At 60.8% G+C, this 49,186-nt stretch carries 45 protein-coding genes and 1 pseudogene (1 of these 46 running past the window's edge); 24 read left to right on the top strand and 22 right to left on the bottom strand.

Features of this window, described 5'->3' with window-relative positions:
* Window positions 1-245, bottom strand: a pseudogene (locus tag E8A46_RS12415) (hypothetical protein); the annotation flags it as partial.
* Between the two features lie 433 nt (window positions 246-678).
* Between E8A46_RS12415 and E8A46_RS12410 the strand changes: the two are divergent.
* The gene (locus E8A46_RS12410; protein ID WP_291560922.1) at window positions 679-1,167 is read left to right on the top strand and encodes a hypothetical protein; all 489 of its coding nucleotides are present in this window, start codon (window positions 679-681) and stop codon (window positions 1,165-1,167) included.
* Window positions 1,168-1,281: 114 nt separating this feature from the next.
* Here the strand turns inward: E8A46_RS12410 and E8A46_RS12405 are convergent, their stop codons facing one another.
* Genes E8A46_RS12405 through E8A46_RS12395 form a run of 3 tightly spaced genes read right to left on the bottom strand, consistent with a single transcriptional unit; the run spans window position 1,282 to window position 4,557 of the window.
* The gene (locus E8A46_RS12405; RefSeq protein WP_291560920.1) at window positions 1,282-2,247 is read right to left on the bottom strand and encodes a 1-phosphofructokinase family hexose kinase; all 966 of its coding nucleotides are present in this window, start codon (window positions 2,245-2,247) and stop codon (window positions 1,282-1,284) included.
* Entirely contained in the window at window positions 2,240-3,223 is a 984-nt protein-coding gene (gene glk / locus E8A46_RS12400) for a glucokinase (protein ID WP_291560917.1), read from the bottom strand. Before glk ends, E8A46_RS12405 begins: the two co-directional genes overlap by 8 nt.
* Entirely contained in the window at window positions 3,220-4,557 is a 1,338-nt protein-coding gene (locus tag E8A46_RS12395) for a GH1 family beta-glucosidase (protein WP_291560933.1), read from the bottom strand. Before E8A46_RS12395 ends, glk begins: the two co-directional genes overlap by 4 nt.
* Window positions 4,558-4,744: 187 nt before the next feature.
* Between E8A46_RS12395 and E8A46_RS12390 the strand changes: the two genes are divergently transcribed.
* Window positions 4,745-6,082 (top strand): agarase, encoded by a 1,338-nt coding sequence (locus E8A46_RS12390; protein WP_291560916.1) that lies wholly within the window; start codon window positions 4,745-4,747, stop codon window positions 6,080-6,082.
* Window positions 6,083-6,089: 7 nt separating this feature from the next.
* Here the strand turns inward: E8A46_RS12390 and ppsA are convergent, their stop codons facing one another.
* Complete coding sequence (gene ppsA, locus E8A46_RS12385; RefSeq protein ID WP_291560913.1) at window positions 6,090-8,501, bottom strand: phosphoenolpyruvate synthase; 2,412 nt, start codon at window positions 8,499-8,501, stop codon at window positions 6,090-6,092.
* A 118-nt stretch (window positions 8,502-8,619) separates the two neighbouring features.
* On the opposite strand from ppsA, the gene mgtA reads away from it, so the two are divergent.
* Together mgtA and E8A46_RS12375 are read left to right on the top strand one after the other, a co-directional pair.
* Window positions 8,620-11,178, top strand: a complete 2,559-nt coding sequence (mgtA, locus tag E8A46_RS12380; protein ID WP_291560911.1) for a magnesium-translocating P-type ATPase — start codon at window positions 8,620-8,622, stop codon at window positions 11,176-11,178.
* Between the two features lie 452 nt (window positions 11,179-11,630).
* Window positions 11,631-13,142, top strand: coding sequence for a Do family serine endopeptidase (locus E8A46_RS12375; protein WP_291560909.1), 1,512 nt, complete (start codon window positions 11,631-11,633; stop codon window positions 13,140-13,142).
* Window positions 13,143-13,150: 8 nt separating this feature from the next.
* Here the strand turns inward: E8A46_RS12375 and E8A46_RS12370 are convergent, their stop codons facing one another.
* On the bottom strand, window positions 13,151-13,708 hold the full coding sequence (locus E8A46_RS12370; protein WP_363251626.1) for an NUDIX domain-containing protein: 558 nt from the start codon (window positions 13,706-13,708) through the stop codon (window positions 13,151-13,153).
* A gap of 214 nt (window positions 13,709-13,922) precedes the next feature.
* Here E8A46_RS12370 and E8A46_RS12365 point away from each other — a divergent pair, with 214 nt between their 5' ends.
* The 3 genes from E8A46_RS12365 (at window position 13,923) to polX (ending at window position 16,833) form a co-directional block, all read left to right on the top strand.
* Window positions 13,923-14,384: a host attachment family protein gene (locus E8A46_RS12365; protein WP_291560907.1), complete on the top strand. Its 462-nt coding sequence runs from the start codon at window positions 13,923-13,925 to the stop codon at window positions 14,382-14,384.
* Between the two features lie 63 nt (window positions 14,385-14,447).
* Window positions 14,448-15,017 (top strand): HPF/RaiA family ribosome-associated protein, encoded by a 570-nt coding sequence (locus E8A46_RS12360; protein ID WP_291560905.1) that lies wholly within the window; start codon window positions 14,448-14,450, stop codon window positions 15,015-15,017.
* Between the two features lie 109 nt (window positions 15,018-15,126).
* Window positions 15,127-16,833 (top strand): DNA polymerase/3'-5' exonuclease PolX, encoded by a 1,707-nt coding sequence (gene polX / locus E8A46_RS12355; protein WP_291560904.1) that lies wholly within the window; start codon window positions 15,127-15,129, stop codon window positions 16,831-16,833.
* Between the two features lie 8 nt (window positions 16,834-16,841).
* Here polX and lon read toward each other — a convergent pair whose 3' ends face one another.
* On the bottom strand, window positions 16,842-19,241 hold the full coding sequence (lon, locus tag E8A46_RS12350; RefSeq protein WP_291560902.1) for an endopeptidase La: 2,400 nt from the start codon (window positions 19,239-19,241) through the stop codon (window positions 16,842-16,844).
* Window positions 19,242-19,252: 11 nt separating this feature from the next.
* Window positions 19,253-19,660 carry an Hsp20/alpha crystallin family protein gene (locus E8A46_RS12345; RefSeq protein ID WP_291560900.1) on the bottom strand — a complete coding sequence of 136 codons (408 nt, stop codon included), beginning with the start codon at window positions 19,658-19,660 and terminating at the stop codon, window positions 19,253-19,255.
* A 521-nt stretch (window positions 19,661-20,181) separates the two neighbouring features.
* Here E8A46_RS12345 and prs point away from each other — a divergent pair.
* Entirely contained in the window at window positions 20,182-21,207 is a 1,026-nt protein-coding gene (prs, locus tag E8A46_RS12340) for a ribose-phosphate diphosphokinase (protein ID WP_291560898.1), read from the top strand.
* Window positions 21,208-21,228: 21 nt separating this feature from the next.
* Here the strand turns inward: prs and E8A46_RS12335 are convergent, their stop codons facing one another.
* Window positions 21,229-22,164 carry a hypothetical protein gene (locus E8A46_RS12335; protein ID WP_291560896.1) on the bottom strand — a complete coding sequence of 312 codons (936 nt, stop codon included), beginning with the start codon at window positions 22,162-22,164 and terminating at the stop codon, window positions 21,229-21,231.
* Window positions 22,165-22,421: 257 nt separating this feature from the next.
* Here E8A46_RS12335 and E8A46_RS12330 point away from each other — a divergent pair, with 257 nt between their 5' ends.
* Both E8A46_RS12330 and E8A46_RS12325 read left to right on the top strand, forming a co-directional pair.
* Complete coding sequence (locus E8A46_RS12330) at window positions 22,422-23,147, top strand: dienelactone hydrolase family protein (RefSeq protein WP_291560894.1); 726 nt, start codon at window positions 22,422-22,424, stop codon at window positions 23,145-23,147.
* The gene (locus E8A46_RS12325; protein WP_291560931.1) at window positions 23,147-23,809 is read left to right on the top strand and encodes a phosphoribosyltransferase family protein; all 663 of its coding nucleotides are present in this window, start codon (window positions 23,147-23,149) and stop codon (window positions 23,807-23,809) included. The genes E8A46_RS12330 and E8A46_RS12325 overlap by 1 nt, the downstream gene beginning before the upstream one ends.
* 193 nt (window positions 23,810-24,002) lie before the next feature.
* Here the strand turns inward: E8A46_RS12325 and E8A46_RS12320 are convergent, their stop codons facing one another.
* Both E8A46_RS12320 and E8A46_RS12315 read right to left on the bottom strand, forming a co-directional pair.
* Complete coding sequence (locus E8A46_RS12320) at window positions 24,003-24,608, bottom strand: MarR family winged helix-turn-helix transcriptional regulator (protein WP_291560892.1); 606 nt, start codon at window positions 24,606-24,608, stop codon at window positions 24,003-24,005.
* Between the two features lie 33 nt (window positions 24,609-24,641).
* Complete coding sequence (locus tag E8A46_RS12315; protein WP_291560890.1) at window positions 24,642-25,316, bottom strand: DUF2848 domain-containing protein; 675 nt, start codon at window positions 25,314-25,316, stop codon at window positions 24,642-24,644.
* Window positions 25,317-25,479: 163 nt separating this feature from the next.
* Here E8A46_RS12315 and E8A46_RS12310 point away from each other — a divergent pair, with 163 nt between their 5' ends.
* Window positions 25,480-25,860 carry a cupin gene (locus E8A46_RS12310; RefSeq protein WP_291560887.1) on the top strand — a complete coding sequence of 127 codons (381 nt, stop codon included), beginning with the start codon at window positions 25,480-25,482 and terminating at the stop codon, window positions 25,858-25,860.
* 17 nt (window positions 25,861-25,877) lie between these two features.
* On the opposite strand, the gene E8A46_RS12305 is transcribed toward E8A46_RS12310, so the two are convergent.
* From E8A46_RS12305 to E8A46_RS12295, 3 genes are read right to left on the bottom strand one after another with little or no spacing between them, the layout of a single operon-like run.
* Window positions 25,878-27,071 (bottom strand): amidohydrolase family protein, encoded by a 1,194-nt coding sequence (locus E8A46_RS12305; protein ID WP_291560886.1) that lies wholly within the window; start codon window positions 27,069-27,071, stop codon window positions 25,878-25,880.
* Window positions 27,072-27,084: 13 nt separating this feature from the next.
* The gene (locus E8A46_RS12300; protein WP_291560885.1) at window positions 27,085-28,563 is read right to left on the bottom strand and encodes a 4-hydroxyphenylacetate 3-hydroxylase N-terminal domain-containing protein; all 1,479 of its coding nucleotides are present in this window, start codon (window positions 28,561-28,563) and stop codon (window positions 27,085-27,087) included.
* Window positions 28,564-28,611: 48 nt separating this feature from the next.
* Entirely contained in the window at window positions 28,612-29,184 is a 573-nt protein-coding gene (locus E8A46_RS12295; RefSeq protein WP_291560883.1) for an amino acid synthesis family protein, read from the bottom strand.
* Between the two features lie 252 nt (window positions 29,185-29,436).
* Between E8A46_RS12295 and E8A46_RS12290 the strand changes: the two genes are divergently transcribed.
* The 13 genes from E8A46_RS12290 to E8A46_RS12230 all read left to right on the top strand — a co-directional run bounded on the left by E8A46_RS12290 (window position 29,437) and on the right by E8A46_RS12230 (window position 42,096).
* Window positions 29,437-30,666, top strand: coding sequence for an ABC transporter substrate-binding protein (locus E8A46_RS12290; RefSeq protein WP_291560881.1), 1,230 nt, complete (start codon window positions 29,437-29,439; stop codon window positions 30,664-30,666).
* Window positions 30,667-30,714: 48 nt separating this feature from the next.
* The gene (locus tag E8A46_RS12285) at window positions 30,715-31,593 is read left to right on the top strand and encodes a branched-chain amino acid ABC transporter permease (RefSeq protein WP_291560878.1); all 879 of its coding nucleotides are present in this window, start codon (window positions 30,715-30,717) and stop codon (window positions 31,591-31,593) included.
* On the top strand, window positions 31,590-32,426 hold the full coding sequence (locus E8A46_RS12280; protein WP_363251618.1) for a branched-chain amino acid ABC transporter permease: 837 nt from the start codon (window positions 31,590-31,592) through the stop codon (window positions 32,424-32,426). The genes E8A46_RS12285 and E8A46_RS12280 overlap by 4 nt, the downstream gene beginning before the upstream one ends.
* Window positions 32,423-33,184, top strand: a complete 762-nt coding sequence (locus E8A46_RS12275) for an ABC transporter ATP-binding protein (protein WP_291560873.1) — start codon at window positions 32,423-32,425, stop codon at window positions 33,182-33,184. The genes E8A46_RS12280 and E8A46_RS12275 overlap by 4 nt, the downstream gene beginning before the upstream one ends.
* Window positions 33,184-33,900: an ABC transporter ATP-binding protein gene (locus tag E8A46_RS12270; protein WP_291560930.1), complete on the top strand. Its 717-nt coding sequence runs from the start codon at window positions 33,184-33,186 to the stop codon at window positions 33,898-33,900. The genes E8A46_RS12275 and E8A46_RS12270 overlap by 1 nt, the downstream gene beginning before the upstream one ends.
* Before the next feature lie 701 nt (window positions 33,901-34,601).
* Complete coding sequence (locus tag E8A46_RS12265; RefSeq protein WP_291560871.1) at window positions 34,602-35,453, top strand: AAC(3) family N-acetyltransferase; 852 nt, start codon at window positions 34,602-34,604, stop codon at window positions 35,451-35,453.
* Window positions 35,454-35,459: 6 nt separating this feature from the next.
* Window positions 35,460-36,680, top strand: a complete 1,221-nt coding sequence (locus E8A46_RS12260) for a hypothetical protein (protein WP_291560869.1) — start codon at window positions 35,460-35,462, stop codon at window positions 36,678-36,680.
* Between the two features lie 274 nt (window positions 36,681-36,954).
* Window positions 36,955-37,842 (top strand): oxaloacetate decarboxylase, encoded by an 888-nt coding sequence (locus tag E8A46_RS12255; RefSeq protein ID WP_291560866.1) that lies wholly within the window; start codon window positions 36,955-36,957, stop codon window positions 37,840-37,842.
* A 9-nt stretch (window positions 37,843-37,851) separates the two neighbouring features.
* Window positions 37,852-38,847, top strand: a complete 996-nt coding sequence (locus E8A46_RS12250) for an ABC transporter substrate-binding protein (RefSeq protein ID WP_291560865.1) — start codon at window positions 37,852-37,854, stop codon at window positions 38,845-38,847.
* Between the two features lie 11 nt (window positions 38,848-38,858).
* On the top strand, window positions 38,859-39,650 hold the full coding sequence (locus E8A46_RS12245) for an ABC transporter ATP-binding protein (RefSeq protein WP_291560863.1): 792 nt from the start codon (window positions 38,859-38,861) through the stop codon (window positions 39,648-39,650).
* 53 nt (window positions 39,651-39,703) lie between these two features.
* Window positions 39,704-40,408: an ABC transporter permease subunit gene (locus E8A46_RS12240; protein ID WP_291560861.1), complete on the top strand. Its 705-nt coding sequence runs from the start codon at window positions 39,704-39,706 to the stop codon at window positions 40,406-40,408.
* Window positions 40,405-41,196, top strand: coding sequence for an ABC transporter permease subunit (locus E8A46_RS12235; RefSeq protein ID WP_291560859.1), 792 nt, complete (start codon window positions 40,405-40,407; stop codon window positions 41,194-41,196). Before E8A46_RS12240 ends, E8A46_RS12235 begins: the two co-directional genes overlap by 4 nt.
* Window positions 41,197-41,232: 36 nt before the next feature.
* Entirely contained in the window at window positions 41,233-42,096 is an 864-nt protein-coding gene (locus E8A46_RS12230; RefSeq protein WP_291560857.1) for an oxaloacetate decarboxylase, read from the top strand.
* An 86-nt stretch (window positions 42,097-42,182) separates the two neighbouring features.
* Here E8A46_RS12230 and E8A46_RS12225 read toward each other — a convergent pair whose 3' ends face one another.
* The 8 genes from E8A46_RS12225 to E8A46_RS12190 all read right to left on the bottom strand — a co-directional run.
* Window positions 42,183-42,947, bottom strand: coding sequence for an ABC transporter permease subunit (locus E8A46_RS12225; RefSeq protein ID WP_291560855.1), 765 nt, complete (start codon window positions 42,945-42,947; stop codon window positions 42,183-42,185).
* Complete coding sequence (locus E8A46_RS12220) at window positions 42,944-43,693, bottom strand: ABC transporter permease subunit (protein ID WP_291560853.1); 750 nt, start codon at window positions 43,691-43,693, stop codon at window positions 42,944-42,946. The genes E8A46_RS12225 and E8A46_RS12220 overlap by 4 nt, the downstream gene beginning before the upstream one ends.
* Window position 43,694: 1 nt before the next feature.
* A complete protein-coding gene (locus E8A46_RS12215) occupies window positions 43,695-44,498 on the bottom strand; it encodes an ABC transporter ATP-binding protein (RefSeq protein ID WP_291560851.1) in 804 nt (267 codons plus the stop codon).
* Window positions 44,499-44,510: 12 nt separating this feature from the next.
* A complete protein-coding gene (locus tag E8A46_RS12210) occupies window positions 44,511-45,503 on the bottom strand; it encodes an ABC transporter substrate-binding protein (RefSeq protein ID WP_291560927.1) in 993 nt (330 codons plus the stop codon).
* Between the two features lie 131 nt (window positions 45,504-45,634).
* Window positions 45,635-46,684, bottom strand: a complete 1,050-nt coding sequence (locus E8A46_RS12205; RefSeq protein WP_291560848.1) for an ABC transporter substrate-binding protein — start codon at window positions 46,682-46,684, stop codon at window positions 45,635-45,637.
* 145 nt (window positions 46,685-46,829) lie between these two features.
* Window positions 46,830-47,762 (bottom strand): NAD(P)-dependent oxidoreductase, encoded by a 933-nt coding sequence (locus tag E8A46_RS12200; protein WP_291560845.1) that lies wholly within the window; start codon window positions 47,760-47,762, stop codon window positions 46,830-46,832.
* A gap of 56 nt (window positions 47,763-47,818) precedes the next feature.
* Window positions 47,819-48,619, bottom strand: coding sequence for an N-acyl homoserine lactonase family protein (locus tag E8A46_RS12195; protein ID WP_291560843.1), 801 nt, complete (start codon window positions 48,617-48,619; stop codon window positions 47,819-47,821).
* 11 nt (window positions 48,620-48,630) lie between these two features.
* Window positions 48,631-49,186, bottom strand: partial view of an NAD(P)-dependent oxidoreductase gene (locus tag E8A46_RS12190; RefSeq protein ID WP_291560841.1) — the 3' portion only. The gene runs 419 nt beyond the window's last position; only the last 556 of its 975 coding nucleotides appear in the window; its start codon lies beyond the right edge, outside the window; the stop codon is at window positions 48,631-48,633.

Genomic DNA, 49,186 nt, shown 5'->3' with positions numbered 1-49,186 from the left:
CCATTTAGCCGCGTGCGATCCGCAACGATCTCGTCCGATGACCTTCCAGACGCGGGCGAATGCAATCGCGGAGTCTCGTTATGATACCAAGTTGCGCATCGGTTCGCCATCAGCTGGATCATTACGCCAAGGTCAAAAAACGTGCCATTGACGTAGTTCAAGAAGTGCGCGTAGAGGCTGCCCGCAAGCGCGGCGTAGACGGCACTGAGGACGAATATCTGAATCCGGCAGCGAACGACATCCACACCAAGAGCCCCGCAGCGGTTTCGTGCGCGCCGAGCGCACGGGAGGGCTGCCGCTTGCTTGGGCGAACGCGGTTTGCGGCAATGGGCATTCCTGGCTTTCACATGACGGACTTTGAGGCCCGGATGCAGCCCTACAAGGACTGGTCCAATCCCGCTCGCGGAGCTCGGTTGCGAACGCCTTCTTCGACAGATGTCTTCTCAAAATGCCAGCTCACGCGGGCGGGCGTGCTTTTCAGCCAATAATTGTTGAGATCGACGTCTGCGGCCTTGATGCATGTCATGGCCGCAGGTGCGAGATGATGACAGGGATGACGGCATGACTGGGCTACTCCTCCTTGTTGAAGGTCGGCTGTCGGGTATCCTGCCAGCGCGGCTTTCGAAGCGCTCAGGATGTTCATTATTTTCGTACCCATGCGCAAAGAAGGGTTGATCGATGGCAGCAAGCGTTCATGAATTCTCTCTTCCCGACGAACTGGGGCCGGATCTCACCCGCATTCAGGCGTACTGGAACGGCTTGAAACGTGGCGCCAACGACATTCCGTTTTGGGACGATGTCAAAGTTTCATTGCGATCGCGGCTAGGACGCGAGTCAATGTTGATTGACGTCTTTGAAAACCCTCTTCGGTTTCGGTTCGATCTCATCGGAGCAGACTTGGCCGACTGGTACGGCGAAGCGATTGGCAACAGATTTCTTGACGAAGTTGAACTTCGCGCGCCGTTCGACGAACTCGCTTTGCAATGCAAGGCAACTGTCGAGGGTCGCGCTCCCACCTATTGTCGCCGAGCGGCAAGCGGAAAAGGAGATGCCAAGGGTCTTGGCGGTTACGCGCGCCTCTTGCTCCCGCTTTGGGGTAATGGTCGTATCGAGATGCTGCTCGGCGCCGTTGTTCCCGACAAGGCGGTGAAAAACGGCGCGGGTTAGGGATTTTGCAGGAGAGATGGCGGTGACAGCGCAACCAGGCGCCCGGCCTTTGCGTGGATACTTCCGACCAGTTGTTGTGACCCATAGAAGCGTATCCGGCATACCGGTTGCAAACTAACGGGTTGTCCGGGCAATCGGCGTGACTATCACCTGAGAAGCGAGGCGGTGGACGTCGTCGGGCCGGCAAAGTTCTGTCCCGGGATTGAGCAGCGCGGCAGAGCCGCCAGCAACCCCGTAGCGCAGGGCGATCTCAAGACTGTTACCCTTCACAAGGCTCCATACCATCGCGCCGAGAAAGCTGTCGCCGGCACCGGAAACGCTGATGGGGTCGATAGGCAGACCGTTTGCACGCAAAGCCATATCGCGCGTTACGAGCAGGGCGCCATCAGACCCCATTGAGAGAGCAATAACCTCTATACGATATCGGTCGATGAGGCGGCGTCCTGCGTCGACGAGCGAGGCTTCGTCGATGGCGGCAAACTCCGCCAACTCCTGAAATTCGCGAAGGTTGGGTTTGATGAGATAAACGCCCGCTTCCAACGCCGCCCTCAGGAAGGGACCGGACGTGTCCACGATGATCTTGCTATGTGCTTTCGAAGCCTGAGCAACTCTGCCGAAAAAATCATGCGGTACGCCAGCAGGCACGCTGCCGCTCGCAATAATATATGCAGGCTGGGGCGTGATGCGCGTCATCGATCCCAGGCAGTCCCGCCATTCAATGTCGTTGAGTGGGGCACCCGGGAAGACAAGGCGAAATTGTTCTCGGGTGGTCTCGTCGAAGATCGTGATGTCCTCCCGCGTGTCGTTTGTCGCCGGAATCACAACGCTTCGTACCCCTTCGCGCTCAATCAGGTTCGCAAGCAACTGCCCGGTGGCGCCACCGGCAGGGTAAACCGCGGTTGCTTCAACGCCGAGCCGCTTGAGAACCCGGGCGACATTGATTCCACCTCCACCCGGGTCACGGTGGGCCTGCGCACACCGCATTTTGGTGAAAGGCACCATCCTGGCTACCGACGTCGAGACGTCGAGGGCGGGGTTCATGGTGAGGGTGACGATTGGAGTCTGCGGGATTTCAGCCAATGCCGTCGACCTCCGCCAAAGCCCGCAAGCCCACGAAAGCGGCGTCCTCGTCCAGGATGAGAAAGGCCGGAATTGGTTCGAGGTATTTGCTGAACCGGCCTTTGTCCTCAAAACGCGCCCGAAACGAGGAGCAGGCAAAATATTCGGGCATGTGACGCAGAATGCCTCCACCGACAAAAACGCCGCCCCTCGCACCGAGCGTGAGCGCGAGATTGCCAGCGACAGTCCCAAGCATCGCGCAAAACATGTCCACCGCAGCGCGGCTCGTCGGACAGGTACCCTCGATTGCGGCCCGGGTGATCTCGGCAGCAGGGCGCCTTGGCAGCGTCACACGGTCCATGGCAGCGACAGCTTCGTGAAGATTTTCCAGCCCATTGCCCGAAAGAACGCGTTCTGCCGAGACATGTCCAAATCGCTGCCGCAGACAGCCGATCACAGCATCCTCCCGTAACGAGGTGCCAGCCAGTGTCGAATGGCCGCCCTCGCTCGGAAACACGAGGTGACCGGTTGCGTGCGGTATGCTGAAGGCCATTCCAAGGCCTGTACCGGGGCCGAGTGCCGCGAGAGGCGCGCCCACGACCCGTTGCCCGCCGCCCACCTGGAGGAGCTTGTCATGCGAGAGGCGGGGCAGGGCCCACGCCACCGCTTCGAAATCATTGATGAGACGCACGGTGGAAAATCCGTAGGCAGCGCGCAAGTCGGCCGCGTCGATCACCCAGGGATTGTTCGTAAGGGCACAGCGGCCGTTCTGGACTGGGCCCGAAACAGCAAGAATTGCGGCTTGGATCGTTCCCGCTTCCGGCAAATGGCCAAGACACTTGTCGAGCGCCTGGCGGAAGCTGCCATAGTCGCTGACGGCCACATGGACAATTGTGCCCAGAGTTCCGTCAACCAGTAGCGCGAAGCGTGCATTGGTCCCGCCGATGTCCGCAAGCAACACCTTCCGAATGGCTGGCCTTGAGGAGGCTGCGTTCATAGCTGTCCTGCTGCCTTGATCAAATCCGCGTACCAACGGAACGATGATTTCGGAATCCGACGTAACGACGGATAGTCGACGTAGGTCAGGCCGAAACGAATGCTGTATCCCGAATCCCATTCGAAATTGTCGAGCAGCGACCAGATGAAATAGCCGCGTACATCGACGCCGTTAGACGCGGCTGCATTCATCGCCCCGATATAGGCCCGCAGAAACTCAATCCGCTTGGTGTCGATCACGGCTCCCGTCTCGTCGGGCACGTCAAAATTGCCATATCCGTTTTCGAGAACGTAAATGGGCAAGCCGTAGCTCGAATGGACTTTCAGCAGGGTTTCAGCGAAGGCGCCCGGATTGATCGGCCATTCGATCGGCGTCAGTGGAACGCCGGCCGGTTTGGCACCGAAGTCAAACCCCAGCATCGAATTTGGCTGCGCCTTTACGTAGACCGGGCTGTAGTGATTGAGGCCGAACCAGTCGATCGGACGACCAATACGTGCCATGTCGCCCAGTTGGATGTACGGTTCGATCGCAGGCCGAATGAGCGACGGATACTCGCCGCGACATTGCGAGTCGGGGAACGCCTTGTTCCAGTAGGCATCCAGGCGCGCGGCCGCCGCTGCATCGGCCTCGTTCTCACTGGACGGCCAGCAGGGCTGATAATTGTGAATACATCCGATCGACGCCCCGGGGACCCTTTCGCGAAGCACATCCACGGCTACGCCGTGCGCGAGGTTCACATGATGTATCGTGCGGTGGAGATTGCCTTCGCTGCTTTGATCCCGCTTGCCCAGTGGACGGCCGAACAGGCTGAATATCGACGGCTCGTTGAATGTCGCGAAGCGCTTGACGCGATCTCCGAAACGCACGGCAATCAGCCGCGTATAGTCGGCAAACCATGCCGCCGATTCCCGATTCATCCAGCCGCCAAGATCCTCGAGAGCCTGCGGCAGGTCCCAATGATACAGGCACAGCCATGGTTCGATGCCGGCGGCCAGCAGCTCATCGACCAGCCGGTCGTAGAATGCGAGGCCCGGTTCGTTTGCGGAACCTTGCCCCAGCGGCAGCACGCGTGGCCAGGCCACCGAGAACCGATAGGCCTGAACGCCCAGCCGTTTCGTCAGGGCGACGTCCTCCCGGTAGCGATGGTAGTGGTCGCACGCTACATCGCCGGTATCATGGTTCTTTACCTCACCGTTTTGACAGTAGACGTCCCAGACACTGGGCCCTCGACCGTCTTCCTTTGTTGCGCCTTCAATCTGGAAACTTGAGGTGGAGACGCCCCAGATGAAATCTGGGCGCAGGCCGGCGGTGGAAGGCAGCTCCAATCCCGGCATAAACCGCCTCGACTGATCGTCGGCCGAATTTCTGGTCGAATTCACGGCTTACCCTTCCGCCCGAGCAGAGTGCGGGGCGCCATACTAGTAGGCCGGCCGGCGGCGCAACGATCTTGAGATACATCAAGGATCCCTGAACGGCCGGTGCGATAGATAGCCATCATTGCCATGCCGTTGGGGTATCCGATTGCAAAGAACCAAATGGGGAGGAATTGTCGATGACCGTTTCCGCGGAAGCGGCTTTTTTCGTGTTGACGAGCACGACGGCGTGTTCTGGCTTGTTGATCCTGACGGTGGCCGCTTTTTGTCCAAGGGCGTGAACACGGTCCGCTTCGACCAGGACCACGTCGGAAATACCGATCGCGTGCCGTACGCCGACACCTGCCGGGAAAAATACGGTAGCCAGTACGTCTGGCGCGCGACGGTGGCAAACCGGCTGGCGAGCTGGAAATTCAACACGCTCGGCTGCTGGTCTGATGAACTCGTCGCCAATGCTGGATCGTCGCCGCTTGCGACCACTCCCACCGCCGCGCTTGGTGCCTCTTTCCGGCTGCACCGGCGCGACGAAATCTTTCCCGATGTCTTTGATCCCGCGTTTCTGGGTCACATCCGCGCAAGTGCGAAAAATCGTTGCACGAAGCGGCGCAACGAGGCCGGATTACTCGGCACGTTTATCGACAACGAACTGTACTGGTCGCCGGATTGGCGAGGGGCCGACGAGCTGCTGACGCTGTTTCTGAACCTGCCTGCTCACCGCCCTGGCCGCGTCGCGGCCATCATTAGGTTGGAGGAGCGCTATCGGGAATTTTCCCAATTCAACGCGGTCTGGCGCACGCCGGCGCGATCATGGGAGGAATTCGGCAACATCAGACATGTCGAGGCGCCGTTCTTTAGAATGCCGCCCGGTGGTCCAAACGACGCGCTTGAAACCAAAGTTAACCTCGCCAATCCCACGCGAGCGGCATTTTTCGCGGATTGCGATGCCTTTGTCGCGGTTGTCGCCGAACAATATTTTGATCTGTGCGTCTCTGCCATCAAGGCTGTCGATCCCAATCATCTCGTGATCGGCTCCCGGTTCGGGTATCAGCCGCATTCAAGGGTGATTGCCGCAGCCGGCCGCTACCTCGATGTGGTCTCGTTCAATTGTTACGACTCCGACGCAAGTGCAGCTATCGACGCTTATGCAGCAGGCGGCAAACCGTGCCTGATTTCCGAATTTTCCTTTCGCGGCGACGATTCCGGCCTGCCAAACACAAGCGGCGCCGGACCGCGGATGGCGAGCCAGATCGAGCGCGCCAAATGCTTCGAACGCTACGTCACTGCAGCCCTGAGGAAACCGGCCGTGGTTGGCTATCACTGGTTCGAGCACGCCGATCAGCCGGCTGAAGGACGCTTCGACGGCGAAAATTCGAATTTCGGCACGGTGACGATCAACGACGAGGTCTATGAGGAGCTGACCGAGACGATGACCAGGATCAATGCCGCGGCGGAGCAAATTCACGAAAAAGCCGTCACCGCCGCGTAGCGGCTCGCTACACCTTGATTTTCGCCAAGCTGGTTTCTGCCTCGAGAACCGCAGCCATGGTGCGAAACACGCTTGCCGGATTGACGCTGATCGAATCGATGCCAAGCTGGGTCAGGTAGCGCGCAATCTCCGGGTAATTCGCGGGCGCTTCTCCGCAAATCCCAACGTGACGTCCGTTGCGCTTGGCGCCGACCACCGCCTGCCTGAACATTTCCAGCATTCCCGGATCACGTTCATCAAAATCGAAGGCGACAATGTCGGAATCCCGGTCGACTCCCAGCGTAAGCTGGGTGAGATCGTTTGAGCCAATCGAAAAGCCGTCGAACAGCTCCGAAAACGCATCGATCTGAATGACATTGTTCGGAATCTCGCACATCACGTAAATCTCAAGTCCACCATCGCCGCGCTTGAGCCCATTGGAGGCCATCGTCGCGATGACACGTCGCCCTTCCTCGACGGTTCGGCAGAACGGCACCATGATGCGCAAATTGGAAAGACCCATTTTCTCGCGTACCCGGCGGAGCGCCGCACACTCCAGCGCGAATCCCTCGGCGTAAGCAGGGTGGCTGTAACGGGAGGCCCCCCGGAATCCCAGCATCGGATTCTGTTCCTTCGGCTCGAACGCCTCGCCGCCGAGCAGGCTGGCGTATTCGTTGGTCTTAAAGTCGGAGAGCCGAACAATGACCGGCTTGGGATAGAACGCTGCGGCAATCGTGCCGACGCCTTCCGCCAGCCTCTCGATGAAGAAATCGGATGGACTTTCATAGGCTCTGACGAGACGAGCAATCGCCGCCCTTGCCTTGGCCGATGCGATCTCTTTCGGTTTGAGAAGCGCCATCGGATGCACGCCGATATGCTCGCTGATGATGAATTCCATGCGCGCGAGGCCGACCCCGGCTTGCGGCTGCATGGCGACCCGGAAGGCCATTTCGGGGGTGCCGACATTGACCATGATCGCGGTACGCGGCTGTCTGAGCTCGCTCACCGGCGTTCGCGTGACGTCGAAGGCAACCGTTCCCTGATAGACGCTGCCAATATCGCCTTCGGCGCAGGAGATCGTGACATTTGTCCCGGTCTTGAGTTTTTCTGTCGCGTGGGTTGCGCCCACGACGGCGGGAATGCCCAGTTCCCGAGCCACAATGGCCGCATGGCAGGTCCGGCCGCCCTTGTCGGTGATGACGCCGGCAGCGATCTTCATGACCGGTTCCCAGTCCGGACTGGTGGCCGGCGCGACCAGAATCTCGCCCGGCCTGAAGGTTGCGAGATCGCGCGCGGTCGCAATGCGGCGCGTACGCCCGGAAGCGATCTTTTCCCCCACCGCGCGACCGGTGACGATGAGGGGCCCATGTCCCTTGAGAGTATACGTCTCGAAGACATCAGGCGAGCGCTGCGAGGCCACCGTCTCGGGTCGCGCTTGAATGATATAAAGCTTGCCGTCGGAACCATCTTTTGCCCATTCGATGTCCATCGGCATGGCAATGCCGGCGTTTTTCGAATAGTGTTCCTCAATCCGCACGGCCATTTCCGCAAGGCTCAGTACTTCCGTATCGGAAATGCAGAACCTCTCTCTCTCGGCGCTCGACACTGTCCGGGTGAGGGTCGCGCGGTTGCCGCTGCCCTTACCGTAAACCATGCGTATTTGTTTGCCGCCCAGCCGGCGCCGCAGCACACAGCGAAACCCCTCCTTCAGGGTCGGCTTGTGAACGTAGAATTCGTCAGGGTCGACCTGTCCCTGGACGATGGTTTCGCCAAGTCCGTAACAGCCCGTGACGAAAACCACGTCGCGAAATCCAGATTCGGTATCGAGCGTGAAGGCGACGCCACTGGCCGCAAGATCGGAACGGACCATCTTCATCACGGCGACGGAGAGCGCGACCTTGAAGTGATCGAACCCATTGTCGATGCGGTAGGAAATGGCGCGATCCGTGAAGATGGAAGCGAAGCATCGCCGGCAGGCTTCGAACAAATCCTTTGCGCCACGCACGTTGAGGAAGCTCTCATGCTGGCCCGCAAAACTCGCCGTCGGCAGATCTTCTGCCGTTGCAGAACTGCGTACGGCAACCGCGAAGCCGGCTCCGAACTCTCGTTCGAGCTGCCGATACGCCTCCACGATCTGTTCGCGAAGAGGTTCGGTATCCATCGCCTTGTAGACGACTTCGCGAGCTTTGGCGGCTGTGGCCGCAAGCTGCTTGATCTTGCGCTTGTCGAGACCGTCGAGAAGCCGATGAAGCTCTTCCGCAATGCCGGGCTGCATCAGTGCATCACGATAGGCGTCCGCCGTGACCGCAAAGCCATTGGGGACAGCAACCCCTTCGGACGCGAGAGCTGAATACAGCTCGCCAAGCGATGCGGTCTTGCCGCCGACAAGCCCGACGTCGTGCAGTCCGATTTGGAGGAAAGACCTGATATATTTCGCCATAGGCAAATATAAATCACGTCGAATTTTGCCCCGTATTGACGAAGGTCAAGTCTCCTGTGCTCCGCTAGGGAAAGATTTGTAGGGCGTTTTCGAGCCCCGAAACGTCGAGGTATGCGCAATGGACCCGGCAATTGATGAACTCGGCGCGGAAGAAATCTGGAAGGAGCCGCTTGACCGGATTCTGGCGCGCCTCGCAGCGACCGCTGCGGGCCTTGATGCCACAGAAGTCCAGTCGCGGTTGAAAAGATTCGGACCCAACGACGCCGCCGTCGTCAAGCGATCGCCGCTCTGGCTGCAATTTCTTTCCCGCTTCCGCAACCCGCTGGTTATCATTCTGCTCGTGGCGAGCGGGTTGTCGGCGTTGACAGGCGACGTCTCGAGCTTCGCAATCGTCGTAACCATCGTCATGATGAGCATGACGATTGATTTCGTCCAGGAAGTCCGGGCTCAAAACGCGGTTGAGGCGCTGCGCCGATTGGTGGCGGTACAGGCCACCGTGCGACGCAACGGCGCGAGCATCTCGGTACCAATCGATCAGCTTGTGCCAGGTGACATTGTCGAGTTGATCGCCGGTGATCTCGTGCCGGCCGATTCGCGACTGCTCGAAAGCCGCGACCTTTTCATCAACCAGGCGCTCCTGACCGGAGAGCCTTATCCTGCCGAGAAGCACGCCAACGATGCCCCTTCAGGTGGCGAAAGCGCCGCCGGAGCGTCGAATGCCGTATTCGCCGGCACCTCCGTCATTAGCGGCACCGCGACTATCGTTGTTTGCCGAACAGGCGGGAAGTCGGCGCTCGGCCGTCTTGCGACGAGCTTGGCCGAAAAGCCGCCGGCCACCGATTTTGCGGTCGGCATTCGTCGCTTTGGCCTGCTGATCATGCGCCTCACGGTGTTGATGGTGCTCTTCGTGCTGGTGGTAAATATCTCATTTCACCGACCAGTGCTGGAGTCGCTGATGTTCGCGCTGGCGCTGGCCGTCGGACTGACACCTGAGCTGCTGCCGATGATCGTGACCGTCACGCTTGCCAGGTCGGCATTGGAGCTGTCCAAGCGAAAGGTAATCGTGAAGCGTCTGACTGCAATTCACGATCTCGGTGCGATGAACGTGCTGTGCACCGACAAGACCGGAACGCTGACGGAAGCCACCATCAAGCTGATGCGCGCCATCGACGGGCGCGGCGCCGAGAGCCGGGCCGTATATGCCAACGCTTATATCAATAGCCAGTTCGAGACCGGGATGAAGAGTCCGCTCGATCAGGCAATCCTTTCCTCCCATCCGTTCGATATGACCGGATGGAAAAAAATCGACGAGGTGCCGTTCGATTTTGAACGACGACGCGTCTCGGTCCTGGTCGAGCACGGCGCCGAGCGCCGTTTGATCGTCAAGGGGGCCCCGGAGGATCTCTTGCGGCTGTCGCGGCGATACGAGGACGCGGATGGCAAGGTGCTTCCGCTCGACCCTGAGACACGCCGCTCCTTCGAAGCCACGCTCGATGGACTCGGTGCTCAGGGATTCCGCGCCCTGGGCGTGGCCAGCCGCATCGTCGATGCGAGCCACCAGACTGCCGCGATCAGCGATGAAAGCGATCTCGTCTTTTCCGGCTTCGCGGTTTTCCTGGATCCTCCGAAAGCCAGCGCCGGGGCCACCATCCAGGCGATGGCCGCCGCAGGCGTCTCCGTGAAGGTACTGACCGGCGATAACGAACAGGTGACGCGCCACGTCTTCGGCGAGATTGGGGTGCCGGTCACCGGGGTACTCACGGGCGACGCACTGACAAACCTCTCGGACGAGGCGCTGATCGGGCAGTTGCCGCGGATCAACCTGTTCTGCCGCGTCAGCCCGCAGCAGAAGCTTCGGATCCTGCTGGCGCTGAAGCGCCTTGGCAATGTCGTTGGTTTCATGGGGGACGGCATCAATGACGCCCCGGCGCTGCACGCGGCTGACGTCGGAATATCGGTCGACGGCGCCGCCGATGTCGCACGCGCAGCGGCCGATCTGATCCTGCTTGAGCACGACCTTTCCGTCGTGCGCGAAGCGGTGGCTTGTGGCCGCCGTACGGTTCAGAACGTTTCCAAGTACGTTCTAATGGGCTCAAGCTCGAATTTTGGCAACATGTTCAGCATGGCCGGAGCAGCGCTGATCCTGCCGTTCTTGCCTATGCTCCCGATCCAGATTTTGCTCAACAACCTGCTCTACGACGTCTCGGAGATTGCGATCCCTTTCGATCAGGTCGATGAAGAGGCGATCGCCGGACCGGTAAAATGGAACATCAAGTTCATCGAACGGTTTATGCTGGTGTTCGGGCCGGTCAGTTCGGTGTTCGATTTCCTTACATTCTATGTTCTGCTGTATTTGTTCAACGCCGGCGAAATGCTGTTCCAGACAGGCTGGTTCATCGAATCGATCACGACCCAGGTTCTGGTGGTCTTCGCCATCCGGACGCGACGACCGCTCTTTCGGAGCACGCCGCATCTGTTCCTCGTCGCTCTGGCGCTTGGGGTTATTGCTGTCGCAATCGCTCTCCCGTTGCTCCCCGTCGTCGGCAGGTGGCTTGGATTCGTGGCACCCCCACCGCTGTTCTTCGCCTTCTTGATCGGCGCGACATTGGCGTATCTTGCGATCGTGGAAATCACCAAGCGAATTTTCTACCGAGCTCTGTCGGTCGCAAAGAGTTAGATCCTGACGAAAGTGTAGAAATAAGAGGATTTGCTGGGGGCCGATTGGGCGGGCATTTTGCGGGGAAAGGGCCCTGGGGATGGCTTGGAATTGCCCAAATCGCGGACCGACTGTTTGATTCGGATCTAGGTTGCGCCCCTTCGACGACGTCCTCCCCCGGGCGCTAAAGATGGGGGGCACCGGAACTTCTTCGCTTAATTTGACCTAGCGCAAACCCCCCTTCATCGCACGCTGCCATCATTGATCAGTTTTTGATGAGGAAAATGATATGACGTCTCTGGCAATCGTAGCGTTTCTCTCCATCCCAACGTTCTTATCGCTCACATTACGAATGCGAATGTCGCAGGCACAGCGATTGGTCGTGGTGCGTCATTCCCCGCAGCGTGCGCCCAGATCCATATAGGTCGTATGAACTGGCAAGCTGTCGTAACATGGCAGGTGGGGGCAATTCGATGACAGACGAGGTCGGCTCGGCTGCGCATGAGCTGCGCTCAGGGTGGCGCGGCCTTCTTCCGCTGGACGTATATCGCTTGGCTGCCTTGGCGCTTGGCGCCTGGATAATAGTCAGCGGTGTGGGTTGGATATCTGGCGACCGTGCCCTTGCAGCTGCGGTGGATGCGGTCAATGCTTCTTCGCCGACAGGATTTGCGGATATCGTCGAGCGCGTTAAGCCCGCCGTCGTCGGCATTCGTGTGAAAGTCGGAGCGTCAGTCAATCCTGGCGACAGCCAACAGGAACTTCCATTTCCTCCCGGATCGCCGCTGGATCGCTTCTTCCGTCAGTTCGGAGTTCCGGTTCCCGACAATCCCTCTCCGAAGTCAGAAACGTCGGTTGCATCGGGATTTTTCATTTCCGGAGACGGTTACGTCGTGACCAACAATCACGTCGTCGCGAACGGGAAAAGCTTCGAGGTGACGACAGATGACGGAAAGACCTACCAGGCAAAGCTGGTCGGCGCCGATCCACAAAGCGACTTGGCGCTCATCAAGGTCAACCTACCGAACGACTTACCATATGTGAGGTTCGCGGCGAACGAACCCCGCATCGGAGATTGGGTCCTTGTCGTGGGTAATCCGTTTGGGCTCGGCGGGACGGTCACAGCCGGGATCGTCTCGGCGCGCGGACGCGACATCGGCGAGAGCCCCTACGATGATTTCATTCAGATCGATGCGCCCGTGAACAAAGGCAATTCAGGCGGGCCGACATTCAACGTGAAAGGCGAGGTGATTGGTGTCAACACCGCGATCTATTCCCCGTCTGGCGGCTCAGTTGGCGTCGCCTTCGACATTCCAGCCGAAACGGTAAAGCTCGTTGTTCAGCAGCTCAAGGAGAAAGGCCACGTTACACGCGGCTGGATCGGCGTACAGATCCAACCGGTCAGTAGCGAGATCGCTGATGCCATAGGTTTGAGAGAGGCCAGTGGCGCTCTCGTGGCAATTGCCGAGTCCAAGGGGCCAGCTGCCAAGGGCGGCGTCGAATCCGGCGACGTCATCACTTCCTTGAACGGGCAGGAGGTCAAGGATCCTCGCGAGCTCGCCAGGAGAATTGCCGCGATGGCGCCTGGTACTTCGGTCAAGCTTGGCGTTTTTCACAACGGCAAGGATAAGTCCGCCGTGCTAGGGCTCGGCGAGCTTCCCGCGACATCGTCGGCGCAGGATAGAGCCGACGAAAAGAAGACGGCAAACGAACCATCGATCCTTGGTCTGACACTGGTCCCCGCCAGCGCCGTGGCCGGCGCTGGTGAGGAGGGTGTCGCCGTCGTTGAAATCGATCCGAGCAGCCGCGCGGCAGAAAGCGGGCTGCAAATTGGCGACATTGTCGTGGACGTCAGCCGCCATCCGGTTAAGACGCCAGCCGAGTTTCGCAAGGTTGTGGAGGAGGCCCGAACTCAGTCGAAACGCGCGGTTCTGCTTCGCATCAAGCGTCGCGATACAACCAGCTTCGTGGCGATTCCGATCGGATAAGGGCCGCCTCAATCCGCTGCCAGGGCTTTCCTGCAGGTCTTGCGAAGACAAGAAGGGGCGAAAGCCGATTTGCATTGGCTCTTAGTTGCCCGATTTGAGCGCGATCGTGGGAGGGCGAAGGTCCCAAGGCGATCTAGAAGGGGCATCTGGCTGGCCAATATCTTCTTTCGGGCGAGAGAAAGATCCAACCAGGCCGCGCGATCGATTTCGGGAACGTCGATGGTGTGACCACTTCGTGGGGGCCATTCGATCGCGACCGTATTGCTGAGGACGGCGCGCACATCGAGATTACCCTCCATCGCAAAGGCACGAACGATTTTCCCGGAGCGCTGGCGTATGTCGCCAAGCGAATGAAGCGGGCCGACCGCTTCGATGCCAAGCTCTTCCTTGAATTCGCGCCTCGCCGCGGCCTCCGCGTCCTCTCCCTCGTTCAATTCACCCTTTGGAATTGACCAGGCGCCGAGGTCGCGGTTGCGCCAATAGGGCCCGCCCGGATGTACGAGGAGAACGGACAAGCCGCCGACGCCGTGACGATACATCAGAATGCCGGCACTGATGGTCGCCATTGCGCCGATCCATGAAACCGCGCGCCAGCCGCGCAAGAAATCCGCTCCAGACAAGCGATTTTAGAGACTCTTTTCAAATCGGAAAATTGACCTGCATCAAACGAATCTTCCGTTATTCGCGATAAAAATATCTCTAGCGTGAGGGAGACAGTCGTCAGGGATCGCCTCATCGTTGCTTCTTAGTCTTTGCCGCATCGCAGTTCTTGGAGGAGTTATGGATATCAAGATTCCACATGATGCGTTTGTGTTCGTCGGTGACGGCCGCAAGGCTCTGTTTTTGCGAAACGATGGCGATGAGAAATTCCCATACCTTAAGACCGAAAGGGTCTTCGTCGACGAAAATCCGCCGAGTCACGAGCAGGGCACCGAGCGGCCGGGACGTATCAGCAAGGGATCGCGGACAGGGGGTAGAAGCGCCGTGCAGCCGACGGACTGGCATGAGCTCGAGGAACAACACTTTGTTCGGACGGTTGCTGCCGCGATGGAGCGGCTTGTGCGTGCCAGTAAGGTCAAGAAGCTGGTTGTCGTGGCGCCGCCGCGGACCCTCGCTGAATTGCGACTTGCATTCCACCCGGATGTGAAAGCCTGCATCGTTGCGGAGGTGAACAAGGACTTGACCAAGCATCCGGTCGATGAAATCGAGAAGCATCTCACAGGTGGCGTCCCGTCTCACTGACGGCGCGATATCGTAGCTCGGAATAGGCCCTTCCTTTACGAGGTGCTATGATTGGAGAGAGTAATGGAAACGCCGGTTGAAATCGAATTTCAGGATATGGCCGTCAATTCTGCGACCCGCGAGTTAATTGCCGAGCATGTGAGGAAGCTTGAACAACGCTATGGCCGCGTTCCCGCGTGCAGGATCGTGGTCAAGGGCCCCGGGAGCCACCACCAAACCGGGGGCCAGTACGACGTCAATATTCGTCTGGCGCTGCCGGATGGACGGGATGTCAATATTGGACGAACGCCAAAGGGCGACGAACGACATAGCGACTTGTCGTTTGCCATCAATGATGCGTTCAAGCGAGCACGCCGACGACTTCAGGATAACGCGCGGCGCATGGAAGGAATGGTCAAGAGCCACGAAGGGCAAGCGATCGGCACCGTCGTGCGCTTTGATCCCGCAGGGAATTTCGGGTTTCTTCGCTCAACTGACGGTCAGGAGATCTATTTCCATCGAAACAGTGTGGTCGACGGAAAATTTGCAGAATTGGCTGTCGGTACCCGCGTGATGTTTGCCGATGAGATCGGCGAAAAGGGGCCGCAGGCCAGCACCGTGAAGCTTCTGGGGAAACACGGCTTGCGCGTTTGATTTTTAGCTTTGGAGCTGGATCGCGACGGGGGCTAATCTGAATCAAGGCGGGCCCGCCGTACGATGTAGTAATTTTCATTATACATTGGCTTCTTCATAGGTCCTCGACATGCCCGTGCAGAATGCGGAAATCGCGGCGCTGTTCGATAAGGCTGCCGAGCTTCTGGAGATCGGCGGAGAAAATCAGTTTCGGGTTCGCGCCTATCGCCGCGCCGCGCGCGTCATCGAAGGATTGCCGAAGGCAGCCGGAGCTTTGCTGAAGTCCGGACGCGATCTGTCGGAACTGCCGGGGATCGGCAGGGACCTCGCTGGCAAGATCGCCGATATCGTCAAGACCGGGCGCTTCGGTCTGCTCGACCAATTGAAGAAGAAGCTGCCTGGCGAACTCGGCGAGATGGCGGCTCTTCCTGGACTGGGGCCGAAGCGCATCAAGCTGCTCTATGACAGGTTGAAAGTGCGCACCCTCAATGAACTTCGGCAAGCGATCAAAGCCGGACGGCTGCGCGAACTCCGGGGATTCGGTCCCGTTATGGAGAAGAAGCTGCTGGGGGCGCTCGAAAAGCCGCAACCGGCCAAGCGGTTCAAGCTCGCGGTCGCCGAAGCCGAGGCTGAGGCGCTGGTGGGGCATCTGCGCGGTAGCGGCCGCGTGGTCGTTGCCGGCAGCTATCGTCGACGCCGCGACACGGTAGGCGACCTTGATGTGCTGGTGACGACGAAGAACGGCGCCGCGGTCGGCGACAAACTGGTCGGGTATGAGAACGTCGCACGGGTCGCAGCCCACGGGCCGACCCGCACTACCGTGCTGCTGCGCTCGGGCCTGCAGGTCGATGTTCGCGCGGTGCCGGAGGAAAGCTACGGTGCCGCGCTTCTGTATTTTACCGGTTCGAAGGCTCACAACATCGGGTTGCGCGGGCTTGCCAATCAGCATGGCTGGAAGTTGAACGAATACGGCCTGTTTTCGGGCAAGCGGCGGATTGCCGGCGCGACGGAAGAGAACGTCTACGAGAAGCTCGGTCTGCCTTTCATCGAGCCGGAACTGCGCGAGGATCGCGGCGAGATTGCCGCGGCCCAGGCCGGCAAGCTGCCCAGGCTGGTGAAGGTATCCGATGTTCGAGGCGACCTTCACGTGCATTCCGACTGGACCGACGGCACGGTCCCCATCGCCCAAATGGCAGAAGCGGCGCAGGCGCGGGGCTATCAATACATCGCGCTGACCGATCACAGCCGTCGCGTCGCCATGACTCACGGCCTCGATCCCGCACGTTTGGCCCGCCAGATCCACGAGATCGACCGGCTGAACGAGAAACTCAGGGATTTTACGATCCTTCGGGGTATCGAGGTCGATATCCTGAAGGACGGCAGTCTCGACCTGCCGGATTCAAGTCTGGCGAAGCTCGATATTGTGGTGGCCGCGGTGCATTCGTATTTCGACCTCCCGCGCAAGGCGCAGACCGATCGGGTCATCCGGGCGCTGGAGAATCGCCATGTATCGATTCTGGCGCATCCCACCGGACGGCTTATCGGCGAGCGCGAACCGTACGACATCGAGATGGATCGCGTGATCTCGGCCGCGCGCGCGGCCGGCTGCTATCTCGAGATCAATGCGCAGCCCGACCGCCTCGATTTGAACGATCTTCAAGCCCACGCAGCCAGGCTCGCGGGCGTCAAGTTGGCGGTTTCGACGGATGCGCATTCCATCGACGCATTCCAATGCATCCGATTCGGAATCGATCAGGCCCGGCGGGCCTGGCTCACCCCAAACGACGTGCTGAATACCCGACCGCTTGCCGAATTGCGCAAGCTCTTGAAGCGGTAAGTCCCGTCCTATTCCGCGGCCACGGTGCCCGGCATGCTCTTGCCCTCCAGCGCTTCGGCGACGGCATCGTCAACCCGCTCAAGCCAGACGAACTCAAGCTTGTTGCGGGCGCCCAGCGGAATATCGTCGAAGTCACGACGATTTCGCGCCGGCAACAGGACGCGGGTCAATCCTGCGGCGGCCGCAGCGACGACCTTCTCCTTGATGCCGCCGACCGGGAGCACCAGCCCTCGCAGCGAAATCTCGCCGGTCATGGCGGTGTTGTTCTTGACGGTGCGATCCGTGAGCAGGGAGGTAAGAGCTGTAAACATTGCAACACCGGCACTGGGCCCGTCCTTCGGGGTAGCGCCGGCCGGCACATGGATGTGGATGTCGCTCTTCTCAAACAGCGAGGGATCGATTCCGAGCTGAGAAGCGCGGCTCTTCACCAGCGTCAGAGCGGCCTGTGCGCTCTCGCGCATGACCTCGCCGAGCTGGCCAGTCAGGATCAGCACTCCTTTTCCGGGGGTGCGTGTGGCTTCAATAAACAGAATGTCGCCGCCGACCGGTGTCCAGGCGAGCCCGGTTGCAACACCGGGAACACTGGTGCGCATGGCGATCTCGCTTTCGAACCGGGGTTGGCCGAGAACAGCGGCGAGGTCCTTCGTGGTCAGCAGAACCCGGCCCGCGCTGTCTTCGGCGATCTGGACGGCGACATGGCGGAAAGCCTTGCCAATCTCCCGCTCCAGATTGCGAACTCCGGCTTCCCTTGTATATCCCTTGATGATGAACCTCAGCGCGTCCGAGTCGATCTCCGCCTGTTCGGGCTTCAGTCCATTGGCCTCAAGCTGGCGGCGGACCAGATAGCGCTGCGCGATCTCAAGCTTCTCATCTTCCGTGTAGCCGACCAGGCTGATGATCTCCATCCGGTCCAGCAACGGACCCGGGATGGTATCGAGCATATTGGCGGTTGCCACGAATACGACCCGTGAGAGGTCGAACGGCACACCAAGATAGTTGTCGCGGAACGTCGCATTCTGCTCTGGATCGAGCACTTCAAGCATCGCGGCAGAGGGATCGCCCTGGATTCCGCGCCCCATCTTGTCGATCTCGTCGAGCATCATGACGCAATTGCGGGAACCGGCTTTCTTGATCGCCTGAATGATGTTGCCGGGAAGCGCACCGATATAGGTGCGCCGGTGGCCACGGATCTCCGCTTCGTCGTGAACGCCGCCAAGACTGACTCGTATGAATGGCCGCTGCATCGCGCGTGCGATCGACTGTCCGAGCGAAGTCTTGCCGACGCCGGGAGGTCCGACAAAGCAGAGAATCGGCGCCTTGCCGTGCGGCGCCAGTTTGCGGACCGCCAGATATTCGATGATCCGGGTCTTGATTTTTTGCAGACCATAATGATCCTCGTCGAGGATGCGCCTCGCCTCGGCGATATCGATCGGCTTTTCTTCCGGCAGGCTCCAGGGCAGCTCAATCAGCCAGTCCAGATAGCTGCGGACCATGCCTGCTTCCGCTGCGGCCTCCGGCATCCGCTCGTAGCGGCGAACTTCCTTGCGGGCCTGGCTTTCCGCTTCAGGCGGCATTTTGGCCTTGGCGATAGCCTCGTTCAGCTCCGCGACCTCCTGGGTCTTCCCGTCGCCTTCGCCGAGCTGGCGCTGGATGGTCGCCATCTGTTCGCGAAGGATCGCCTCCCGCTGACGCTCGTCGAAAGTCGCCCTTGTCTGCTGTCCGATCTCTCGGCTCAGGCGAAGTACCTCGATACGCTCGGCCAGATGCCGTGAAACCTTTTCCATGCGAAGCGCGAGGTCGATCGTTTCGAGAATCTCCTGCTTCTCCTGGGGTTTGATGTCCATGTAGGACGTCGCAAGGTCCGCCAAGGTCGAGGGCGAGGTGGTCGCCTGAAGGACGGCAACCAACTCTTGCGGGGCCTGCGGAAGCAGCTCCGCAGCTTCGATGGCCTGCTGCTGCAAATTCAGAAAACGCGCCTCGATTTCCGGCGAGCTCGTTGTGGGTTCCGGTATGTGAAGAACCCGGGCCACCGGAAACGGGGTGCCCGGAAGGTAATCAAGCATGCGGATGCGTTGAACGCCCTGGCAGACGAGATGGTGGCTTTCATCGGGGCCGGTGATGTAGCGCACGATATTGGCCATGGTGCCGACGCGATACAGGTCGTCAGGCCCTGGTTCGCTCAACTCCGCCTCGCGCTGGAGCAGGATCCCGATCGGTCGCTGTTCCCGCACCGCCTGCTGCGCCGCGGCGATCGATTTCGGCCGCCCTATCGTGATGGGCATGACAACGCCGGGAAACAGCACGGTGTTGCGCACGGGTATAATGATCAGCGCGTCTGCTGGAATTGGAGCCGTTTGATCGGGGAGGGTGGTGGCGCCGGGGGCGGGTCCGGTTGATTCATTGGCCATGCAGGATCTCCTCAACTGGACTTGGCGAGACGCAAGCCGACGCAGCCGTTGGCGGCAAAACGCGTGATGGTGTAGCGGCCCAGCGGCAGCGGAATGCGACGCTCGAACCGGCCCTGAGGCAGTTCGAGACGCAGAATTCGCGCGTTGCGGAGTTCCGCAGGCAACACCCGGCGTCCGCTGACGACGAGTGCTCCCTTGTCGATCACCGCCACGACCTTATCGGGATCGACCCCCGGCAGCGCGATCAAGATCAGAACTTCGCGGTCAGTCTCCAGCACGTCGATGGGTGGTTCCCAACTCGGCTCGCGTGTTCCGGTCAAGGGTTGAAGATTCAGGAACTGCTGATGCAAACGCTCGGCGCGGGCGAGCGTCTCGATGGCATTGGACAGCATCCAGTTGATGGGATCTTTGTTCGACATCCGTTTCTCCCGTCACATGAGATAGCTGGAAATAATCAAATCCGCCTGTTCCGAGAAAGTTTGGCGCGGAAATTTGGGATTCCAGGAAATAGCCATGTAACGCCGGGCCACCCACGGAAGTGCAAGTGTATAACCCGTATACGAGATAGCCTGCCCAACCAGTTGATCGGAATCAAGCCGTGCGGATCGCTGAGGTCGCGCCCTCCGAAAGGCGTCGTCCCCGGGGAAGAAATTGACCTAAATCAACCGTCGGATTGCATCCAATCCTTACAAGATGCATGAGGGGAGAATTTTGTCATGCCCATCTCTGTCGGCACCCGTTCAGATCTTGGACCGCCTCGGCCGGGGAGCAGGCGAGGCTCCTATTCGGAGCAGACCAATGAGGCTCCTAAATTACTTGAGGATGAGCCGGTCGAGGTGGAACGCGAGCTACCCCTGGAGGAAAACCCGCCGGTAGAACGCACCGAGCCTCATCATCGCCCTCCGTCACCCTTGTTTGAAGAAGAATGAGGTGTGCTGCGATGGAAAAGCAGATTTGGACGCCTTCCGCCGTCGCACGGGTTGTAAGTGATCGCCTTCAGCTATTTGCCTTGAACGGCACGAGCGAACTTGGACGCGATGTAAGTAGCTTGCTCGGTCATCACCTCAGCGCACATGAAGAGCGTGAGTTCGAGGATGGTGAGCATAAAGCAAGACCACTCGATTCAGTCGGCGGCGCCGACGTTTACGTGATCCATAGCCTTTACGGCGGGCCGCAACAAAGCGCCAACGACAAGCTCTGCCGGTTGCTGTTCTTCATCGCAGCATTGAAAGACGCCGGGGCCAGGCGGGTAACCGCGGTCGCGCCTTATCTCTGTTATGCGCGCAAGGACCGGCGCACCAAGGCGAACGATCCGGTCACGACGCGTTACATCGCCGCGCTTTTCGAGGCGATGGGCTGCGATGCCGTCGTCACGCTTGAAGTACACAACGAGGCCGCCTTCGAAAATGCATTTCGCTGCCGCGCGATAGCGCTCACCGCGGCGCCCCTGATGATCGCCCGGATCAAGGCAACCGCAGGAGAAGAACCTGTTTGCGTCATCTCGCCGGATCTGGGAGGCGGAAAGCGAGCGGACCTGTTGCGCGCAGCGCTGGAGGTGGCGATGGGGCGTCCGATCGGCAAGGCTTTTGCCGAGAAACACCGCAGTGCGGGGGTTATTTCGGGCGACCTGTTCGTGGGCGATGTCGCCGGCGCCACCTGCATCATCGTCGACGATCTCATCAGCACCGGCGGGACGTTGGTGCGGGCGGCGCGGGCCGCGCGCACGCGTGGCGCCCGGCAGGTTCTGGCATGCGTCGCCCACGGGCTATTCATGCCGGGAGCCGAAACGGCGCTTGCCGATCCGGCCATCGATCGCATCATCGCCACCGACGTGGTTCCGGCATTTCGCCTGCCGGCCGGTCCGGTGCGCGATAAACTCGACATTGTGCCGGCGGCACCGTTGCTGGCGGAGGCTATCCGGCGGCTCCACGAAGACGAGCCGCTTGACGATCTGCTGGTATTCTAAGCCGACCAGCCCGCGGTTCCCTCAGGCCCGCGGCCGTTCCTTCCGAGCACGGCCAAGAATACGTTCGAGACGCCCGGCATCGACCGCCGCAAGCTTGAGATAGACCCGGGCAAGGCGGGGCCATTTCTCCGGGGTGCGGGGGTTCGGATCGAGTAAATGGGCAATCGACAGGCGCGCGCGCAACATCGCCCGGTGGCTGCGATAGAACAGGAAAAGCCCGCTTGCCGCGTCGTCTTCCAGGGCACGCGCCAGGTGCCGCCTGATCCGCTCGCCGGCCCACAGGCCGCCAAGGCGTTCGCATTCAAGATGCAGGAAGGCGATTTCATCGAGAGGATCGTTCGCCCGCAGCTTTGGGTCGAATTCCAGGCAGTCGATGATGGTGACGGGCTCGCGCAGCCAGATGTGCTCGGGGCGAAGGTCTCCATGGGAATCGACGAACCGCCGTGCGCGGATCCGCTCGCGGAGCAGGGCGGATCGCTGCATTGAAAACCGGCGCTGAACCTGTGCAATCCGCTCCACGCATCCAAAGGGCAAGCCGAAGCGGGCGTCCAACAGCGCGCGGCAGTTCGCCGCGGGCGCCTTCTGCCACGTGACGACATAGGACTCGGGTTCAAGCCGGACTCGAGGCGCATGCGCGTAAAACGTGCCGAGCGTTGTCGCCAGTCGATCGATCTGTGTCGGTCTCAACCAGCCGCCACGCAAGGCCGCCTCAAGGGTCGCATTCTCCTCAAGCCGGCGCATGACGACCAGCCAATCGACGACAAATCCATCGCCGGAGATCGCGAGACCCGCGGTCGAGAGCGTGAGTGGCACGACGCCCAGATAGACATCCGGAGCGAGCCGCCGGTTCAGCAGATCTTCCGCGCGACAGGCCGCCTCGCGGCGGTCCAGGGTTGAAAAATCGAGATAGGCGAAGCGAACGGGTTTCTTGAGTTTGTAAACGCGGTCGCCGGCCATGAAGACCCAGGACATGTGGGTTTCGCGTGTGACCACCTGTTCGGGGACGGGCACATAGGCCGCCGGATCGCTGAGAAACCGGACCTTGTCACCGAGAGTGGACGCCTCCGGATCTGCTTGACCCGCCCACGGGGGCGTTTGCAAAAGTACCATCGAAAATAACTAGCGGGAGCTCTCCAGCCCGGCTTGACCCTGATCAAGGTCGGTTCCGAGCCAAGAGGTAGCGTTTCTCTAAAATGGAATGGAGGTGTCCAGCCATGCCCCAGATTTCCGCCACAAGCCGTGAAGAGCGCAAGAAGCTGCTGATTTCGCGAGAAGTGCTGATCCCGCCGCACGGTCTGGCCGGCACGCTGAACCGTCCAGGTGGAGCCCGGGCATTGGTTATCTTCGCCCATGGCAGCGGGTCGAGCCAATTCAGCCCCAGGAATATCCGGGTTGCGGAGGCGCTCAATCACCGAAGGATTGCGACGCTGCTGTTGGACCTTCTGCTGCCCCAGGAGGAGGAAGACCGGCAGAATGTGTTCGACATCAGCCTGCTCGCCCAGCGGCTGAAGCAGGCGGTACGCTGGGTGATCGACGAGCCGGACGTCAATTCCCTTCCGATCGGATTGTTCGGGGCGAGTACAGGCGCGGCGGCGGCTCTGGTGGCGGCCAGCGGGCTGGGCGATCGCATTGGCGCGGTGGTTTCGCGTGGCGGACGACCTGATCTTGCGGGTGACAGATTGCCGCTTGTCAAAATCCCGACGCTCCTGATCGTCGGCGGCGCGGATTATGGCGTGATCGAACTCAACCAACAGGCCCTGGAGCGCCTTGGAGGAGAAAAGAGCATTCAAATCGTTCCGGGTGCCACCCACCTTTTTGAAGAAGCCGGCGCATTGGACGCGGTCATCGAACTCGCCGCCGGCTGGTTTGAAAGCCATCTGTTCACCGGAAATCTCCGCGCCGCGAAAGCGGATCCGCGCAAGCCGGATGCACGTCAATGATGGATTTCCGGGACAGATCGGATGCCGGCCGCAGACTGGCCAAAGCGCTTTCGGGCTATAAGGGCCGTTACCCCGTTGTGCTTGCCCTGCCGCGCGGCGGTGTTCCCGTCGCCGCGGAGGTTGCCGCTGCACTCGAAGCTCCGCTCGACCTGATTCTGGTCCGCAAGATTGGGGTGCCGACCCAGCCGGAGCTCGCGATGGGAGCGGTGGTGGATGGCGCCGCGCCGATCGTCGTCCGCAATGAGGAGATCATCGAGCTTTCAGGCACAACCGCGCACCAGTTCGACGCGGCGTGTGCAGAGGAGCTTGCGGAGATCGAGCGCCGGCGCCAACTCTACATCGGCGACCGCGCCCGGGCAGAAATCGCGGGACAGGTGGTGATCGTCATCGACGACGGCATCGCTACCGGTGCGACGACACGGGCGGCGCTGCAGGCCATCCGCCAGCGGAAACCGAAAGAATTGGTGCTCGCCGTTCCCGTCGCTCCGCACGACACGATCACGCAATTGCGCAAGGAAGTTGATAGCTTGATTTGTCTGGAGACGCCGGAATTATTCGGGGCCATCGGGTACTTCTACCGGGACTTCCGGCAGGTCAGCGATCAGGAAGTCGTGACAATTCTGGAGCGCTTCCCGGCCACGAGGCCGGCGACGATTGCGTAAATCGTGCAGCTCGGTGACCGGTCGCTTCCCGCCGAACGGCCGCTTACGATCGGCGAAACGTTCCGGGTTGGCAATCCGTTGGATTGCCCAATAGCTCCTGGAAATGAGGCGAGGCCTGTGCGGCAGGCGAGGTACGAAGCATGTAGGCTTTCACCTCGCGCCAATGTTGAGGGGCAGGTGCGTCGCCCAGCGTTCAGGCGACCTTGCTGTCGTTCTTGATCGAGGCCTTGTAGCGCTGCAGGGCAACGGCCGCGTCGCCGGAGACGATCAGGGCTTCGAGAATCCTCGACAAGAACTGGAAGTCTTCCTTGCCGAGTGCTGCAAATTCGACATCGTTGATTTCGCGCTGATAGGGCGCGAGGCTGCGCAACAGAAATTTTCCCTTCTCGGTGATGGCGAGGGAAATCCGGCGCCGGTCGACGCTGTCCTGCGTCTTTTCGATCAGACCGAGAACCTGCAGCTTGCTGGTGACCGTGGTGATGAACGCGCCGCTCATGTGCAGGTGATCGGCGACGGTCTTGACGTTGACATCGCCGTCCAGGGCGAGATGACCAATCGAAATCAGGATCGTGTATTCGATGCCCGCCAGACCGATCTGCCGGGCGTGGCCGTCGCGGATCGCTTCGTGACGTGCCATGAAGGCAAATATATTGTGCACGAGCTTTCGAAAGTCCCGATCGGTATCGTCGTTGAGCAGTTCGGGGCGAGTCACCGTTAACGGCAGCGATCCCTTCGGCTTCGCGCCATCGTGGCGGCGGGGGATCTGGTTGCGCTCGGACTTGGTTTTTTGACGCGCCACACGCTTCTCCGGAATTGGCCGAATTTTAACAGGCTAGGTGATGACGGGCAGGACGTTGATGTCGTAAGCGTGTTTCAACGTGCGTCCGAGAACGGGATCTTCAAGCTCCATCTCAAAGCGGGTCGCAGGCCGGATGCCCCCGATCGCAGCAAGGGTTCCGCAATACATCACGGTATTGGGCGCAAGCGCGGATCCATAGCGCGCGATCAGATCGGCGGGCGGCCGCATCCCGGATAGCGTGCCGTCCTGGTAAGCCAGGCGCTTGCCGTCGATGGTGACGAACGATCGCAATTTAAGTTGGTCCCAGTGGTCGACGACGTCGTCGAGGGCCCAGAGATCGTGGCCAAGTTGCTTGGCGCAGAGCTGCTTCGATAGCGCAATGCCCTGGGTCTCGGCCTTGCGGTCGGTATGGTCCGACCCGACCGTCAGACAAAGCTGATCCTCGACGGCGACAATGACGGGCTCGACCTCGCCGGACGTGTCAGGTCCCAAAACCTCGACCACCGGTGCCTGCGTGAGATTAAGAATGCTGTTGCGGTAGAACACGGGGACGGAAGAAGGGCGAGGTACGCCGATGGCGGCCAGTTCTTCGATGTGATGGCGTAACGCAGCCTCGTCGCGGCCGGTCCAGCCGGCGACAATGAGCGCTGCGGGTTCCAGCGTAATGCGCTGCTGGCCCTGCCGGGCGTGAAGGTCGAAACGTAGCATGCCGCCGGTGTCCCCCGAAAAAGACTTTGAAAACTAGCTAAGTCCTAACGTATATTAGATTCTCGTTCCAGAGAACACGATTCCGGCCGATTTCGCGACGCGCTTCTGCAGTTTCCAGCCGCGGTCGATCGAAGCGTACAACTAGCAGAAGGACCAAAAGCTAATGGGCGTTAACAAGGAACATAAGGAATTCCACGCGGTCGACATGTCCACGGGGTGGGAAACTCCGGCCGGCTATCCGGCGGGCATCCAGCAAAAAATCCTGTCCGGCGGTCTCGATGAGAGCAACAAGCGCGGCTCGCGTTCGCGGCTGCTTCGTTTCGCGCCCGGCGTCTACACGACCAAACCGTTCGTCCACGATTACTGGGAAGAGGTCTATCTCATCTCGGGCGATCTGACGGTCGGCAACGACGAGAGAGGTGAAGGCGGAACGGAATTCGCTCCAAATACCTATGCCTCGCGGCCGCCGGGGGCCTATCACGGTCCCTTCAAGTCGAAGAACGGCTGCATGCTTTTCGAGATCCATTATTTCGATCCGGTCTGACAGCGTCGCCGAAGCCCTCAATGGGCCGAGGCAAAATCCTGCATCACGTTCGATCTGGCAATTCTCGCCTTGCGCGTCGTGGCCGGCGTGTTGCGGCTGCGGCCGATGAAGCGCGGGACGCCCGCGCTCACCACCGCGCCGATCGCGGCAATATCGCCATGGTTGATCGCCGTCAGCGCGGTCGCCTGCGTGCCGCCGTCGGGCGCGTCGAGCAGCACGATGTCGGCGGCATTGCCCGCTCTCAAAAAGCCGCTGTCGAGACGATACACCTTCGCATTGTTGCCTGACGCCGCGCAGATCGCCTGTTCGGGAGTCATGTCGGTCAGGCTCGCCAGATGCGCCATGGTATAGAGGATACCGAGCGGCATGATTCCGCTGCCGGTCGGCGTGTCCGTCGCGATGATGAAACGATCGAACGCATCATGCTGCATCGCGAGCCGGCCGCACAACAGGGCAGTGCGCAAGTTGCCGGCGGTGCACACCTGCAGCGCCATGGTGCTTTCCCTGATGACGCGCTCGAAATCCCGGTCCGGCATCGCCGTCGGGCCGCCATTGATGTGGAAGGATACGTCTGGATGCATCTTGAGCAGATGGTCGCCGGTGATGGCGCCAGAGCCTGGAATCGATGAGCCGCCGGTGTGACACGTGGTGATGAGCCCCGCGGCCTTGGCGTCGGCCACCATCGGCACATAGTCGTAAGCGGTCTTCACCGCGCCGAACCCGGCTTTCGCCAGTCCGACGCCCTTGCTCGCCAGCTCGACGAAATCTTCCTTCTTGAGGCCGGGTTCGAGGATGACGGAGCCCGCGATCACCCGCATGCCGCCCGGCCGATAGTCTGCAAAGCAGCGCTGTGCCGCCAATGCCAGCGCCTTTACGCCTTCAACGTCGCGCGGGCGGCCGGGAACATGCACTTCGGACGCCGAGATCGAGGTGGTGACGCCGCCATGCAGATAGCTTTCGAGGTAGCCCACCGTGCGCTGGCGGGGCGTGTAATCGCCAAAGGTGATGTGAACGTGGGAATCGATCAGGCCGGGAATCGCGGTCATCCCGCCAGCGTCGATCACCACATCCGCGCTCTCGATCGCCGCCGGCGACGCGGTTCCGACACTCACGATCTTGCCGTCGTCCGCAACGATGCAATCGCCTGCGGCGATCGGCGCGCGCCAGTCGCCGGAAACGATTTCCCCGAGATTGACGATCGCTATTTTCATGGTTGCGTCACCGTCAATGTGTCACGCCGTTCAATTCGTCCGCGAGCGAATAGGACGACAGCAGGCTGTCCACAGCCCCCGTCGCGGAATTCCAGTCGTAAGTCCTGAAGCTGTGACCGGCAGTGACGAAACGCGCGCCCGCATAGAACATCTCGTATTGCTGATGCCGCGATCCGAACTCGGAGCCGACGGCGTCCCAGCACGCCTTGAGGAACTTGACCTTGTCTTCCGGCTCCATCGCCGCGGCCCGCTGGGTCGTGTGGATGATTTTCTTGAGCATCGGATCCTTGAAGTCGTCAATTGAGGAAGGCAGCATGATCAGCGCGCCTCCGGAAAGGTCGCGGATCGAGTTGACGAATTGGGGATAGAGATCCTGGGTCAAAACCTGGGCCGAATACATGAAATGCTTGTTCGGCACCCAATACTCGCCGACTTTCGATCCGCTGGCCTCCATGCCCGACAGCATCGCCTCCACCATGCTGGCCTGCGCGGCCATGTAGCCGAGCTTCTCGCTGACCGAGGGAATCTTGGTGGTGCCGATGGCTTCGGTCAACCGGCGCGCCAGACCCAACAGGAACTTGATCTTCACCGACAGGCGAATCTGCGCCTGATAGTTTTGAAAGGAGTGTCCCTGCGTATCATGAAACTGCTGCCGGCACACGTCGGTGTCGCGGTAGACGAACAGGCGATCCCACGGCACCTTCACGTCATCGAAATAGATCAGCGCGTCATTTTCGTCGAATCGCGAAGACAGCGGATTGTCGAATATCGACACCGCGGACGATTCGTATGATTTGCGCGACAGGATGCGGATGCCCTTGGTGTTGATCGGCAGGGCGCAGGAGAATGCGAGATCTTCCTCGCCAGGCTTCAATGGCTGAAGATTGGCAACCAGGACCTCGTTCGCCAGGATAGAGCTCGTGCCGAGCATCTTGGCGCCACGGATGGTAATGCCGCCGCTGTCCTCATCGACGATGCGGGCGACGAGATTGTCGGCCTGCTGGCTCCAGTCCTTGGCGCGTTCGGCCTGCGGGTTGATGATCACATAAGTGAGAAACAGATCGTTTTTGGCCGCGTAGTCAAAATAGTCCGCGAATGCCTTGGCCCGGTCAGGGCTGTGCTTCCTGAACACGTCGATGCCCATCCTCTGGCCGACCAGGGCTGAGGCGACATGGTCCGGGGAGCGGCCCATGAAGCCGTAGTGGACGTTGGCCCACGCCTGCAGCGCCTTGCGGCGCTGAATCATCTCGTCGTAGCTGCGCGGCATCTGCCAGGCGCGGTTGACGCGGCGGTTTGAGCCTTCCGGCTTGAACGTCATCAGCTCGATATTTTCGGGCTGCGCCTGGAAGTCGTACAGCGCACCTGCCGATTGCACCGCATTCCGAAACGCCGGATGGGTCGTGACATCGGGCACCAACTGTCCATCGATATAGACCGTGCGACCGTCTCTCAGCGACGCAATGTGTTCTGCACCAGTCTTTGCAACCGTCATATGCGACCCCGCTCAGAAAACTGTCTGTCCGTACTTTCTTCGCGACACTTATACGAGACCATCTTCGCCCTTGATGTCCGACGCCGACAAGCCGCCGACACGGTGATTGGGCCGTCCGCGCGTGGCGTAGACCGCAATGATCGCGATCTCGTCAGGTTGCGGCGCATCGGGCAGCATGATCGTCATTCCATCGTAGTGCGATCGTACATAAAGCGCGTCCTTGTGCGCGAGCGGCACGTCGATCGTGCTGCCCGGCCCGCCGCGCTTGGTCATGGAAGAAATCCACGCTTTTCCGCCGCCGGCCGCCTCGCGCATGACGTTGCCGAACACGGTCGTCAGCATCGCGTTGCCGTGTTCCTGTTCACCGTTGATGCCTACGATGGCAGCCTTGCCGTAACTGACGGCCTTGTCGGGCGCCAGCAGCTGCGCGGCGATCGCACAGATTTCACGCCCCACGGTCTCGCTCGCTTTGGTGAGCGGAGACAGGTCGTCTTCGAAACGGCCAGCGAACGGATTGTCGAGAATCGCAACGGCTGCGGCTTTTCGCAGCCGCGGTGAAACGTCCTGGCCGTCCTGGCTGCGGATCTCATCCAGAAACGTGAGCACCCGTTTGATTTTCATTTTGCCCACGCCCATTGCGCCAGCCAGCGATTTCTATCAATTAATTACATAACAAACGAAGCTTTTCAAGCTGGCTAACCGATGGTAGCGTCCGTGATCGGAAATCGGATTACCGAGCCCGATGCAAGCCGGATGGCATGCGGCATGCATCGGTACGGTAATGGGTGAGGCAATAGTTGCGGCAATGGTCGTGACCCTCGGGGCAGTTGCAGGCGTGAAACCAATCCAGATGACGGTAATGAGGAGACTGGCATGAAGTCGGGCTTGAGCAGAGCGCTGTGTGTCGCCGGACTGGGCGCGTTGTTGATTGCTACCGCAGGCCCAGGATTTGCGCAGCAGGCTGACCGCGAGATCGTGCTGGGAGCGATCGTGCCCAGCAGCGGTCCATTTGCGGAATGGGGCCGCGCCAACACCGTAACCCTTCAGATGATCGAGAAACAGATCAATGGCGGCGGCGGCATCAACGGCGCAAAGCTGCGCATCGCGATCCTCGACGACGCAACCAAACCCGCGCAAGCCACCAACAACCTGCGCAAGTTAGCCGGTGACGACAAGGCGCTGGCGGTTGCAGGTCCCCTGACCAGCAGTGCAGCGGAAGTCACATTTCCGGTCGCAAACGAGATGAAGATTGTCGCGACATCACAGGCGTCTTCGAAACCGGGCGTCGCCAAGCTCAATCGGCCATGGGCTTTCCGCAATACGATCGATGAGGGCGTGCTCGGCCGCACCACCGTCCCGTATTACAAGAAAAGCTTCAACATAAAGTCGGTCGCGATCATCTTCGACGCCAAGGACGCAACCGCGGCGACCGTCGGCAGCAGGATCATGCCGGCGTTGATGAAGGAGAACGATATCGAGGTGCTGAACGCCAGCGATCCGCTGTCGTTCAACACCGGCGATCTCGACGTCAGTGCGCAGGTCACCAAGATGAAGGCGCTCAATCCGGACGGCGTCGTGGTCAGCGCGGACTACAGCCAGGCGGTGACGGTCATCCGTGAAATGAAGCGGCAGGGCATGATCAAGCCGGTTGTCGGGTCGACCCAACTGATATCGTCGGCGATCCTCAAGGCCGCGCCGGAAATACCGATCGTTGCGCCGGCCACCTTCTACGCCACCATGAAGGGCGACAAGCCGGAGAAATTTGTCAACGAATTGCAACCTCTGCTGCGCAAGACGAGCGGTCTGCCGCCTGAAATCGAGCCCAGCATGTATGATGCCAACATCTACGAGATCGTCAGTATCTATATCGATGCGATCAAGGCGACAGGTGTGACCGGAAAACCGGAAGACCTGGAAACCGATCGGGCAAAGATCCGCGATTACATGGCAAAGCTGGCCGGTTTCCCAGGTTTGGGCGGCCCGATCGGTTTCAACGATGATGGGGACGCCATCAAGGCATTCTATATCTTGCAGGGCGAAAGCGGGGCCTGGCAATCGAAGGTGCGCGGCTGCAGCGCGGCGCCCGGACATCCCGGGTGCTGACGACCCGGATCTCCACGCCCATTCCCAGCCAGAAGGCAAATCAGACCGGTGCTCCTCCAGCAGCTCGTTAACGGCCTGACGTTGGGAGCGGTCTATACCCTGATCGCGCTGTCGTTTTCGCTCGTGATGGGCATTCTGGGTGTGCTCAATCTGGCGATCGCCGAGCTTTTCATGCTCGGCGGGTATTTCGGCTTTGCGGCCATTCTCGCGAAGCTGCCGCTGCCGGTGGCACTGCTTGCGGGCATGGCTGGTGCAGCGCTGGTAGCTGCGGTGATCGAGAGGGTCGGGTACCAGCCGTTCCGCGATGCGCCCGTCGTGACGCCGATGCTCAGCACGCTCGGCTTTTCGATCATCCTGCAAAACGTCGCGACCAACATATGGGGCTCCGATCCACTGCAGTTGCCGGATGAGGTGTTTGGCGCGCGATTCACGCTTGGCCCGGTCAGCGCCAGCGCGATGCAACTCACCATCGTGGGCGCGACCGTGGTTCTGGTCGCCCTGCTGGCCTTTGTCGTGCAACGCACCGCCCTGGGGCGCGCGCTGCGCGCCGTCGCCGAAAATCGTGACGTCGCCCGCCTGCTCGGTGTTTCGGCCGGCCCCCTCACTCTGCTGGCTTTCATGTTGTCGGGCGCTCTTGCCGGCGCTGCCGGCGTGCTGATCGGCCTGCATTATGCCGCGATAACTCCTTATATCGGGGTGGAAATAGGCCTGAAGGCCATCGCCGTCATGGTGGTCGGCGGCACCGGGCGCATCTGGGGGGCGCTGATCGCCGGTCCGCTTATCGGTGTGGCGGAAGTCATGACGACGGCTTATGGCGGATCGCAAATTCGCGACTTCGTCGTCTATGGATTGATGATTGTGATCCTGTTGCTGAGGCCACAGGGCTTGTTGGGTGGCGCCCGCACCGAACAGGGCCCGCGCGTATGATGTCGACCTATTACGCCGGCCTGCTGGCAGATGTGGGCATTCTGCTGCTCGGGGCGTTGAGCGTTTACATCATCTTGGCGACCGGTCAGCTGTCGCTCGGCAATGCCGGCTTCATGGGCATCGGCGCCTATCTGACGTCTTACCTGACCGTGACGATGGGAGTCCCCCTGACCCTGGCGCTTGTCATCGCGGCTGCCGCCTCAGGTGCAATCGGCGTGATCATCGGTTTCCCGGCGCTACGCCTCAGAGGAATATATCTGGCGATGGCAACGCTTGGATTCGGCGAAATGGTCCGCAGCTTCTTCCTGAATTTCGACGCGATGGGGGGCGCCGGGGGATTCCACGGTATGCGCCATGTCTCGCTGGGTTATATCTGGACGTGGGCAGCCGCCATTTTGCTTCTGGTTGCGATCCTGGAGCATTCGCAGATCTGGCTCGAATTGCGGGCGGTCCGTGATGACGAAACTGCCGCAGCCCTCGTCGGACTCGACACCACGACCATCAAGGTCGGGGCGTTTGGGTTCGCGGCGGCGGTGGCCGCGATTGCCGGCGGCCTGTTCGCGCACCATCATGTTTACATCGAACCCGGCAACTTCAGCTTCGAGCGTTCAATCGACTTCGTGCTCGCCGTGATTCTCGGCGGCTCGACCGTCGGCGCGGGCGCCCTCGTCGGAGCGCTGCTCCTTGTCATGTTGCCCGAACATCTGCGCTTTCTGGCGGACTGGAGGTTCGCGGTGTTCGGCGGGCTGTTGATTGCGATGCTGCTGGTGCGTCGCCAGGGAATCCTCGACCGTTCGTTGTTTCGCTTCTTTGAATTCCGGCGCTCCGCATGACCGGCAAACAACAGCCGCGGCTCGAGGCGGCGGGCATCACCAAGATGTTCGGCGGTATCCGCGCCCTCAATGACATTTCGCTTGAGGTCCTGCCGAAGCAGATTGTCGGCATCATCGGCCCGAACGGCGCGGGCAAGACCACGACCTTCAACGTGATTACCGGGGCCTATCGCCCCAGCACAGGCGAGGTGCGGCTTGATGGCAAAGCTGTCACCGCTGAACCTTCCCACCTGATCGCGCGCGCAGGGATTTCCCGAACCTTTCAGAACATCCGCCTGTTCGGGGATATGACGGTGTGGGAGCATTTGCTCGTCGCGCAGCCGCATAGCGACTTTACATTGCGCCGTCTTTTGCCGACGCGCTGGGCCGATCCGCAGGCCTTCCGGCGCGCCGAGGAAATTCTCGAATTCCTCAAGCTTGCGGATGTCAAGGATCGGATTGCGCGTTCGCTACCCTATGGCATCCAGCGAAGGGTGGAAATAGCCCGCGCGATCAGTGCGCGGCCAAAGCTATTGCTACTCGACGAGCCGGTCGCAGGGATGAACCACGACGAAGCGGACGATATCCGGCGGCTGATCCTGACGCTCCGCGATAGCGGGCTGAGCATTCTGCTGATTGATCACGACATGGCATTCGTGATGAACCTTTGCGATTACCTCTACGTACTGGATTTCGGCGTGATGATCGCGCAAGGGCGGCCCGATCAGATCCGCAGCAATCCGGTCGTTCTGGATGCCTATCTCGGACATGCCACGTGATGCTTGAAATCCGCAATCTTCATGTGAGTTACGGAGCCATCTCTGCGGTGCGCGGCGTCGACCTTGACATCGCGGTAGGCGAGATCGTCGCGCTGGTCGGCGCCAACGGCGCCGGCAAGACGACCGTCGCCCGCGCGATCGCAGGCCTTCTGCCCTACCAGGGGGAAATCCGCTATGCCGGGCGCCTGCTCAAGCCAAACAGTGCCGAACGGAATCTGCGTCTCGGCGTCGCTCTGGTGCCGGAAGGCCGGGGCATTCTCTCCAGTATGACCGTCGGGGAAAATCTCCTGATGGGCCTGTATACCCGCATCGACAGGGATCAGGCTGCCGCGGATCTGGCGGATGTCCAGAGCCGCTTTCCTATCCTGGCCGAACGGAGGGACACGATGGCAAGCCTGCTAAGCGGCGGCGAACAGCAGATGCTGGCGATAGCGCGCGCGCTGCTGTCGAAACCGAAATTGCTGCTGCTCGACGAGCCGTCGCTCGGGCTTGCGCCAAAAATGACGGATTTCGTGTTCGAAATGGTGCTGCGCCTGCGGGACGAAGGACTGACGGTGTTGCTGGTCGAACAGAAGGCGAGGCAGGCGCTGAAGATCGCAGGTCGCGCCTACCTGATGGAGACCGGGCGGGTTCTGACTTCGGGTCCTGCGCGAGAACTCCTCGAAGACCACGTTCTTGCGAACGCGTTCCTGGGCGCCGGTGCAAGCAAGGCCTGAGATGATCCACTTGGGACATCACCTTGGTACCGCGCGAGAGTTTTTGGGTCACACGCGGCCAATTGAGCTTCGGAGCTTCCGCCGTGAGAGTGTAAAAACAGACACATCGAAACTTGCTTGGCTTCGTCAAATTCTGCGAGGTCAACCCAGGCCGATACGCCGTCTTAGTTCCGGTTTCTGCGCGAGGACATCGACCAGCCAGGGTACGCATCGTTCGGCCGTGTCCAGGGCCTCGGCTGACGAATCATAGCTAGTGCCCGAATAGTACTGTACGGGCGTCCATTGCCCGCCGTCTTCGATGTCCCGCCGAAATTCCTCGAACCCATAGCTGCCGTCCGATCTCGAGAAGATATCAACGCATCTGTCGTGCTCGGAATTCTCGACACTGACAAAAACGGTCCATGACCTGTCGAGACGCTTTGACATGAGGCTTTCTTTCCGCGGGATGTTCCGGAATGCATTTACCGGGGCAGGCCTGCCGTATCTCTACCCCGATAGCATCCGGAACACATTGGCTCAACTCGGCGAGCGGCGCTGCACCAGCCCCGGGGCTTTCGAGTCCTGGAGCCGGAACCTCGGTCACAAGGGCAGCTATTGCGATAGGGCGGGACGTCGAGACACAAGCTCAAAGCCGGTCGGTGTACAGGGCAAGACCGCGGTGATATAAAATTTCATATGCGCTGGCAGAGCTTGTGACATTGATGACGCAACGGATTGTATCCGATCTACAGAACCTCGGACTTCGAAGTGGCGACACTGTTTTGGTCCGATGTGCAGCCAAAGCCATTAATGTCGAGACGGGAAGCCCAGCCAAAGCATTGTTCGACAGTATTTGTCATACGATTGGCCCGACCGGAACGCTGGTGGCGCTCTCGTTCACGTCAGACTTTTATTTTTGGCAAAAGCAGCGCGCCGCCCAGTTCCCATTTCACTCGAGAACGAAATCGGAAACTGGTGCCCTGCCACAAATAGTTCTGGATCACCCTTCTTCAGTAAGAAGCAAGCACCCCACGAATTCATTTGTCGCGATTGGCCCGAATGCCAATGCGATTGTGCAAGGTCACGATGAAAGTTCGACCAGCTTTTTTCCGATCAAGAATTTGATCGATTTGGGCGGCAAGCTACTGCTGGTGGGATGCGTCGATTCCAGCCCGGGCCTTAGCACTGTCCATCGTGTGCAGGAGGATTTGGGTCTCGCTGATAAAACCCTCATGAGCCGGATGCGTGGATGTGCGGTGCAGGAAGGCGACGATATCCGCTGGTTTGAACGAAAAGATGTCGCGGGATGCAGCGCGGGGTTCGGAAAATTCTACAGGCACTATGAGTCCGCAGGGATACTGCGGACGGGCCTTGTCGGAGGTGCCTACTCCATTTTCGCCGATGCGGCCGCCGCATATAACGTCGAACGCACCATATTGGAGAAAGACCCAACGGTGGCGTTTTGCGACGACCCTAGTTGCACGTCTTGTGGGCTTCGAACGTACGCTCCGGCGCGAATGACGAGATTCTTTCTCTCGGTGCCGCTAAAAGTCGCTCGCCGCTTTCTTGGATAGCGCCGTATGATCGAATTTTCTCAAGGGTTTGTGTCGATTGGTTCCGATCGGCCTGTACCGCTCGCCGGCCGGGCAGGATCGCCGCGCGTCGTGGGAGACGTCGAGGGTACCTTGGAAGCCAACATGTTGGCGGTTTTTTCCGAGGGCGCCTGCCGGGCAGTTTTCGTTTCGATCGACGCCTTGTTTGTGGGCCGTGAACTCAGCGACATCCTTTTGTCAGCGTGCGCTGACTTCGGCGTTGCCAACGAGGCTGTCTTGATCACGGCAACCCAGACGCATTCTGCTCCGGCATTGGAGGACACAAAACCCGCACTGGGCCGTCGTTGCGATGACCACTTCGCCGATGTGCGGAAGAAATTAACCCGGTTGGTATCGGACGTGCTTACTGCGCGTCCCCAGCAGGGCAAGGTAACGAAAGGTCGATCTGCTATCGACGCCAGCGTAAATCGGCGACTTCCCTGGCATCTACCCCAGTTGACCCGCCGCGGCGTCCAGTTCGAACGGACCGTGTTTGCGCCCAACCGAAGCGGCACAGTAGATCCACTTATAACCGCGATCGTCATTCGAGGTGAGAGCATCGCGGTCGTTTGGCACTACACCTGTCATCCCTCGGGATTTCCGGTAGAAAAGATAAGCGCCGATTATCCGGGTATCGTTCGGCAGGCGCTGAGGCAAAGATTTGGCAAAGACACTGCCTCGATATTCTTGCAGGGCTTTACGGGGGACATTCGTCCCGTTAGCGGGGCGCGGCCTCCGGGTTTAATGCCGCTGGTCCGCCGCGCCGTTCAAGGGCCGTGCTTCTACGACATGAAAATAGAAAACTGGCGTGGCTGGGCAAAAAGTATTTCCAATGGGGTGATGCAGGCAATTGATGCTGCGACCTCAATTGAGGATGACGTGCCGATGTCAGGACGAATTGCCTCGACGACGCTTGACAAGGTGATGTCAGGAGGAAGCCGGAATCGCCTGGTCGAAGTCCAGCACCTTCATTGTTTCGGCGAAAGAATTTTAGCGGTGAGCGCTGAGCCCTTGCTGGGTCTGAAAGATATTTGCCCAACGGAATCTCTTTTGGTCGGCTACAGCCGGGATGTATTCGGATATTGGCCTCGAGAAATGCAGCTCGGTCTGGGCGGCTATGAGGTGAATGGCTTCAAGGATTGGTTCGGGGTTGCCCACACGTGGCAATCCGGCCTGGACGATGTTTTTTCCGAGCTAGTGAAATATTGACAACGCCACCGTTGGGCTGGGGCCGGCCGCAGAATGTTGCCCGATCCGCCATCTAGAGTTGCCGGTTTTCGAATGGATCGCCGCGACTATAGCAGCCTCCACCCTGTCGCCCATGGCGCGAGCCAGTATTGATTTTTGCCGGGCAACCCTTAGAAATCGATGTCATGAAGCTTTAGCGTTGAGCGCGGCGCCAAAGTTCTGGATATTCCAATAAAAAGATAGCGGCGGGCGCTCTTCAAGAACATCGCCGATTTTGAAAACACGGGAGGATGCCTTGGTCAGGGCAACGACACTGCGTGAGTTGCTGCAGCGCGACGGTTGTTTGACGCTTCCAGGCGTCTTCGATGGCATTTCAGCAAAAGTGGCGGCGAGCATCGGTTTCGACGCGCTTTACATGACTGGATATGGTGTCGTCGCATCCGCTCTTGGCGCCCCTGACGCAGGCACTGCGACCTTCACGGAGATGCTTGACCGGGTGCGCTGTATCGCCGGCGCAATCAGCGTTCCGTTTATTGCCGACGGCGACACCGGCTATGGCGGATTGTTGAATGTCGATCGCACCGTGCGCGGCTATGCGGCCGCGGGCGCTTCCGGCATCCAGCTTGAGGATCAGGAATTCCCGAAGAAGTGCGGCCACACCGAATTCCGCCGCGTCATCCCGGCCGATGACGCCGTCGCCAAGATCCGCGTCGCGGTCGATGCGCGGCCCAGCCGCGATTTTCTCATCGTTGCCCGGACAGACGCGCGCTATGCCGAAGGCATGGATGCCGCCTTGCGGAGGGCTGATGGGTTCCTGAATGCCGGCGCCGATGTGCTCTTCGTCGAGAGTCCCGAGAGCCTGGAGGAATTGCGCCGTGTCGCTGAAACCTTCAAGGGCGCGACACTATTGGCGAACATGGTCGAGGGCGGTCGCACCCCGTATTTGTCGACGGCTGAGCTGGCGGCGATGGGCTTCAAGATCGCGCTCTATCCCGGTTCCGGCTTCCTGACGGCAGCTGGCGCCTTGCAGCTTGTCTATCGCCACCTGAAAACAGCGGGAATAGGAACAGGCAGCCAAGCTCCGATGTTGCCGTTCGCCGACATGAACACGTTGATGGGTTTTCCGGCAGTGCATGCCTTCGAAAAGCGCTACGGCCCGGCAAGGCCGGAACAATCGAAATAGGAACAATTCATGGCAAAGGGAAAAACGCTTGCCCGAGTTTGTTTTGTCCTGGGTTTGGCCGCCACGATCGCGGCCTGGAAAGCGCCGGCAGCCCAGGCCGAGACGATCACCGTCACCCATTGGGGTGGGCAATTCTACGGCGTGCCCTATGCGGTCGCCATGGCGAAGGGCCTGTTCAAGAAAAACGGTGTGGATGTCACGGGGATCCTGACCGCAGCGGGCGGCGGCACGGCGGTTCGCAACACGCTGGCTGGCGGAGTTCCTTTCGGGGAAGTGTCACTGGCGGCAGCCGTCCAGGCGATCAATTCCGGCCAGAAGCTCATCATCATCGGTGCCGGCGCTCAAAGCGTCGCCGACCAGATGTGGGTGGTGAAGAAGGATTCGGCGCTGAAGGGCATCAAGGATCTGGTCGGCAGGCAAATTGCCTATACCGTGCCCGGCTCGGTGAGCAACATGCTGATCCTGATGGCGCTGAAGGCCAGCGGATTGACCCAGCAGCAGGTGAAACTCGTGCCGGCCGGCGATCTCGGCGCCAACATCTCCGCCGTCAGCAGCGGCGCGGTCGATGCCGGCTTCTCCGACGAACTGATCTACGCGCAGAACAAGGAACTGGTGAGACCCCTCTTCATGGTGCGCGACATATTGGATCCGCGCATGATGCAGACCGTGATGATCACGACCGCGGAGTATGCCGGGGCGCATCCCGATGTCATCAAGGGCCTGATCGCGGGCCGCCGTGAGGGGCTCGCCTACACGCTGGAACATCCGGATGAGGCTGCCGACATTACCGCCAAGGCCTACAGCAATCCAAACGTCGATCTGTTCCGGACGCATATTCACGAACTCATCAAGGAAAATTATTGGAGCGATGGTCGGCTCGATTACGCAGTCATGAACCACATGGTCGAGGGTTTGCAGATCACCGGACAGATCAAGGGCGACGTCGATTGGCCGAAATACGTCGACACTTCCTATTTGCCGTCTGACCTGCGCTCGTCACAATGAGCCCCCCGGCCGTGACCGAGCCATCGCATGTCGTGCTCAATGAGGTGGTCCGTCGTTACGAAGGGCCGCCCGCAATACACGCCCTCGGCTCGATCGATCTGGTGCTGCGCCGCGGCGAGTTCTTCTCCGTCGTTGGGCCATCGGGCTGCGGCAAATCGACCTTGCTCGATGTGCTCTGCGGACTTGTTCGCCCGACGAGTGGCAGCGTGCAGTTCGAGGGCAGGGAGCTCCGCGGTGAAGTTCCGGACGGCATCGGTGTCGTGTTCCAGGAAGATTCGAGCATGCCATGGCTGAGCGTCCGCCAGAATGTCGCTTTCGGTCTGCGCACCTCCGAGCTGTCGCAAAAGGAGATCACGGAGCGCGTTGATCATGCCGTCAGCTTCATGGGGCTGGCTCAGTTTTCTGGTCATTATCCGGCGCAGCTCTCCGGTGGCATGCGGCAGCGGGTCTGCATCGCGCGGACACTGGTGCTGCGGCCGCGCCTGATCCTGCTCGACGAGCCCTTCGGTGCGCTCGACCAGCAGACACGGCTGCTGATGGGCGACGAACTGCTGCGGCTCTGGCGCGAGACCGGCGCCACCGTGATGCTCATCACCCATGCCCTGGACGAGGCGGCGATGCTGTCGGATCGTGTCGGCGTCATGAGTGCGCGGCCGGGCCGCTTCATCGACATGGTCGAGACCGGTTGGCCGCGCGATCGCGACAGCCGTATCGTCTCGGATGCGACATTCGGCACGGTGACCGCGCGTTTGTGGTCGTCGCTCCGCGCGGAATCCCTCAAGACGATGGGCCGGGCGGCGTGACGCGGCGGCGCGCCGCTCTCTTTGTCCGCATCGCCGTATTGGCGGGATTGGCAGTGTTGCTCGAAATCTGCTGCCGCACCGGCATCATCGATCCATTGACCATCATCCCTCCCAGCGAGATGATCGTCTCGATGGTCGATCACATCGGCTCGGGCGAGTTCAACGAGAGCATCGTGAATACGTTCTCGACCATCCTTCTCGCCTTCGTGCTGGCGATCGGCTGCGGCACCCTGGCAGGTGCGCTGGTCCACCGCTCGTCGCGGTTGCGCGATGTCGCCGATCCCTTGCTGGCATCGTACTACTCGGTGCCGACCTTCATCTTCTACCCGCTGCTGGTGGCGCTGCTTGGTCTCGGCAAGGCCCCGCTGGTGGTGCTGGGGGTGCTCTCCGCCGCGCCAGCCGTCATGATCAGCACGCTCTCGGGACTCGATGGCGTTTCGCCGGCATTGATGAAAATCGCGCGCGTCCACCGGCTGAGCCCGGCACGGACACTTTGGTGGATCGTGTTGCCTGCCGCCCTGCCGCGCCTGTTCACCGGTTTCAAGCTGGCGCTGAGCTATGCATTGATCGGCGTCATCGCCGGCGAATTCATCCTTTCCGGCTCCGGGCTCGGTTATGCCATTTCCTTCGCTTACCAAAGCTTCGACAACCGTGCCATGTACGGTCTGATGCTGTTCGTGCTGCTGGTTGCGGTCATAGCCAACGGAATTCTCTACGTCTGGGAGGAACGGCTGGCGCGCCGCCGTTCATCAGGATGAGCGATATTTCCCTTGAAAACGCCCTGTCCACGCCCACGTCGCGGCGGCGCATCCGTGCATTCGACGCTGTCGTGATGACCCTGCTGATGCTGGCGCTCTGGCAGGCGATCGGCAGCTGGACGAAAGGCGTTGCGGTTTCTCCGCCCCTGCAGACCTTTGTGTATCTCTTCGGTCTTCTCCGCACCGGGATGTTTTGGGATCATGCCGCCGCGACCCTGGCTGCGTTTCTGCTGGCCTTTGGGCTGTCGGCGCTGATCGGCCTGGCGCTGGGCCTGATCTTCGGGATCAGGCGCTTCGCCGGAGAGGTCGCGGAGCCCATGCTCGCGGGCTTCTACACCATCCCGAAGGTCACGCTCTATCCGGTCGTGCTACTGGTCTTCGGCCTCGGCATGTCGGCCAAGGTCGCCTTCGGGGTCATGCATGGCCTGGTGCCGATGACCCTGTTCACGCTCGGCGCGGTGCGTAATCTGCCCCCCGTGCTGATCCGGACCGCCAAGGTATTGCGGCTTTCGCCCGGCCGCACCATGCTCTGGATTTTGGTGCCCGCCTGCCTGCCGGATATAGTCAATGGTCTGCGGATCAGCTTTTCGCTAAGCCTGCTCGGCGTATTGATTGGTGAGATGTTCTCGTCGCAACGCGGTCTCGGTTTCCTGCTGGTCAACGGCATGGCGCAGCACAACGTGCCGCTATCGACCGCCGTCGTCACGGTGATCGTCGTGGTGGCGATCGCGGCCAACACGTTGATGTTGCGTGTCGGCGGGCGGACCGCGCGCCGCCCGAACCCTTGACCGGGCAGCCGAACAGGTCGCGGCAGGAGAAACAACATGGCAAGACCGACTACGATCCTCAAGACGATATTCGCCCGGCGCGACGCGACGATCCTCGCCGGCGCCGCGAACGGCTTGTTCGCCCGGATCATCGAGGACATCGGCTATGAAGCCGTCTATGTCACGGGAGCCGGCGTTGCGAACATGTATCTCGGCGCGCCCGATATCGGGTTGACGACGCTGACAGAAATAGCAGGCCACGTCTCGGCGATCGCCGATGCCGTGGCGCTGCCGCTGCTGGTCGATGCCGATACCGGATTCGGAAATCCGGTCAACATGGTACGCACCGTGAAGGTGCTGGAAAGGGCGGGCGCGGCCGGGCTTCAGATCGAGGACCAGGTGTTTCCGAAAAAATGCGGCCATTTCGACGGCAAGGAGGTCGTGCCACTGGAAGAGATGCTGGCCAAGATCAAGGCCGCCGTCGACACCCGCCGCGACGGCGACCTCCAGATCGTGGCGCGCACCGACGCGCGCGCGATCCTCGGTCTGCAGGCGGCGATCGACCGGGCCGGCGCCATGATCGAGGCCGGCGCCGACGTGACCTTCGTCGAGGCACCCACTTCGGCCGAGGAGCTGGCTCGGATCGCCGGGGCGCTCTCTGTGCCGCAGGTCGCCAACATGGTGTTCGGCGGCCTCACCCCGGAATTGGGACAGCAAAAATTTGCCGAACTCGGCTTCGGATGCGTGCTCTACGCGAACGCAGCTTTGCAGGCGGCGCTCAAGGCCTCCCATGACGTGCTGGTGGCGCTGAAACAGGAGGGCTCACTCGCCTCCGTCGCCGGCCTGCTTGCTGGCTTCGACGTAAGACAGCGGGCCGTTGGGAAACCCAAATACGACGAACTCGAGCGCCGCTATCGTTGATGATAGCGGCAGACCTGCGCCGAATGTTTGGTGCGAACGGACATGCACTTGCCCGCCATTTCCGCAACGCTTCGCCAGGTCGGTGATTACGGCGCCTGCGAGGGGGTCGCCGGGTTGCGCAATCGGCGGTCCTGCGCGAGCAGCAGGGTGTTCACCGTTGCCGCCACCAGCACCAGCAGCAGCGTGACCGACATGATCACCTGGATGTTCTGCAAGCCGATGGCTGTCATCAGGAGATAGCCGAGGCCACGCTGGGAGCCGAACATCTCGCCGAGAATGGTGCCGATCAGGGTGAGCGAGAAGCCGATGCGGATGCCGGAGAAGATATCCGGCAAAGCCGCCGGCAGCAGCACCGAGCGGATCGTGTCCCAGCGCGTCAGCCGCATCGCCGCCGCGGCCCGGAACAGGATCGGTGGCACGTTGCTGCAGGCGGTCAGCGTGAAGATCGCTACCGGCACCACGCCATGGATCGCGCCAAAGGCAATCTTGGCCGGCATGCCGATGCCGAAGATCAGCAATACGATTGGATAGAGCGCGATTTTAGGCACCGAATTGCCGGCGAGCAGAAATGGCTCGAACACTTCCGCAGCCATCCGGTTCAACCCGAGCGCCAGACCGATCGCCAATCCTGCCACCACAGAAATCGCCAGCGCGATGACAAAGGCCGTTCCGGTCTCGGCGATATGGCCCCAGAACCGCGCCGTTTGTAACAAACCGGCGAGATAGAGAATGGTTTCGAGCGGAGGCAGCAAGGCATCCCGACCGACCAGCCAGAACGCGATCTGCCAGAGGCACAATAGCCCAATCACCAGAAACAGCGACGGATGGGCATAGATGGTCCGGCGCATCATCCGTGCCCCCGCCGCGCTCGCAAGCGCCATTCCCAGCGGTCCAGACTCATGTTGACCGTGATCGCGATCAGCAGGATCAACAGAATCAACGGATACATCACGTTGTTGTCGAGATTGTCGTAGGCAAAGCGGATCTCGTAGCCGAGCCCGGTGCCGGACATGATGAACTCCGCCCCGATGACCCCGATGAAGGCATAGGCGACGGCGAGCTTCACCCCGGTGAACAGATAGGGGGCTGCATAAGGCAGCGTCACGCTGCGGACGGTCTCCACCGGCCCGAGTTGCAGCACAAGCGCCGTCTTGCCGAGCACGGGGGGAACGCTGTCGAGCCCCGCCAGCGTTGAGACAATCATCGACACTACCGCCAGCATGAAGCCGATCAGCACCTGCGGCGCGTCACCGAGACCAAACACGACAATGAACAGTGGATAGAACGCGTAGATCGGAATCGCGTAGTAGGTAGAGAACAGCGGCTCCAGCAGCGCACGCAGCAGGCGGGCGCGATGAATGGCAGCCCCTGTGGTAATTCCGACCACCACCGACAGCACGAACGCCAGGCCGACATTGGTCAGCGTCTTCAGAATCGCCGCGTTGAATGTACCTTTCTCAATCACCGCCCACAGTCCAAGCAGGATTTGGCTCGGCGCCGGCAGGGTCAGCGGCGTGATGAACCGATCGCGACAGAGGATTTCCAGCAACGCCAACGGCAGCAGCACCGCCAACAGCCGGTAGAGGGCAATGCGCATGCTAGACGGCCTCCGGCCGCAGCGCCTGCATCGACTGCGCGCGCAGCAACGTCCACAGCCTGGCGGTGATCGCGCCGAATTCCGGAACGGAGACGATCTGGCTATCGCGTTCACGCGGCCAGCCGGTCTCGATCACCTCCAGGATCCGTCCGGGCCGGGCCGACATCACCGCCACCCGGTCTGCCAGCATCGCCGCCTCATCGAGCGCATGGGTGATCAGCAGCACCGTGGCTCCGGTGGCGCGCCAGATGCGGAGAAGCTCGTCGCCCATCAGGAGACGGGTCTGCTGGTCGAGCGCGCCAAAGGGTTCGTCGAGCAGAATCAGCCGTGGCTGCATCACCAGCGTGCGGGCGATGCAGACACGCTGACGCATGCCGCCGGAGAGCTGGGACGGAAAGGCATGCGCGAAGTCCTGCAAGCCCATCAACTGCAGGGCGTATTGCAACCGCTGCTCGATTTCCGTCTTGTCGACCGGCTGCCGGCGCAGTCCGAAGGTGATGTTGTCGGCGACGTTGAGCCAGGGGAAACAGGCATTCTCCTGGAACACGACGCCGACGCCGTCCGGCACGGTGTTCCCGATCGGCCGTCCCTCGAACGTCACCGCGCCCTGGGATGGCGGGGTCAGCGCGGCGATGACGTCGAGCAATGTCGACTTGCCGCAACCGGATGGACCGACCACGGCAAAGAACTCACCCCTCCGCAGGTCGATATCGATTGGTCCCAAGGCGTGGGTGCGACCAAGCCCGGAAACGAAGACCTTGGTGACGCCGCGCAGCGAGACATGGATTGGAGACTGAGGGTCCACCAGTCGTCTTTCCTAGTAGTCTTTCCTGAGATCGTCGGCGAGAAAGCTGCGGTCGATCATCTTGCCCCAGTCCGGCGTGCCGGAATATGCCCCGACGCCACGCTGGGCGGCGATCATGGCGTCCATGCCCTTGATGTCGAAGCGCCCAACTCCCCAGTACGGGAGTGTGGCGCCAGGTGCCATGGTGGTGAGATTGCGCACCGCTTGCCGGGCAATGGCGGGGTCGAGGTCATAGACCCTGGCAACGATATCGCCGGCTTCGTCGGGGTGGGCATACATGAACTCGACCGCCTTGCGCCGTGCCCGCAGCACGGCCCGCAGGAAATCGCCATGCTCGGCCATCGCCTTGCCGGTGGCGACGCCGATCACATTGCACAGCGGCGGCAATGCGTCGGCGGCGCGGACGACGGTGCGCAGCTTGGCGCTGTTCTTCGACCACACCGGATCGGCCAGGGTGGCAACCTCGATGGCGCCGAGATTGAGGGCTACCACCTGCTCGCCAAAGCCGCCGACCTTGACCGGTTCGACGTCCGCCTGGGTCAGCCCGATGGTCTGCACCAGCAGGATGTTGAGCGCCTGGCTGGTCGAGCGTGGGTTGGTGTAGCCGATCTTGCGGCCCTTGAAATCCTTCAGGCTTTTGATCGGCGAATCCGGCTTCACCGCCCAGACGAATTCGCCGACCGTGAGCACGTTGTCGCTGATGATGTGCAGATCATTGCCCTGCTCGATGGCGGCCACGGTGCCGGCGAGATCGACCTCGCCATAATCGAGATTGCCGCCGAGCAGGTTGCGGATCGTGGTGCCGCCGCCGCTGGAGGAGAGGATGCCGGAGACGTCCGCGCCTTCATCCCTAAAGAAGCCCTTTTCCATCGCAACCGCGTAGGGCATGCCATTGGCGGCGACGCCGTAATTGCTCACCACAATCTGCGCGGCCCGCGCCGCGCCGGTGAATGCCAGGCCGGCGAGGGCTGCCGCCAATATCAGGCTCCGCGGCATTGTTGTCATCACGCGCTTCTCCCCATATTGGCCACCTCTGGGGGCCTTATTGTTGTGGCAAACCTAGCCCACGCTTCCCGCCCAGGCCTAGAACAAAGTTGCGGGCCGGGCCCGCCGGGCGGAGGCATTTGGCGCCGGTATCACTGCGACACCGGCGAGTGATATTTCTTCAGCGCGGTTTCTATCAACCTGTTGTCGTAGGTCAGGCTGAAATCGATCTTCGCCTGTCGCAGGGCCGGATCGAGCACCGCTATGGAATCGAGCACGTTCTTGGCGGCTTCCGGCGTGATGAAGCCATCCCATTGGAACGCGGAAATATTTTTCTCCAGCGACTCCCGATAGAGCGCCTCATCGCTCTTGTAATAGGCGGGGGGCAGGGACTTGATGATGTCATCGATCGACGCGGTTTTCAGCCATTGCATGGCGTGGACAACGGCGTTGGTGATGGCCTGGGAGGTATTGGGATTGGCCTTCAGAAATTCATTCTTCACGAACAGGCAATCGGCAAGATACTCGCCGCCGAAGGCCGCCATGGTGCCTTCCGCGGTTCGGCTGTCGGAGAGGATGACGGCATCTCCGCCATCCAAAAGCGCGTTGATCGCCGGATCGAGGTTGACAAGGGCGTCGAGTTCGCCGCCCGTCTTCATTGCCGCGACCGCGCTCGGGCCGGTGCCGATGGAGACATAGCTGGCGTCCTTCCAGGACACACCGGCCCGTTCCATCAATCCTGCGACAAAATTGTGCGTGGAGGACCCGGGCGCCGAGACGCCGATCTTCTTGCCCTTGAGGTCGGCAATTTTCCTGATCTGGTCGGCGAGCGATTTCCGCACCACCAGGACGTTGCCTGGATAGCGTCCGTAGGCCACCAGACAGGTAAGATTGACCCCCTTGGTCTGCATGCGCAGCGTATGCTCGTAGGCGCCTTCCGCCACATCCGCTCCGCCCGCAACCAGGCTCTGCAGCGCCGCCGTTCCCGACGCGAAAGCCGTGGAATCGATGGTCAGTCCCTCCTGTTCGAAGTATTTGCGGTTGAGCGCCACGAAGTAGGCGACCTTGTTCATCTGGCTGATAGAACCGCCGACCGATATCGCGATATTCTTTTTCTCGAGTGCGGCATTTTTCGCCATCGCCGTGCCGTTTGCCGCCAACGCCAGCAAGCCGGCCACCCAAATCGTCAAGAATGGTTTCATCATTTCCTCCCTCCGTCGCATCGATTGACGTCGATCGGTTTCTGGTTTCGACGTGTCTCGGGGCGACGCCGCCTTTGGCGGTCTTGTTATGGATTGTCGGGCATCTCCTGGCCGTTATGGCCAGGTTCGTACTCGGCTTGTTCGCTTACAGCGGCTCGTTCCTGAGAATGTCCTGCAGCACCTCGCGGGGAACGCGAATGTCCAGGCCGGCGCGTTCTTCCTGGATCAGCATGGCGGCGCGGGAATCCCGTTTTCCCCATCCCTTGTTCAGCGCCTCGGTCATTTCGGCCAAGGTCATGTTGGCGAAGCGCATCGGCACATCGTTTTCACGGCCGAGCGCGGTGGCCAACGATACGTCCTTGTGAGCCAGTTCCAGGGCAAACGCCGGCGTGTCGAATTCATGCGGCAGAAATTGATCCGCCATGCGGTCGACGGCGCGCTGGCGGCCAAGCGACCCCTGCCGGATCGCGCCGAACAAGGCGACGGGATCGACGCCAGCCTTGACCCCCAGCGTGAAGGCTTCGGCCAGAACCATCTGGATACCATAATTGGCGCAGTTGTGGACGAGCTTGGCGACCGAGGCATTGCCGCTCGGCCCGAGATAGCGCACCTGATCGCCGAGCAAATCGAGGATTGGTTTGCAGGTATCGAAGGTCGCGCGTTCTCCGCTGACCCAGATCGCCAGCTTGCGGGAGGCCGCACCCTTGGGCCCGCCGCTGACGGGAGCATCGAGCATGGAAACGCCGATGGTGGCCAAATCGGACGACAGCTTGCGGACGAGTGCCGGAGAATTGGTCGAAAGATCGATATAGGCCGCGCCGGTCGAAAATCCGGCCCGCAGACCATCCGCTCCTGCCATGATCGCCTCGATCTCCGCAGGGCCAGGTAGCGCCGTGAAAACGATGTCCGACCCTGCCGCGAGGCCCTTGGCGGTTTCAGCCCAGATTGCGCCCTTCGCGACGGCGGCGCCGGCGGATTCGCGGCGTCGGGTCAGCACCAGAAGCCTGTGCCCTGCCTCCAGCAGGTGACCCGCCATCGGGCCTCCCATGGCGCCCAGTCCTGCAAAGCCTATCTTCATCATGCTCTCCCTCGCGGCGTCCGGCTCAGATCCGGCATTTCGTTTTCCACGGCAGCTCAGGCGTTGGGTGGCTCATCCAGCCGCACGACGATGCCGTCGAGCTCAGGGCGAGGCGCCTTGTAACGTTTCATCACCAGAGGATCGTGGCCGGGAACGATGTGTTGGGGCGAAGGGGCGGCGGCGTGAAGCCTGTCGAAGCCTTCAAGCATGCCGCCGATATGAAAGGCCGTTACATACGGCTTGTACGCTTCCATATTCTCGTAAAAATGCGTGACATCGGAGGCCAGAACGACCCATCCGCGCCGCGTGTGCACGCGCACGAATTGCAGGCCCGCCGAATGGCCCGGCGCCGGATGGATCGTGATCCCCGGCGAAAGCTCGGCCACCCCATCGTAGAAATTGACCCGGCCGGCGTAATTGGCGCGGACCATGCCGACGACGTCTTCGATCTCGTAGGAATGCTGCAGCTTCTTGTACCGCATGTAGCGGCCGACGGCGTAATGCAGCTCGCTTTCCTGCAGGTGGAAAGTCGCCGCCGGGAGCTTGTCGAAATTGCCGACATGATCGTAATGCAGGTGGGTCAGGATGACATCGGCGACCTTCGCCGGATCGAGGCCTACCAGCTTCAGCGATTCAATCGGACAACGCAGATAGTCGCGCTTGCGCTTGGCGGCGATCTCGGCGGTGAAGCCGGTATCGATGACGTAGCTGCGATCCGGTCCAATCGCGGCCCAGACGTAGTAATCGAGCGGCATCGGGCCGTCATGGGGATCTCCGCCGACGAAATTGTCCGATCGCTTCGACGCCCGCGTCGCGTAGCGGATGGCATAGACTTCATAATTTGGAAGATCAGACATGGTGCACTCGTTCAGGAACGGATGAGGTTGCGCCGGAAAGTTTCGGCGTATTCCGAAATGCCCGCTTCGAGCGGCCATTTCGGCGACCAGTCAAGCAGGCGCTTCGCGGCAGTTACATCGAGCGAAGCCCGCATCTTGACGTTCTGTTCTTCCAGCGGCGTCAGCGCGTCGCCGATCTCGATGTCGGCCCCCGGGATCGCGTCGCGAACGATGCTGGCAACCTCGGCGGCGGTTCGGGCCCGGCCACTGGCGATGTTGATGACCCGTTGCTCGCCGGCGGCCCATCGCGGCGCCAGCAGCGCCGCGATAATTCCGTCGGCGCAGTCCAAAGCGTGGGTGTAGTCACGCTTCATTCGACCGCCGGTGGCAAAACGGGTCGGGCGCCTGAGCACCGCGTTCTCGACCATCGGCTTGATATACATCGGGCTGCGCATGCCGAAGCCGTAGATGGCGGTGACGCGCAAGCTGAGGAAATCGAGTTCCTGGAAGCTCGCATAGGCAAGGCCGATGGCTTCGGCGGCCATTTTTGACGTGCCGTAATGCCCGGCAGGATTGCCCTCCCGAATC

This window comes from Bradyrhizobium sp., from assembly GCF_004799445.1.
Lineage (GTDB): Bacteria > Pseudomonadota > Alphaproteobacteria > Rhizobiales > Xanthobacteraceae > Bradyrhizobium.
The sequence above is the reverse complement of the archived record's forward strand: the minus strand, read 5'-3'. Positions and strand labels throughout refer to the sequence as shown.

Excerpts from the sequence above, each read along its gene's own strand:
- E8A46_RS12270 (WP_291560930.1), top strand. The coding sequence starts at position 33,184 with ATGCTTGAAATCCGCAATCTTCATGTGAGTTACGGAGCCATCTCTGCG.
- E8A46_RS12205 (WP_291560848.1), bottom strand. The coding sequence starts at position 46,684 with ATGAAACCATTCTTGACGATTTGGGTGGCCGGCTTGCTGGCGTTGGCG.
- E8A46_RS12345 (WP_291560900.1), bottom strand. The coding sequence starts at position 19,660 with ATGTCGAACAAAGATCCCATCAACTGGATGCTGTCCAATGCCATCGAG.
- ppsA (WP_291560913.1), bottom strand. The coding sequence starts at position 8,501 with ATGGCGAAATATATCAGGTCTTTCCTCCAAATCGGACTGCACGACGTC.
- mgtA (WP_291560911.1), top strand. The coding sequence starts at position 8,620 with ATGGACCCGGCAATTGATGAACTCGGCGCGGAAGAAATCTGGAAGGAG.
- E8A46_RS12235 (WP_291560859.1), top strand. The coding sequence starts at position 40,405 with ATGAGCGATATTTCCCTTGAAAACGCCCTGTCCACGCCCACGTCGCGG.
- E8A46_RS12195 (WP_291560843.1), bottom strand. The coding sequence starts at position 48,619 with ATGTCTGATCTTCCAAATTATGAAGTCTATGCCATCCGCTACGCGACG.
- lon (WP_291560902.1), bottom strand. The coding sequence starts at position 19,241 with ATGGCCAATGAATCAACCGGACCCGCCCCCGGCGCCACCACCCTCCCC.
- E8A46_RS12375 (WP_291560909.1), top strand. The coding sequence starts at position 11,631 with ATGACAGACGAGGTCGGCTCGGCTGCGCATGAGCTGCGCTCAGGGTGG.
- E8A46_RS12395 (WP_291560933.1), bottom strand. The coding sequence starts at position 4,557 with ATGCCGGGATTGGAGCTGCCTTCCACCGCCGGCCTGCGCCCAGATTTC.
- E8A46_RS12365 (WP_291560907.1), top strand. The coding sequence starts at position 13,923 with ATGGATATCAAGATTCCACATGATGCGTTTGTGTTCGTCGGTGACGGC.
- E8A46_RS12210 (WP_291560927.1), bottom strand. The coding sequence starts at position 45,503 with ATGACAACAATGCCGCGGAGCCTGATATTGGCGGCAGCCCTCGCCGGC.
- E8A46_RS12260 (WP_291560869.1), top strand. The coding sequence starts at position 35,460 with ATGATCGAATTTTCTCAAGGGTTTGTGTCGATTGGTTCCGATCGGCCT.
- E8A46_RS12230 (WP_291560857.1), top strand. The coding sequence starts at position 41,233 with ATGGCAAGACCGACTACGATCCTCAAGACGATATTCGCCCGGCGCGAC.
- E8A46_RS12370 (WP_363251626.1), bottom strand. The coding sequence starts at position 13,708 with ATGGCGACCATCAGTGCCGGCATTCTGATGTATCGTCACGGCGTCGGC.
- E8A46_RS12200 (WP_291560845.1), bottom strand. The coding sequence starts at position 47,762 with ATGAAGATAGGCTTTGCAGGACTGGGCGCCATGGGAGGCCCGATGGCG.
- E8A46_RS12265 (WP_291560871.1), top strand. The coding sequence starts at position 34,602 with ATGACGCAACGGATTGTATCCGATCTACAGAACCTCGGACTTCGAAGT.
- E8A46_RS12315 (WP_291560890.1), bottom strand. The coding sequence starts at position 25,316 with ATGCTACGTTTCGACCTTCACGCCCGGCAGGGCCAGCAGCGCATTACG.
- E8A46_RS12295 (WP_291560883.1), bottom strand. The coding sequence starts at position 29,184 with ATGAAAATCAAACGGGTGCTCACGTTTCTGGATGAGATCCGCAGCCAG.
- E8A46_RS12360 (WP_291560905.1), top strand. The coding sequence starts at position 14,448 with ATGGAAACGCCGGTTGAAATCGAATTTCAGGATATGGCCGTCAATTCT.
- glk (WP_291560917.1), bottom strand. The coding sequence starts at position 3,223 with ATGAACGCAGCCTCCTCAAGGCCAGCCATTCGGAAGGTGTTGCTTGCG.
- E8A46_RS12225 (WP_291560855.1), bottom strand. The coding sequence starts at position 42,947 with ATGATGCGCCGGACCATCTATGCCCATCCGTCGCTGTTTCTGGTGATT.
- E8A46_RS12330 (WP_291560894.1), top strand. The coding sequence starts at position 22,422 with ATGCCCCAGATTTCCGCCACAAGCCGTGAAGAGCGCAAGAAGCTGCTG.
- E8A46_RS12275 (WP_291560873.1), top strand. The coding sequence starts at position 32,423 with ATGACCGGCAAACAACAGCCGCGGCTCGAGGCGGCGGGCATCACCAAG.
- E8A46_RS12325 (WP_291560931.1), top strand. The coding sequence starts at position 23,147 with ATGGATTTCCGGGACAGATCGGATGCCGGCCGCAGACTGGCCAAAGCG.
- E8A46_RS12280 (WP_363251618.1), top strand. The coding sequence starts at position 31,590 with ATGATGTCGACCTATTACGCCGGCCTGCTGGCAGATGTGGGCATTCTG.
- prs (WP_291560898.1), top strand. The coding sequence starts at position 20,182 with ATGGAAAAGCAGATTTGGACGCCTTCCGCCGTCGCACGGGTTGTAAGT.
- E8A46_RS12300 (WP_291560885.1), bottom strand. The coding sequence starts at position 28,563 with ATGACGGTTGCAAAGACTGGTGCAGAACACATTGCGTCGCTGAGAGAC.
- E8A46_RS12250 (WP_291560865.1), top strand. The coding sequence starts at position 37,852 with ATGGCAAAGGGAAAAACGCTTGCCCGAGTTTGTTTTGTCCTGGGTTTG.
- E8A46_RS12335 (WP_291560896.1), bottom strand. The coding sequence starts at position 22,164 with ATGGCCGGCGACCGCGTTTACAAACTCAAGAAACCCGTTCGCTTCGCC.
- polX (WP_291560904.1), top strand. The coding sequence starts at position 15,127 with ATGCCCGTGCAGAATGCGGAAATCGCGGCGCTGTTCGATAAGGCTGCC.
- E8A46_RS12310 (WP_291560887.1), top strand. The coding sequence starts at position 25,480 with ATGGGCGTTAACAAGGAACATAAGGAATTCCACGCGGTCGACATGTCC.
- E8A46_RS12305 (WP_291560886.1), bottom strand. The coding sequence starts at position 27,071 with ATGAAAATAGCGATCGTCAATCTCGGGGAAATCGTTTCCGGCGACTGG.
- E8A46_RS12290 (WP_291560881.1), top strand. The coding sequence starts at position 29,437 with ATGAAGTCGGGCTTGAGCAGAGCGCTGTGTGTCGCCGGACTGGGCGCG.
- E8A46_RS12220 (WP_291560853.1), bottom strand. The coding sequence starts at position 43,693 with ATGCGCATTGCCCTCTACCGGCTGTTGGCGGTGCTGCTGCCGTTGGCG.
- E8A46_RS12410 (WP_291560922.1), top strand. The coding sequence starts at position 679 with ATGGCAGCAAGCGTTCATGAATTCTCTCTTCCCGACGAACTGGGGCCG.